47 protein-coding genes and 1 pseudogene (1 of these 48 running past the window's edge) are annotated in these 57,671 nt (G+C 73.2%); 25 read left to right on the forward strand and 23 right to left on the reverse strand.

Annotated elements, in window-relative coordinates; all coding sequences use genetic code 11:
* Positions 1–365 (reverse strand): annotated as a pseudogene (locus IE172_RS31475) (M23 family metallopeptidase); the annotation flags it as partial.
* A gap of 351 nt (positions 366–716) precedes the next feature.
* Positions 717–1,979: an SLC13 family permease gene (locus IE172_RS31480; protein WP_190100844.1), complete on the reverse strand. Its 1,263-nt coding sequence runs from the start codon at positions 1,977–1,979 to the stop codon at positions 717–719.
* Positions 1,980–2,073: 94 nt separating this feature from the next.
* Here IE172_RS31480 and IE172_RS31485 point away from each other — a divergent pair, with 94 nt between their 5' ends.
* Entirely contained in the window at positions 2,074–5,238 is a 3,165-nt protein-coding gene (locus tag IE172_RS31485; protein WP_190100753.1) for a sacsin N-terminal ATP-binding-like domain-containing protein, read from the forward strand.
* 159 nt (positions 5,239–5,397) lie between these two features.
* Here the strand turns inward: IE172_RS31485 and nhaA are convergent, their stop codons facing one another.
* From nhaA to IE172_RS31500, 3 genes are all read right to left on the reverse strand, one after another.
* Complete coding sequence (gene nhaA, locus IE172_RS31490; RefSeq protein WP_190100754.1) at positions 5,398–7,299, reverse strand: Na+/H+ antiporter NhaA; 1,902 nt, start codon at positions 7,297–7,299, stop codon at positions 5,398–5,400.
* A 139-nt stretch (positions 7,300–7,438) separates the two neighbouring features.
* The gene (locus IE172_RS31495) at positions 7,439–9,841 is read right to left on the reverse strand and encodes an HAD-IC family P-type ATPase (RefSeq protein ID WP_190100755.1); all 2,403 of its coding nucleotides are present in this window, start codon (positions 9,839–9,841) and stop codon (positions 7,439–7,441) included.
* Between the two features lie 147 nt (positions 9,842–9,988).
* Positions 9,989–10,246, reverse strand: coding sequence for a DUF2530 domain-containing protein (locus tag IE172_RS31500; protein WP_190100756.1), 258 nt, complete (start codon positions 10,244–10,246; stop codon positions 9,989–9,991).
* A 203-nt stretch (positions 10,247–10,449) separates the two neighbouring features.
* On the opposite strand from IE172_RS31500, the gene IE172_RS31505 reads away from it, so the two are divergent.
* Positions 10,450–11,895: an NCS2 family permease gene (locus IE172_RS31505; RefSeq protein WP_190100757.1), complete on the forward strand. Its 1,446-nt coding sequence runs from the start codon at positions 10,450–10,452 to the stop codon at positions 11,893–11,895.
* 17 nt (positions 11,896–11,912) lie between these two features.
* Here the strand turns inward: IE172_RS31505 and IE172_RS31510 are convergent, their stop codons facing one another.
* On the reverse strand, positions 11,913–12,095 hold the full coding sequence (locus tag IE172_RS31510; RefSeq protein WP_190100758.1) for a ribbon-helix-helix protein, CopG family: 183 nt from the start codon (positions 12,093–12,095) through the stop codon (positions 11,913–11,915).
* Between the two features lie 157 nt (positions 12,096–12,252).
* Between IE172_RS31510 and IE172_RS31515 the strand changes: the two genes are divergently transcribed.
* Both IE172_RS31515 and IE172_RS31520 read left to right on the forward strand, forming a co-directional pair.
* Positions 12,253–12,690 (forward strand): MarR family winged helix-turn-helix transcriptional regulator, encoded by a 438-nt coding sequence (locus tag IE172_RS31515; RefSeq protein ID WP_190100759.1) that lies wholly within the window; start codon positions 12,253–12,255, stop codon positions 12,688–12,690.
* Positions 12,691–12,739: 49 nt separating this feature from the next.
* Positions 12,740–14,104, forward strand: coding sequence for an MFS transporter (locus IE172_RS31520; protein ID WP_190100760.1), 1,365 nt, complete (start codon positions 12,740–12,742; stop codon positions 14,102–14,104).
* Here IE172_RS31520 and IE172_RS31525 read toward each other — a convergent pair.
* Positions 14,077–14,715, reverse strand: coding sequence for a Uma2 family endonuclease (locus IE172_RS31525; RefSeq protein ID WP_190100761.1), 639 nt, complete (start codon positions 14,713–14,715; stop codon positions 14,077–14,079). The two genes, IE172_RS31520 and IE172_RS31525, sit on opposite strands and share 28 nt — an antisense overlap.
* A gap of 113 nt (positions 14,716–14,828) precedes the next feature.
* Between IE172_RS31525 and thpR the strand changes: the two genes are divergently transcribed.
* Complete coding sequence (gene thpR, locus IE172_RS31530; protein WP_190100762.1) at positions 14,829–15,401, forward strand: RNA 2',3'-cyclic phosphodiesterase; 573 nt, start codon at positions 14,829–14,831, stop codon at positions 15,399–15,401.
* A gap of 131 nt (positions 15,402–15,532) precedes the next feature.
* Here thpR and IE172_RS31535 read toward each other — a convergent pair whose 3' ends face one another.
* The 3 genes from IE172_RS31535 to IE172_RS31545 form a co-directional block, all read right to left on the reverse strand.
* Complete coding sequence (locus IE172_RS31535) at positions 15,533–16,525, reverse strand: aldo/keto reductase (protein WP_190100763.1); 993 nt, start codon at positions 16,523–16,525, stop codon at positions 15,533–15,535.
* A 44-nt stretch (positions 16,526–16,569) separates the two neighbouring features.
* Complete coding sequence (locus IE172_RS31540) at positions 16,570–17,160, reverse strand: Uma2 family endonuclease (protein WP_190100764.1); 591 nt, start codon at positions 17,158–17,160, stop codon at positions 16,570–16,572.
* Between the two features lie 110 nt (positions 17,161–17,270).
* Positions 17,271–17,948, reverse strand: coding sequence for an SGNH/GDSL hydrolase family protein (locus IE172_RS31545; protein WP_190100765.1), 678 nt, complete (start codon positions 17,946–17,948; stop codon positions 17,271–17,273).
* Positions 17,949–18,036: 88 nt separating this feature from the next.
* Here IE172_RS31545 and IE172_RS31550 point away from each other — a divergent pair, with 88 nt between their 5' ends.
* Positions 18,037–19,023: a TolB-like translocation protein gene (locus IE172_RS31550; protein ID WP_190100766.1), complete on the forward strand. Its 987-nt coding sequence runs from the start codon at positions 18,037–18,039 to the stop codon at positions 19,021–19,023.
* 12 nt (positions 19,024–19,035) lie between these two features.
* Here IE172_RS31550 and IE172_RS31555 read toward each other — a convergent pair whose 3' ends face one another.
* A complete protein-coding gene (locus IE172_RS31555) occupies positions 19,036–19,872 on the reverse strand; it encodes a TetR/AcrR family transcriptional regulator (RefSeq protein ID WP_190100767.1) in 837 nt (278 codons plus the stop codon).
* 88 nt (positions 19,873–19,960) lie between these two features.
* Between IE172_RS31555 and IE172_RS31560 the strand changes: the two genes are divergently transcribed.
* Positions 19,961–20,929 carry an ATP-binding cassette domain-containing protein gene (locus tag IE172_RS31560; RefSeq protein ID WP_190100768.1) on the forward strand — a complete coding sequence of 323 codons (969 nt, stop codon included), beginning with the start codon at positions 19,961–19,963 and terminating at the stop codon, positions 20,927–20,929.
* Positions 20,926–21,747: an ABC transporter permease gene (locus IE172_RS31565; protein ID WP_190100769.1), complete on the forward strand. Its 822-nt coding sequence runs from the start codon at positions 20,926–20,928 to the stop codon at positions 21,745–21,747. The genes IE172_RS31560 and IE172_RS31565 overlap by 4 nt, the downstream gene beginning before the upstream one ends.
* Positions 21,748–21,822: 75 nt before the next feature.
* On the opposite strand, the gene serC is transcribed toward IE172_RS31565, so the two are convergent.
* From serC to IE172_RS31600, 7 genes are all read right to left on the reverse strand, one after another.
* Positions 21,823–22,941: a phosphoserine transaminase gene (serC, locus tag IE172_RS31570; protein WP_190100770.1), complete on the reverse strand. Its 1,119-nt coding sequence runs from the start codon at positions 22,939–22,941 to the stop codon at positions 21,823–21,825.
* Between the two features lie 160 nt (positions 22,942–23,101).
* Positions 23,102–24,352 carry a cytochrome P450 family protein gene (locus IE172_RS31575; RefSeq protein WP_190100771.1) on the reverse strand — a complete coding sequence of 417 codons (1,251 nt, stop codon included), beginning with the start codon at positions 24,350–24,352 and terminating at the stop codon, positions 23,102–23,104.
* On the reverse strand, positions 24,349–25,584 hold the full coding sequence (locus IE172_RS31580; protein ID WP_190100772.1) for a cytochrome P450: 1,236 nt from the start codon (positions 25,582–25,584) through the stop codon (positions 24,349–24,351). Before IE172_RS31580 ends, IE172_RS31575 begins: the two co-directional genes overlap by 4 nt.
* Positions 25,581–26,222, reverse strand: a complete 642-nt coding sequence (locus IE172_RS31585; RefSeq protein WP_190100773.1) for a GTP-binding protein — start codon at positions 26,220–26,222, stop codon at positions 25,581–25,583. Before IE172_RS31585 ends, IE172_RS31580 begins: the two co-directional genes overlap by 4 nt.
* Positions 26,203–26,550, reverse strand: coding sequence for a DUF742 domain-containing protein (locus IE172_RS31590; protein WP_190100774.1), 348 nt, complete (start codon positions 26,548–26,550; stop codon positions 26,203–26,205). Before IE172_RS31590 ends, IE172_RS31585 begins: the two co-directional genes overlap by 20 nt.
* On the reverse strand, positions 26,547–26,954 hold the full coding sequence (locus tag IE172_RS31595; RefSeq protein ID WP_190100775.1) for a roadblock/LC7 domain-containing protein: 408 nt from the start codon (positions 26,952–26,954) through the stop codon (positions 26,547–26,549). Before IE172_RS31595 ends, IE172_RS31590 begins: the two co-directional genes overlap by 4 nt.
* Positions 26,951–29,086 (reverse strand): ATP-binding protein, encoded by a 2,136-nt coding sequence (locus IE172_RS31600; protein ID WP_190100776.1) that lies wholly within the window; start codon positions 29,084–29,086, stop codon positions 26,951–26,953. The genes IE172_RS31595 and IE172_RS31600 overlap by 4 nt, the downstream gene beginning before the upstream one ends.
* A gap of 290 nt (positions 29,087–29,376) precedes the next feature.
* Here IE172_RS31600 and IE172_RS31605 point away from each other — a divergent pair, with 290 nt between their 5' ends.
* Positions 29,377–32,241 (forward strand): FAD-binding and (Fe-S)-binding domain-containing protein, encoded by a 2,865-nt coding sequence (locus IE172_RS31605; RefSeq protein ID WP_190100777.1) that lies wholly within the window; start codon positions 29,377–29,379, stop codon positions 32,239–32,241.
* A 165-nt stretch (positions 32,242–32,406) separates the two neighbouring features.
* Positions 32,407–34,467 carry a restriction endonuclease gene (locus tag IE172_RS31610; protein WP_190100778.1) on the forward strand — a complete coding sequence of 687 codons (2,061 nt, stop codon included), beginning with the start codon at positions 32,407–32,409 and terminating at the stop codon, positions 34,465–34,467.
* Positions 34,468–34,681: 214 nt separating this feature from the next.
* Here IE172_RS31610 and IE172_RS31615 read toward each other — a convergent pair whose 3' ends face one another.
* Entirely contained in the window at positions 34,682–35,134 is a 453-nt protein-coding gene (locus tag IE172_RS31615; protein WP_229886656.1) for an NUDIX hydrolase, read from the reverse strand.
* 236 nt (positions 35,135–35,370) lie between these two features.
* Here IE172_RS31615 and IE172_RS31620 point away from each other — a divergent pair, with 236 nt between their 5' ends.
* On the forward strand, positions 35,371–36,324 hold the full coding sequence (locus IE172_RS31620; RefSeq protein WP_190100779.1) for an EamA family transporter: 954 nt from the start codon (positions 35,371–35,373) through the stop codon (positions 36,322–36,324).
* Between the two features lie 137 nt (positions 36,325–36,461).
* Here IE172_RS31620 and IE172_RS31625 read toward each other — a convergent pair whose 3' ends face one another.
* On the reverse strand, positions 36,462–36,875 hold the full coding sequence (locus IE172_RS31625) for a helix-turn-helix domain-containing protein (RefSeq protein ID WP_306432831.1): 414 nt from the start codon (positions 36,873–36,875) through the stop codon (positions 36,462–36,464).
* Between IE172_RS31625 and IE172_RS31630 the strand changes: the two genes are divergently transcribed.
* The 8 genes from IE172_RS31630 to IE172_RS31665 all read left to right on the forward strand — a co-directional run bounded on the left by IE172_RS31630 (position 36,853) and on the right by IE172_RS31665 (position 47,000).
* Positions 36,853–37,647, forward strand: coding sequence for a TIGR03084 family metal-binding protein (locus IE172_RS31630; protein ID WP_190100780.1), 795 nt, complete (start codon positions 36,853–36,855; stop codon positions 37,645–37,647). The two genes, IE172_RS31625 and IE172_RS31630, sit on opposite strands and share 23 nt — an antisense overlap.
* Complete coding sequence (locus IE172_RS31635) at positions 37,644–39,326, forward strand: acyclic terpene utilization AtuA family protein (RefSeq protein ID WP_190100781.1); 1,683 nt, start codon at positions 37,644–37,646, stop codon at positions 39,324–39,326. Before IE172_RS31630 ends, IE172_RS31635 begins: the two co-directional genes overlap by 4 nt.
* Positions 39,323–40,921, forward strand: coding sequence for an acyl-CoA carboxylase subunit beta (locus IE172_RS31640; RefSeq protein WP_190100782.1), 1,599 nt, complete (start codon positions 39,323–39,325; stop codon positions 40,919–40,921). The genes IE172_RS31635 and IE172_RS31640 overlap by 4 nt, the downstream gene beginning before the upstream one ends.
* Positions 40,922–40,926: 5 nt before the next feature.
* A complete protein-coding gene (locus IE172_RS31645) occupies positions 40,927–42,771 on the forward strand; it encodes an acetyl/propionyl/methylcrotonyl-CoA carboxylase subunit alpha (protein WP_190100783.1) in 1,845 nt (614 codons plus the stop codon).
* 108 nt (positions 42,772–42,879) lie between these two features.
* Positions 42,880–44,049, forward strand: a complete 1,170-nt coding sequence (locus tag IE172_RS31650) for an acyl-CoA dehydrogenase family protein (RefSeq protein ID WP_190100784.1) — start codon at positions 42,880–42,882, stop codon at positions 44,047–44,049.
* A 34-nt stretch (positions 44,050–44,083) separates the two neighbouring features.
* Positions 44,084–45,667 carry a 4-coumarate--CoA ligase family protein gene (locus IE172_RS31655; protein WP_190100785.1) on the forward strand — a complete coding sequence of 528 codons (1,584 nt, stop codon included), beginning with the start codon at positions 44,084–44,086 and terminating at the stop codon, positions 45,665–45,667.
* Positions 45,664–46,398 carry an enoyl-CoA hydratase family protein gene (locus IE172_RS31660; protein ID WP_190100786.1) on the forward strand — a complete coding sequence of 245 codons (735 nt, stop codon included), beginning with the start codon at positions 45,664–45,666 and terminating at the stop codon, positions 46,396–46,398. Before IE172_RS31655 ends, IE172_RS31660 begins: the two co-directional genes overlap by 4 nt.
* On the forward strand, positions 46,386–47,000 hold the full coding sequence (locus tag IE172_RS31665) for a TetR/AcrR family transcriptional regulator (protein WP_190100787.1): 615 nt from the start codon (positions 46,386–46,388) through the stop codon (positions 46,998–47,000). Before IE172_RS31660 ends, IE172_RS31665 begins: the two co-directional genes overlap by 13 nt.
* A gap of 60 nt (positions 47,001–47,060) precedes the next feature.
* Here the strand turns inward: IE172_RS31665 and pdxH are convergent, their stop codons facing one another.
* Positions 47,061–47,729, reverse strand: coding sequence for a pyridoxamine 5'-phosphate oxidase (pdxH, locus tag IE172_RS31670; protein WP_190100788.1), 669 nt, complete (start codon positions 47,727–47,729; stop codon positions 47,061–47,063).
* 289 nt (positions 47,730–48,018) lie between these two features.
* Here pdxH and IE172_RS31675 point away from each other — a divergent pair, with 289 nt between their 5' ends.
* Positions 48,019–49,119, forward strand: coding sequence for a citrate synthase 2 (locus IE172_RS31675; RefSeq protein ID WP_190100789.1), 1,101 nt, complete (start codon positions 48,019–48,021; stop codon positions 49,117–49,119).
* 453 nt (positions 49,120–49,572) lie between these two features.
* The gene (locus tag IE172_RS31680; RefSeq protein WP_190100790.1) at positions 49,573–50,967 is read left to right on the forward strand and encodes a PAS domain-containing protein; all 1,395 of its coding nucleotides are present in this window, start codon (positions 49,573–49,575) and stop codon (positions 50,965–50,967) included.
* A gap of 25 nt (positions 50,968–50,992) precedes the next feature.
* On the opposite strand, the gene IE172_RS31685 is transcribed toward IE172_RS31680, so the two are convergent.
* Positions 50,993–51,748, reverse strand: coding sequence for an SIS domain-containing protein (locus IE172_RS31685; protein ID WP_190100791.1), 756 nt, complete (start codon positions 51,746–51,748; stop codon positions 50,993–50,995).
* A 230-nt stretch (positions 51,749–51,978) separates the two neighbouring features.
* On the opposite strand from IE172_RS31685, the gene IE172_RS31690 reads away from it, so the two are divergent.
* Positions 51,979–52,674, forward strand: coding sequence for an iron-dependent transcriptional repressor DtxR (locus IE172_RS31690; protein WP_190100792.1), 696 nt, complete (start codon positions 51,979–51,981; stop codon positions 52,672–52,674).
* Between the two features lie 499 nt (positions 52,675–53,173).
* The gene (locus IE172_RS31695; protein WP_190100793.1) at positions 53,174–54,055 is read left to right on the forward strand and encodes an alpha/beta fold hydrolase; all 882 of its coding nucleotides are present in this window, start codon (positions 53,174–53,176) and stop codon (positions 54,053–54,055) included.
* A 74-nt stretch (positions 54,056–54,129) separates the two neighbouring features.
* Here IE172_RS31695 and IE172_RS31700 read toward each other — a convergent pair whose 3' ends face one another.
* A complete protein-coding gene (locus tag IE172_RS31700) occupies positions 54,130–54,792 on the reverse strand; it encodes a bifunctional DNA primase/polymerase (protein WP_190100846.1) in 663 nt (220 codons plus the stop codon).
* 305 nt (positions 54,793–55,097) lie between these two features.
* Between IE172_RS31700 and IE172_RS31705 the strand changes: the two genes are divergently transcribed.
* Both IE172_RS31705 and IE172_RS31710 read left to right on the forward strand, forming a co-directional pair.
* Positions 55,098–56,483: an NsdA family TPR-like regulatory protein gene (locus tag IE172_RS31705; protein ID WP_190100794.1), complete on the forward strand. Its 1,386-nt coding sequence runs from the start codon at positions 55,098–55,100 to the stop codon at positions 56,481–56,483.
* A gap of 175 nt (positions 56,484–56,658) precedes the next feature.
* Positions 56,659–57,671 carry the 5' portion of a hypothetical protein gene (locus IE172_RS31710; RefSeq protein ID WP_190100795.1) on the forward strand. The gene runs 787 nt beyond the window's last position, so 1,013 of the gene's 1,800 nt are visible here — the first part of the coding sequence; the start codon lies at positions 56,659–56,661; the stop codon falls past the right edge of the window.

Here is a 57,671-nt window from a genome sequence, read left to right on the forward strand (position 1 = left end):
ACCGGGGTGCCGGTCGGGACGGCGTAGTCCTGGCCGGAGTGCTTGGAGGCCCACATGCCGCCGTTGGCGGCGTAGCTGGCGGAGAGCTGGTAGCTCTTCACCGGCGAGACCCAGGACGCCTGCTTCTTCTCGGCGGCCTTGGCTGCCTTCTGGGCCGTGACGGCCTGCGTCTTCGCGGCCTCGGCCTGGGCGGCGGCCTGCGCCTGGACGGCGGTGGCGCTGCCGGACACGGCCGTGTTCTCGGCGGCGGCGACCGCGACCCCGGCTCCCAGGACGACCGTTGCGCCCAGGCCGGCGGCCATGACTCCCGCACGGGTGCGGGTCAGGGGCGTACGGGGGAGACGGGACGTGACGCGCTCGAACATCGAAACCTCATGGGGGAGGGGGCGGGGGAAACCATCCGCGGAACAGGTCCGTGCCGCGCTGGCCGTTCCTTGGTAGCCCGACCCGCCCAAAAGCCGCAAAGGTGTGACCTACGACGAAAGGCCGTAGCCAGGGCGTGAGACCCACGTCTCTTGACGAAGGCATACCTGTGGGGCGAAACCCCCCATTTCAAGCTGATCGGCGGGCGCTAAGTGCCGAATGTCCGGCTTGAGGGGCGTGGCTTTTCGACTATTCCGGGTAGTACGGTCCGTCCGGCTTGTGGAGCATGTCACCGGGCGCCCGGTCCGGGACCCCGGCGGATGTGGCGTGGGTCTCCGGGCCCGCCGCCCCGGTCAGCCGCCCAGCACCTCCAGCGACACCCACAGCGCCACCGTCGACGCCACCAGCGTCAGGGGGACGGTGGCCAGGCCCAGCAGCGTGAAGCGCCTCAGGCTCACCTCGTGGTCGTGGTGGTGGACGATCCGCCGCCACAGAAGAGTGGCCAGCGAGCCCACGTAGGTGAGGTTGGGGCCGATGTTGACGCCCAGCAGGACGGCGAGGACCGCGCCGGGACCGGACGGCGCGGCCAGGGGGACGAGGGCGAGGACCGCCGGCAGGTTGTTGACCAGGTTGGCGAGCAGCGCCGCGATCCCCGCGACGGCCAGCAGGGCGGGGAGCGTCGTGCCGTCGGGGAGGACGGCGCCGAGCGCGTCGTCCAGGCCGTGGTCCAGGACCGCCCGGACGACCACGCCCAGGGCGAGGACGAACGCGAGGAACGGCGGGTCGGCGGAGCGGACGATCGCCACCGGGGTGGTGTGCCGGCGGGCCAGGGCGCGCACGGCCAGCACGGTCGCGCCGGCCGCCGCCGCCCACGCCGGGTCGATGCCCGCCGCGGACGCCAAGGCGAACCCGGTGAGCGTCGCGGCCACCGTCAGCAGCGCGAACCAGGGCACCTCCACGGGCTCCTCCGGCGCCTGGGCGGCCGTGGGCGGCGCGTCGAGGTCGGCGGCGAAGAAGCGGCGGAAGACGGCGTACTCCACGGCGATCGCCACCAGCCACGGCAGGGTCATCAGCAGAGCGAACCGGGTGAAGGTGAGCCCCGTCGCGGTGAACGCGAGCAGGTTCGTCAGGTTCGACACCGGCAGCAGCAGGGACGCCGTGTTCGACAGGTGCGCGCCGGCGTAGACGTGCGGGGCCGGGCGGGCTCCCATACGGGTGGCGGTGGCGAACACCACCGGCGTCAGCAGCACCACGGTGGCGTCCAGACTGAGCGCCGCGGTGATCAGCGAAGCGAGGGTGAAGACCGCGCCGAGCAGCCTGCGCGGCCGGCGGCGGGCCCAGCGCGCCATCCAGGTCCCGCAGGCGTGGAACAGTCCCTCGTCGTCGCAGAGCTTGGCGAGGACCAGCACGGCCGCCAGGAACCCGATCACCGGACCGAGCCGGGCGGCCTCCTCGCGCACCGCCTCCAGCGAGATCGCGCCGGTCGCGACCACGACGCCGGCCGCGGGCACCGCGAACGCCGCCTCCGGCCAGCGGAAGGGACGGGCGACGGCGCACACCAGCACCACGGCCAGGGCGGCGACGGACAGCGATTCCAGCAGCACGGCACCGATCATCCCCAGGGGTGCGGCGGACGGGGACACCGCCTCGCCAGACGGAGCGGTACCTTCGTGCTCACGCCGATCAGGGCGGCCGATGAGGAGAGTCAACGTGAGCAAGTACGTGCGGCCCGCCGCCGAGGGTGCCGATCCGTTCGGGACGGCCCGGCTGCGGCGCGGTGTCCTGGACGCCTGGGCCACCAGTCCCGCCCGCTTCCGTGAGGACGCCAACGCCGAGGAGGACCTCGTCCTCGGCGGGTACCGGGACCGACTCGTCGTCGAGCTCGCGCAGAACGCCGCGGACGCCGCCGCCCGGGCCGGCGTGCCGGGACGGCTCCGGCTCACCCTGCGGGACGGGGTCCTCGTGGCCGCCAACACCGGGGCCCCGCTGGACGCGGCCGGCGTCGAGTCGCTGTCCACGCTGCGCGCCTCCGCCAAGCGGGACGCGCCGGACCGGGCCGTGGGCCGCTTCGGTGTCGGGTTCGCCGCCGTGCTCGCCGTCACCGACGAGCCCGCCGTCGTCGGACGGCACGGCGGGGTCAGGTGGTCGCTGGCCGAGGCGCGCGACCTCGCGCACGACACCGCCGGGCGCAGCGCCGGGCTGGGGGACGAGATCCGCCGGCGCGACGGGCACGTACCGCTGCTGCGGCTCCCCTTCGCGGCCGAGGGCACCGCCCCCGACCCCTACGACACGGCCGTCATCCTCCCGCTGCGGGACACGGCCGCCGCCGACCTCGCCGAGCGGCTGCTGCACGCGATCGACGACGCGCTGCTGCTGGCCCTGCCGGGCCTGGAGGACGTCGTCGTCGAGATCGGGGACGCCGAGCCCCGTACGGTGCGGCGGCGCGACGAGGACGGCCTCACCGTCGTCGAGGACTCGCGCGAGGGGACGACCCGGTGGCGTACCGCCGCCGCGCACGGGCCGCTCACCCCCGACCTGCTCGCCGACCGGCCGGTCGAGGAGCGGCTGCGGCCGCACTGGTCGGTGACCTGGGCCGTTCCCGTCGACGCCGACGGCAGCCCCGCCCGGCCCCGCACCAGCCCCGTCGTGCACGCGCCGACCCCGAGCGACGAGCCCCTCGGCGTGCCCGCGCTGCTCATCGCCTCCCTCCCGCTCGACTCCACCCGCCGGCACGCCGCCCCCGGCCCGCTCACCGACTTCCTCGTGCAGCGCGCGGCCGACGCCTACGCCGGGCTGCTCGCCGACTGGCGGCCGGTGACCGCCGGGATCATCGGCCTCGTGCCCGGCCCGCTCGGCAAGGGCGAACTGGACGGCGCCCTGCGCCAGGCCGTCCTGGAGCGGCTGCCGCGCACCTCCTTCCTGCCGCCGGCCGTCCCGCCGGGGGGACAGGACGAGGGCGACGACGAACTGCCCGAGTCCCTGCGGCCCCGGGACGCCGAGGTCGTCGAGGGGGCGGGGGCCGACACCGTACGCGTCCTGGCGGAAGTGCTCCCCACGCTCCTGCCCGCCGGCCTCGAACGCCGCGCCGAGCTGCGCACCCTCGGTGTCGCCCGGGTGCCGCTCACCGACGCGGTCGACCGGCTGGCCGGCCTGGAGAAGTCCCCCGACTGGTGGCGGCGGCTGTACGACAGCCTCGCCGGGGTCGACCCCGACCGGCTGTCCGGGCTGCCGGTGCCGCTGGCCGGGGGCACCACCCAGGCATTCGGCTCCGGGGGAGGACGGACGACGATCGGGCCCCGGCACGTGCTGCTGCCGACCCCCGACTCGGCCTCCCTCGACGCAGGGCTCCTCGCCCGGCTCGGTCTCAAGGTCGCCCACCCGGACGCCGCGCACCCCCTGCTGGAGAAGCTCGGCGCCCTCCCCGCCACCCCGCGCGCCGTCCTCACCACCCCGCAGGTGCGGGCCGCCGTCGCCGCCTCGCTGGACGACGACGGCGGGACGAACTGGGAGGAGGACACCCCGGACGCCGAGGAACTCGCCGACACCGTGCTCGGACTGGTGCGCGACGCCGCCCTCGAACCGGGTGACGAGCCCTGGCTGGGCGCGCTCGCCCTGCCCGACGAGGACGGCGAACTCTCCCCGGCCTGCGAACTCGTCTTCCCCGGCGGCCCCTTCGCCCAGGTCATGCGCGAGGGAGAACTCGCCGCAGTGGACGGCGAACTGGCCGGCAAGTGGGGCGAACAGCCGCTCGCCGCCTGCGGAGTGCTGGTGGACTTCGCCCTGGTCCGCGCCACCGACGTCGTCCTCGACCCCGACGAACTGGAACCCCGCGAAGGGGACTTCGCCGAACCGGACGACGCCGGGCTGCTGGACGCCGTGGACGTGTGGAGCGAGGACGTCCTCGACCGCTTCCCGGACAGTCCCGTGCCGCCGGTCGCCACCGAGATCGTCGCCGTGCGCGACCTCGACCTCGTGGACGACGACCGCTGGCCGCAGGCCCTCGCCCTGCTGTCCCGGCCCCCGCTGCGCGACGCGCTCGTCCAGCCGGTGCGCGTCCTGCTGCACGACGGCACCCACGAGGTCGTACGGCCCTACACCGCGTGGTGGCTGCGCGGGCACCCGGTGATCGGCGGACGCCGCCCGGCCGGACTGCGGGCCGCCGGGAGCGATCCGCTGCTGCGGGGCCTGTACGACGAGGCGGACGCCACCGGCTTCGAAGACGAGCAGGTGCTGCGCGCCCTCGGCGTACGGACGTCCGTGGCCGCCCTGCTCGACGAGCCCGGCGGCGCGGCCGAGCTCCTCGACCGGCTCGCCGACCCCGCCCGGCCGGTCACCGCCGCCCAGCTGCACGCCCTGTACGGGGCGCTGGCCGAGCTGGACCCCGAGCAGGTGACCCTGCCGGACGATCTGCGGGCGGTGGTCGACGGCCGGGTCGAGGTGGTGGACGCCGCGGACGCGGTGGTCGTCGACTCGCCCGACCTGCTGCCGTTCACGTCGGGCGTCCCGCTGCTGCCGGTCCCGCCGGCGCGGGCCGCCGACCTGGCGGAGCTGTTCCAGGTGCGGCGGCTGAGCGAGTCCGTCACCGGGGAGATCGGCTCCGAGGGCACCGAGCACGACGTACCGGAGTCGGTGCGGGTGCTGCTCGGGCCGGGGACGCCGGCGTCGTACGTGGAGCACGAGGAGCTGGTCGTCGACGGTGTCGAGATCGACTGGCGGCTGGCCGACGACGGGGTGCCGCACGCGGCGACGCTGGAAGGGGTGGCCGCGGGGCTCGCCTGGGCGGCGGGGCAGTGGCCGCGGCGCTTCGAGGTGGCGGCGCTGCTGGAGGACCCGTCCCGTACGGAGGAGCTGGCGCGCGACCGCTGGTTCGACTGACCCCGGCCGCGGGGTCCGGGCCCCTGGGCTTCCGGCCCTGACCCCCGGCGGGTACACCTCCGGCGTCCGGGTTGTGCCCGGTGCGGGTGCGGGGCGGGGGCGGAGCGTTGCTTGTCCGGGCCCGCCGCCGGTCTTGCGGCGGCGGGCCCGGGGTGGGCGTTACTCCGACGGGGCGCGGGTGGCGCCGGAGGGGGCGTCGGCGGAGGCCTCCAGTTCGCGGGCCAGGGTTTCCGCGTCGTACGGGCCGGTGTGCCGGCGGTTGCCGATGAAGAACGTCGGCGCGCCGCGCACCCCGCTGGCCTCCGCGCTGGCGGCGTCCGCGCGGACCCGCTCGGCGGTCTCCTCGGTGTCGAGGTCGCGGAGGAACTTCTCCACGTCGAGGCCGAGGTCGGCCGCGTACCCCGCGGTGTCCTCGTACTCGAGCTCGTCCTGGTGCTGGTAGAGCAGGTCGTGCATCTCCCAGAAACGTCCCTGCGCGTCGGCCGCGACGGCCGCCCGCGCGGCGAGCTCGGAGTGCGGGTGGACGTCGGGCAGCGGCAGGTGCCGGAACACGTAGCGGAACCGGTCGCCGAAACGCTGCCGCAGTTCCTTGGTGACGCCGGTGGCGCGGGCGCAGAACGGGCACTCGAAGTCGCCGTACTCCACCAGCGTCAGGGGCGCCTCCGGGGGACCGAGGATGTGGTCCTTCTCCGGGTCGACCGGCCGGTCCAGGAAGCGGGGCAGATCCGCGTCCGTCTGGCCCTTCAGCACCGCGGCCAGGTGGAACACGATCCAGCCGAGCACGGTGGCGAACACGGCGGCCAGCAGCACACCGACGGTCGCCTCGGCGCGCACGGCCGGGTCGTCGAAGGCGAGCTGGACGATCAGCAGGGAGACGGTGAACCCGAGCCCGGACAGCGCGCCGCCGCCCAGGACGTGGCCCGGAGCCACCCCCGTCGGCAGCTTGCCCAGTCCGAACCGGGTGCCGAACGCGGCACCGCCCCAGATGCCGATCGTCTTGCCGGCGACGAGACCCACGACCACCGCCCAGGTGAGCGAGGAACCGAGGGCGTTGGTAAGGACGCCGTCGCGCAGGTCGACGCCGGCGTTGGCCAGGGCGAACACCGGGACGATCACGTAGCTGGACCAGGGGTGCAGGACCGTCTGGAGCCGCTCGTTGACGGAGACGGCCTTCTGCAGTCCCTTGCGTGCCGTCTTGCCGACGTCGGCGCGGGGCGACTGGCGGAAGGCGCGGAAGAGCCGCGCGGCCTGCTCGACCCCCTCGCGGGAGGGCTTGCGGGCGGGGATGAGCAGACCGCCGAGCATGCCCGCGATGGAGGCGTGGAGTCCGGCGTTGAGCGTGGCGAGCCACATCACCAGGACGATCAGCACGTACGGGGCGGAGCGCCAGACGCCGAAGCGGGTCAGCGCGGAGAGGACCACGCCGAGGAGCAGCGCGGCGATCAGCTCGGGCACGTTGATGCTGCCGGAGTAGACCACACCGATCACGGTGACGGCCACGATGTCGTCGATGACGGTGATGGCGAGCAGGAAGACACGCAGCTGGGTGACGAACCGGGGGCCCACCACGGCGAGGGCGCCCAGCATGAACGCCGTGTCGGTGCCGATGACGACACCCCAGGCCCTGGCGGCGTCACCTCCCGGCGCGATCGCCAGGTAGAGCAGGACGGGCACGAGCATGCCGCCGATGCCGGCGAGGCCCGGGATCACGATCCGCCGGCGGTCGTTCAGCGAGCCGACGGAGAGTTCGTGGCGCACCTCCAGACCGATGACGAAGAAGAACAGGGCCATCAGTCCGTCGTTGACCCAGTGGCTCAGGTCCATCGACAGGCGGGCGTCGCCGAGTGTGACGGACGCCTCAGTGTGCCAAAGAGATGTGTACGCTTCCGACCAGGGCGAATTCGCCCATATCAGGGCGACTGCCACGGCGACCAGGAGCAGCCCGGCGCTGCCCGCCTCGGTCGACATGAAGGCCCGCACCGGCGCGGACAGTTGGGCCGCCAGTTCGCTTCTTCGCGACTGGGACTGGGAGTTCACGGTCTTCTTCCCGCGCAGCTTCATCAGGTTTTCCGTCTCCGATCACTTGGGTCGGCAGACTCCATGGTCCCGCATGGCGGGTGTGACGTGGAGCACCCGACGTCGCGAAGGGAGACGCGGAAGGCCGTGTGAGCAGCCACGACGGCCCCGTGGCGGGGGGCGTCTACGCGGGGATCCGCCGGTCCACCCACCGCCACAGCAGCTCCAGCACCCCGGCCGCGACGACCGCGATACCGGCCGCCGTCCACGGCATGGTCATGCCCACCAGCTTCAGTGCGAAGAAGTGCTGGAGCCACGGCACCACCAGCACCAGCAGGAACGCCCCGCCCATCGCCGCCACCAGACCGATCCGCCACCAGGTGTAGGGCCGGGCGATGATCGCCAGCACCCAGATCGAGATCAGGAACAGCGTCAGCGTCGCCGCGCTCGTCTCCGCCTCCAGCGAGCCCTCGCCGCTGTAGTGCTCCCGCGCGATCAGGTACGTGGTGAAGGTGGCCGTCGCGGCCAGCACCCCGCCGGGGATCGCGTACCGCATGACCCGCTTCACGAAGTTCGGCCGGGCGCGCTCCTTGTTGGGGGCGAGCGCCAGGAAGAACGCCGGGACGCCGATGGTGAGCGTGGACAGCAGCGTCAGGTGGCGCGGCAGGAACGGGTACTCCACCTGCGAGATCACCACCAGCACCGCCAGCAGCACCGAGTACACCGTCTTCACCAGGAACAGCGTCGCGACCCGGGTGATGTTGCCGATCACCCGGCGCCCCTCCGCCACCACCGACGGCAGCGTGGCGAAGCTGTTGTTCAGCAGCACGATCTGCGCGACCGCCCGGGTGGCCTCGGAGCCGGAGCCCATCGCCACGCCGATGTCGGCGTCCTTCAGCGCCAGCACGTCGTTCACGCCGTCACCGGTCATCGCCACGGTGCGGCCGCTCGACTGGAGCGCGCCCACCATGGTCCGCTTCTGCTGCGGGGTGACCCGCCCGAACACCGTGCCCTCGTCGAGTTCCCTCGCCATGGCGTCCCGGTCCCCGGGCAGCCCGCGCGCGTCCACCGCCGTGCCGGACAGGCCGAGCTTGGCGGCGACCGCGCCCACCGACACCGCGTTGTCGCCGGAGATGACCTTGGCGCGGACGTCCTGCTCGGCGAAGTAGCGCAGGGTGTCGGCGGCGTCGGGCCGCAGCCGCTGCTCCAGCACCACCAGCGCGACCGGCCGTACGTCCTCGGCGGCGGCGGGGTCGTCGACGTCCACCCCGTCGCGGGCCCGGGCGAGGAGCAGCACGCGCAGCCCCTGCTCGTTCATCCGCACCGTCTCGGACAGCGCCGGGTCCCCGGCGTCCAGCAGCACGTCCGGGGCGCCCAGCAGCCAGGTGACGGCCGCCCGGCCCGGCTCCTCCTCGAACGTCGCGCCGCTGTACTTGCGGGCGGAGGAGAAGGGCAGCGTGTCGGTCAGGCGCCACTCGGTGGTGTCCGGGAACGCGTCGATGAGCGCCTGGAGGGAGGCGTTCGGGCGGGGGTCCGCCGAGCCGAGCTCGCCCAGCACCTTGCGCAGGTACGCCTCGTCGCCGTCGCCCAGCACCCGCAGCTCGGTGACGTCCATGCCGCCCTCGGTGAGCGTGCCGGTCTTGTCCAGGCAGACCGTGTCGACCCGGGCCAGCCCCTCGATCGCGGGCAGCTCCTGCACCAGGCACTGCTTGCGGCCCAGCCGGATCACGCCGATCGCGAAGGCGACGGAGGTGAGCAGCACCAGCCCTTCCGGGACCATCGGCACGATGCCGCCGACGGTGCGGGCGACGGAGTTCTTCAGCTCGTTGTCCTTGACCACCAGCTGGCTGATGACCAGGCCGATCGCGGTCGGCACCATCATCCACGTCACGTACTTGAGGATCGTGGAGATGCCGCTGCGCAGCTCGGAGTGGACGAGGGTGAAACGGGACGCCTCCTCGGCGAGCTGCGCCGCGTAGGCCTCCCGCCCCACCCTGGTCGCCTGGAAGGAGCCGCCGCCCGCGACGACGAAACTGCCGGACAGGACCTGGTCCCCGGGCTTCTTCACCACCGGGTCGGCCTCGCCGGTGAGCAGCGACTCGTCGATCTCCAGGCCGTCCGCCTCGACGCACACCCCGTCGACGACGACCTTGTCGCCAGGACCGACCTCGATCAGGTCGTCCAGCACGATCTGGGACGTGCCGATCTCGGCGGCCGTCCCGTCCCTGCGCACCGTGGGCCGCACCTCGCCGATCACCGCGAGGGAGTCCAGGGTCTTCTTCGCCCGCCACTCCTGGACGATGCCGATGCCGGTGTTGGCGAGGATCACGAAGCCGAACAGGCTGTCCTGGATCGGCGCGACGACCAGCATGATCACCCACAGCACGCCGATGATCGCGTTGAACCGGGTGAAGACGTTGGCGCGGACGATCTCGGTCAGGGAGCGGCTGCTGCGCACCGGCACGTCGTTGACCAGGCCGCGGGCCACCCGGTCGGCCACTTCCGCCGAGGTCAGCCCGGTCACCGCGGAGGTGACCGTGGAGGGGGGCGCGGCAGCGGTCCGGGCGTCCGCGTCGAGATGCGTCATGCATCCGACGTTACGTGCGGACCAGGGGCCGCACCCACCCGAACGGCGGAAGATCCGACCAGGGGAGGACGGCCGCGGAAGGGCCGTAGGCCCAGGGTCGTACGGCGGTGGCGGGGACGGCGGTCGGGCCCGCGGGCGCCGGGCGCCTCAGGCGGTGCGCTCCGCCTCCGCCCGCTTGATCGCGGCGTCGCGCCTGCGGACGTACCAGATGCCGATGAAGCCGAGCCCGCCGCCGGCCAGGCAGGTCCACAGCCACCAGGTGTGCCCGTGGTCGTCGAACCAGCCGTAGAAGGGGAGCTGGACCAGGAAGAGGACGAACCAGACGATCGTGCCGCCGGTGATGGTGGCGACCACGGGGCCCTCCAGGGGCTCCGGCGCCTCGTGCTTGGGGGTCCACTTCGCCATGCGCACAGCTTACGAGGGCCGTCGGGGGGCGCATCGAGTGAGGTGTGCCGCAGTGGGCGCATGTCCGGCCACGTTCGTCTACGCGCGGAGATAGCATCGACGTCGTTATATGTTCATACTGAATCCGTTTGCCTCTGACCGCTTTCATTCGTAGAAAACACCAAAGGGCCTCGTGAGAGGCCCGCAGGTGATGAGGTCCCCGCATGTCCACGTCGGCCCCCGCCAAGGTGCCCACCCCCGAGCAGCCGGGGTCCGGCTCCGGCGTCCTCGACCGCTACTTCCGGATCAGCGAGCGCGGCAGCACCCTGTCGCGTGAGGTCCGCGGCGGTTTCGCCACCTTCTTCGCGATGGCCTACATCATCGTGCTGAACCCGATCATCCTGGGCGGCGCGAAGGACATGTACGGCCACCAGCTGGACAACGCCCAGCTGGTCACCGCGACCGCCCTGACCGCGGCGTTCACCACGCTCCTCATGGGCGTCATCGGCAACGTCCCGATCGCGCTCGCCGCCGGCCTCGGCGTGAACTCGGTCGTCGCGCTCCAGCTCGCCCCGCGCATGTCCTGGCCGGACGCCATGGGCATGGTGGTGCTGGCCGGCTTCATCGTCATGCTGCTGGTCGCCACCGGTCTGCGCGAGCGCGTGATGAACGCCGTCCCGTACGGGCTGCGCAAGGCCATCGCCATCGGTATCGGCCTGTTCATCATGCTGATCGGCCTGGTCGACTCCGGCTTCGTCTCCCGTATCCCGGACGTCGCCCAGACCACCGTCCCGCTCCAGCTCGGCGGCACCGGTCACCTCGACGGCTGGCCCGTCCTCGTCTTCGTCCTCGGCACGCTGCTCACGCTGGCGCTGATCGTGCGCAAGGTGCCCGGCGCCATCCTCATCTCCATCGTCGCCATGACGGCCGTCGCGCTGGTCATCAACGCCTTCGCGGACATCGAGTCCTGGGGCCTGACCACGCCCACCTGGCCCGGCAACCCGGTCGCCTCCCCCGACTTCGGCCTGCTCGGCCAGGTCAGCCTGTTCGGCGGCTTCGGGAAGGTCGGGGTGCTGACCGGCGTCCTGTTCGTCTTCACCGTGCTGCTGTCGTGCTTCTTCGACGCGATGGGCACGATCATGGGCGTCTCGGACGAGGCCAAGCTGACCGACGGCGAAGGCCAGATGCCCGGCATCAACAAGGTCCTGTTCATCGACGGTGTCGCGGTCGCCGCGGGCGGCGCCAGCTCCTCCTCGGCCACCACCGCCTTCGTGGAGTCCACGGCCGGTGTCGGCGAGGGCGCGCGGACCGGCTTCGCCAACGTGGTCACCGGCGGTCTGTTCGCCGTGGCGCTGTTCCTCACGCCCGTCGCCACCATGGTCCCGTCCCAGGCGGCCACCCCGGCGCTGGTGGCGGTGGGCTTCCTGATCCTGGCGGGTTCGATCAAGGAGATCGACTGGGCGGACTACACGATCGCCGTCCCGGCCTTCGTGACGATGCTGATGATGCCGTTCACCTACTCGATCACCAACGGCATCGGCATGGGCTTCATCACCTTCGCCGCGCTGCGCCTGGCGGCCGGCCGCGGCCGGGAGGTCCCGCCGGCGATGTACGCGGTGGCCGCGGTCTTCGCCTTCTACTACCTGATGCCCGCACTGGGCCTCACCTGAGCTGAGGACGCGGGGCCTCAGGTGACCCCGTAGAACCTCTCCGTCTCCTCGACGGCGGCCTGGAACCGCTGGTCGAAGTCATCGCGCATGAGCGTCCGGACGACATAGTCCTGGACGCTCATGCCGCGTTTGGCGGCATGTGCCCGGAGCCGTTCGAGCAGCTCGTGGTCCATGCGAAGGCTGAGCACGTCGGTCCCCATGCGCACGAGCGTCGCCGCACACCACCGTGCGGCACGTGGTGTTTCGTGGCCGGATCACTCGTACGGGTGATCTCGCGTGACAGGAGTGGCAGGTCTCACGGGAAGGCCGCGCTTTTCCGGTGGTCTTTAGCGAGAGTAATGAGTTACTCTAACGAACATGCCGGACTTCAGCCATGGCGACGACGCAGCCGCCGTGAACGCCCTCCGCTCCGCCGTGATGCGGCTGTCCCGTCGGCTCAAGCACCAGCGCGTCGACGAATCCCTCAGCCCCACCGAGATGTCGGTGCTCGGCACGCTGGCCCGCTGCGGCCGCGCCACCCCGGGCGAGCTCGCCCGCAAGGAACACGTCCAGCCGCCGTCGATGACCCGCATCGTGGCGCTGCTGGAGGCCAAGGGACTCGTCCGCCTCGAACCGCACCCCGACGACCGGCGCCAGAAGGTCGTCACACAGACCGAGCAGGCCGAGGCGATGCTCGAGGAGAGCCGCCGCAAGCGGAACGCGTTCCTGGCGACGCTGGTGGAGGAGCTCGACGAGGACGAGTGGGCGAAACTGCGCGCCGCCGCCCCCGTGCTGGAGAAACTCGCGCACATCTGAGCACGCACGCCGGCCGCGGGCAGCGGCCACAGCAAGGAGGCGAAACCCTTTGAGTACGGGATCCGGAGCAGCTTCCGCCCCCGCACCTGACCACCGCGACACCCTGGCCGCCCGCGACACCCCCGCCCGCAGGAACTCCATGTTCTCCTCGCTGAGGATCAGGAACTACCGCCTGTTCTTCCTCGGCCAGGTCGTCTCCAACATCGGCACCTGGATGCAGCGCATCGCCCAGGACTGGCTGGTGCTGAGCCTCACCGGCTCCTCGGCCGCCGTCGGCATCACCACGGCCCTGCAGTTCCTGCCGATGCTCCTGTTCGGCCTCTACGGCGGCGTCCTCGTCGACCGGCTCCGCAAGCGGCCCACCCTCATCGTCACCCAGACCGCGATGGCCCTCACCGCACTCGCGCTCGCCGTCCTCACCCTGACCGGCAGGGTCGAGGTCTGGCACATCTACGTCGCCGCCTTCGCCCTCGGACTCGCCACGGTCGTCGACAACCCCGCCCGGCAGGCCTTCGTCTCCGAGCTCGTCGGCCCCGGCCAGCTGCAGAACGCGGTCAGCCTGAACTCCGCGAACTTCCAGTCCGCCCGCCTGGTCGGCCCCGCCGTCGCGGGCCTGCTGATCACCGGCGTCGGCACGGGCTGGGCGTTCCTCCTCAACGGCCTGTCCTTCGTCGCGCCGCTCACCGGCCTGATGATGATGCGCGCCCGCGAACTGCACGCCGTCGAGCGCGCCCCGCGCGGCAAGGGACAGCTGCGGGAAGGCCTGCGCTACGTCACCGGGCGGCCCGAGCTGCTCTGGCCGATCGTCCTGGTCGGCTTCATCGGCACCTTCGCCTTCAACTTCCCCGTCTACCTCTCGGCCTTCGCCGACGACGTCTTCGACGGCGGCGCGGGCGTCTACAGCATGTTCAACACGCTGATGGCGGTCGGCTCCGTCTCCGGCGCCCTGCTCGCCGCCCGGCGCGGCACGGCCCGGCTGCGGCTGCTGATCGTGGCCGCCATCGCGTTCGGCGCGCTGGAGATCCTGGCCGCGGCGTCGCCGCAGCTGTGGATGTTCGCCCTGATCATGGTCCCGCTGGGCCTGTTCTCGATGACGGTCAACGTCACCACCAACACCAGCCTCCAGATGGCCACCGACCCGGTCATGCGCGGCCGTGTCATGGCCCTCTACATGATGGTGTTCCTCGGCGGCGCCCCCGTCGGCGCCCCGATCGTCGGCTGGATCACCGACACCTACGGCGCCCGCGTCGGCTTCGCGGCCGGCGGCGCGGTCGCGGTGGCCGCGGCGTCCGTCATCGGCCTGATCCTCGCCCGGCTCGGCGGCCTGCGGCTGTCCGTGGGCTGGGACCGGGGCCACCCGCGCGTACGGTTCGTGCCCCGGGAGCGTCAGGAGGCGCTGGCGCCGGTGGCGTGATCGCCGCCGGGCCGCGCCCCCGGCCGGTCGCGGGGGAACTCGTCGGTCCCGAGGACGAGACCGACGGCCGTCCGGAGCAGATCGATCTCGGTGCCGAAGCCGAAGTGCACGCCGCCGTGGTACTTCCCGTCCTCCGGCAGCGTGTGCAGGTGCCATTCGGCGGTGTACGGGTCCACGACCAGGTACACCGGCACGCCGGCGGCGGCGTAGGCGTCCTTCTTGGGGCCGTAGTCGTTCCCCGCGGTGCTCCGGGAGATCACCTCGGCGACGAACTCGACGTCCTCGCAGCGCCACCGGCCTTCAGCGTTCTGGGCCGCGCCCTCGGCCAGGAGGGTCACGTCGGAGGCGAAGCCGTTGAGATGCCCCGGGTAGTCGATGCGGACGTCGGACTTGACCCGCTTCCGCGGGTACTTCACGCGCAGTTGTTCGACGATGTCGAGAGTGATCTCCCAGTGCGTGTCCCGCTGCGGCGTCATGAAGATGTGCCCCCCGACGATCTCAGTCCTGTAACCCTCGGGGACGGGCATCTTCTCCAGCCACGCGAACATCGTGTCGAGTGTGAGCTCGTCGCTGCTCTCGGCCATCGCGATCCTGTCGTCGAGGACGGTCATCGTGGCGCTCCTCCCCGGCTGCCGCTCGATGCGTGCAACCGCGCGGTACAACGATACGCACGGTGACCGGGACACGCGGGAGCGTACGCGCGTTCCCCTGTGAGACTGGGGGCATGAGACTCTTCGCCGCCGTGCTGCCCCCCGAGGACGTCGTCCGGGCGCTCGCCGTCGAGGTCGGGCGGCTGCGGGAACTGCCCGGGGCGGACCGGATGCGGTGGACCGAGCGGGCCGGGTGGCACTTCACGCTGGCGTTCTACGGGGAGGTCGGTGAGGAGCTGGTGCCCGGGCTGACGGAACGCCTGGCACGGGCCGCCGCCCGCACCGAGCCGTTCGGGCTGGCGCTGCGCGGCGGCGGCCAGTTCGGGCGGGGGAAGGCCCTGTGGGCCGGCGCGGAGGGCGACCTCGCGGCCATGGGCCTGCTGGCCGGGCGGGCCGAGGCGGCCGCCCGGAAGGCGGGCGTGCCGATGGGCGAGCACCGCCGCTACAAGGCCCACCTGACGCTGGCCCGCAGCCGGGACGGCGTCGGCGTGCGGCCGTACCTAGACGCCCTGGAGGACTTCCGCTCCCGCACCTGGACCGTGGAGGAACTGGTGCTGGTGCGCAGCCACCTGCCGAGGTCCGGGATCCCGGGCGAGCAGCCGCGCTACGAGGCGGTCGCCCGCCGCGCACTGGGCGCGGCCGGTTAGGCTCGACGGCGTGGACCCGAAAACCCGGAACCGGATCATGGCCGGTGCGCTCGTATTGATGTTCGTCGTCGTGGGGCTGGCGTCGGCGCTGGGCAGGTAGCGCCGACGCCGGCCCGCACGGCTGCCCGCGCTTACCAGGCGAAGGCCTCCGGGGACGGACCCGGACCCGGGAAGATCTCGTCCAGCGAGGTCAGCATCTCCTCGCTCAGCTCCAGCTCGACCGCCCGCAGCGCGGACGCGAGCTGCTCGGCCGTGCGCGGACCGACGATCGGGCCGGTCACGCCGGGCCGGGTGAGCAGCCAGGCCAGCGCGGCCTCGCCGGGCTCGATGCCGTGCTTGTCGAGCAGGTCCTCGTACGCCTGGATCTGCGCGCGTGCGGTGGGGTCGGCGAGGGTGTCGGCGGCCCGTCCGGAGGCGCGGCGGCCGCCCTCGGCCTGCTTCTTGAGCACACCGCCCAGCAGTCCGCCGTGCAGCGGCGACCACGGGATCACCCCGAGCCCGTAGTCGCGGGCGGCCGGGATCACCTCCATCTCGGCGCGGCGCTCGGCGAGGTTGTACAGGCACTGCTCGCTGACCAGCCCGATGGTCCCGCCACGCCGGGCGGCGATCTCGTTGGCCTGGGCGATCTTGTAGCCGGGGAAGTTCGAGGAGCCGACGTAGAGGATCTTGCCCTGCTGGATCAGGACGTCGACCGCCTGCCAGATCTCGTCGAACGGGGTGTCCCGGTCGATGTGGTGGAACTGGTAGACGTCGATGCGGTCGGTGCCCAGCCGCTTCAGCGAGGCGTCGACCGCGCGCCGGATGTTCACGGCGGACAGCTTGTCGTGGTTGGGCCACGCCTCGCCGTCGGCGCCCATGTTGCCGTACACCTTCGTCGCGAGGATCACCTTGTCGCGGCGGTCGCCGCCCTTGGCGAACCAGCTTCCGATGATGCTCTCGGTGCGGCCCTTGTTCTCGCCCCAGCCGTACACGTTGGCGGTGTCGAAGAAGTTGATACCGGCGTCCAGCGCCGCGTCCATGATGGCGTGACTGTCCGCCTCGTCGGTCTGCGGACCGAAGTTCATCGTCCCGAGGACGAGCCGGCTGACCTTGAGACCTGTGCGTCCGAGCTGCGTGTACTTCATGTTCATCAAGCCAACGGCTTGGAGTGCGCTCTATGCAAGAGGGGTCAGTCGTGAGGGAAGCCGTCGGTCTTGAGGACGAGGCCCACATGGGTGGTGGTCATGTCGACCTCCCCGCCGTAGTTGACGGACGTGTCGCTCACGTAGGTGCCGTCCTTGGGATGGGTGAACAGACGGCACTTGCGGACATAGGGATCGGCGATCAGATAGACCGGTACCTCCGCGAGGGCGTACGCGGTCTTCTTGGGGTCATAGTCGTTCCGCGCGGTGTCCTTCGAGATGACCTCGGCGACGAACTCCACGTCCTGGTAGCGCCACTTGCCCTTGTCGTCCTTCTGCGCTCCGTCCCTGATCTTCGCCACGTCCGGGCAGAACCCGTTCCGGTAACCGGGGAAGTCGATGCGGACATCCGAGAACAGCCTGGCCTCTCGCCCGAACCGGTCTTCCAGAGCCCAACGGATCACACGGATGGTTTCCCAGTGGATGTCCCGCTGCGGCGCCATGTAGACGGCCCCCCCGACGATTTCGACCTTGTATCCCTCGGGGACGGGCATCTTCTCGAGCCGGTCGAACATCTCGTCGAGCTGGCGCGTGTTGTCGCTCTCGGCCATCGCGATCCTGTCGTCAAGGACGGTCATCGTGGCGCTCCTCCCCGGCCGCCCACGGACGAGTGCGGCCGCGCGGTACAACGATACGCACGGTGAGCTGGGCACGGGGCGGGCCGCATATGCCAGCCCCCCCGGGACCGCTACACCGCTCCGTACGGCCCGCCCAGCCCCCACCCGTGCCACATCGCCTCCGCGAACGCCGCCGCGAGCTTGTGTTCGCCGGCCTCGTTGGGGTGGGTGCCGTCGTAGGTGTCCGTGTGGAAGTCGTACGACTGCGGCGGGGGGACGAGCAGCAGCGGGGAGCCCGGTTCGTCGAGGTCGGCGACGGTCTTCGCGAGGAGTTCGTTGAAGCGGGTGACCTGCTCGGCGAAGGAGGGGTCGGCCTCCACCCGGATGTTGCGGATCACCGGCATGACGGCGACGCGGACGCGCGGCCGGGCCGCCCGCGCCCCGGCGACGAACGCCCGCACGTTGTCCGCCGTCTGCTCGGCGTTGGTGTAGAAGCCCAGGTCGATCAGGCCCAGCGACACCAGCAGCACGTCCGCCCGGCAGGAGCGCACGGCGTCGCCGATCAGCGGGGTCATGTGGTGCCAGCCCTCGCCCCAGCCGGCCAGGTGGGCGCGGGGGAAGTCCGGGTCGGCGTACGCGTGGGAGGTCGGGGCGTCCGCGGACGGGTCGTGCAGCGTCTCGCGCGGGCCGACCAGCGTGAAGGGGCCGCCGTACGCCGTGCACAGGTGCTGCCACAGTCGGTAGCGCCAGGTGTGTTCACCCGAGCTCCCGATCGTCATCGAGTCACCTACGGGCATGAACCTGAGCACCCGATCATCATCCTGGATCGGTCCGGCCGCCGCGATGTGAGACCCGACACCCGCCGTGAAGTCCGCTGCACCATGGCAGTCTTGGCCCATGCGCAGACCCTTCGCCCTGCTCGCCGCGACGCTCCTCGCGGGCGCGCTCGCCGTGCCCTCCGCCTCCGCCGCCGACGGCGGCAAGGGCTTCACGGTCAAGGACCCGCGCATCACCGAGTCGAGCGGGCTCGCCGCCTCCCGCCTCCACCCCGGCGTCTACTGGACCCACAACGACAGCGACGACGGCCCCTACCTGTACGCCGTCGACAGCGCGACCGGCGAGACCGTCGCCCGTCTCACCCTGACCGGCATCGGCACGCCCCGGGACGTCGAGGCGATCTCCGTCGGGCCCGGCAACCGGATCCTCGTCGGTGACATCGGCGACAACCTCGGCGGGACGTGGCCCTACGTCTGGATCTACGAGCTGCCCGAGCCGAAGGAGCTGAAGGACGCCACCGTGCGGGCCACGCAGTACGTGGTGAAGTACTCCGACGGGGCCCGCGACGCCGAGTCGATGGTCGTGCACCCGAAGACGGGGCGCGTCTACATCATCGACAAGAGGGAGGAGGGCGGGCACCTCTACGAGGGGCCGGAGAAGCTCTCCGCGTCCGGGGACAACGTCTTCCGGCCGGTCGCCCCCGTCGAACTGTGGGCCACCGACGCCGCGCTCTCCCCGGACGGCGAGCACCTCGCCGTGCGCGGCTACTTCGGCGGCATCCACTACGCCTGGAACGGCGGGAAGCTCCGGCGCGAGGGCCGGCTGAGCGTGCCGCTCCAGGGGCAGGGGGAGTCCGTGACCTACTCCGCCGACGGCTCCCGGCTCCTGTACGGCAGCGAGGGCAGCGAGAGCCCCGTCGAGTCCCGCGAGGCGCCGGGCGCCGGCGAGGGCGGGGGCGGCGGCGGGAACGGCGCCCGCGCGGAGGACGGGAAGAGCGTCGCGGACGGCGGCGACGGGACCACCGTAAAGATCGGCGCGGTGACGCTGGCCGTGGTCGTCGCGGCCCTCTTCGGGCTGGGCCGCCTGCGCCGCCGCCGCGGGCGCTGAGCCGGGAGCCGGTCAGCCCTCCGCCGGGCCCGGGGCCGGCCGGTCCTCTTCCGGGCCCGGGGCCGGGGCCGGCCGGTCCTCCGCTTCCGACTTCCGGCGGGCGACGAACTCCTCCAGGCCGTCCAGGATGCGCTGCAGCCCGAACTCGAAGTGGTCGAAGCCGGAGCCGAAGGTGTCCTCGGAGAGGCCGGCCAGGACGGGGTAGCGCCCGCTGCTCATGGCCTTCTCCAGGGCCGGCCGCTGCGCCTCCCAGAACTGCGCGTCCGTCAGCCCCGAGGTGCGTTCGGCGTCCTCCTGGTACAGCTGCGTACGGGCGGCGCCGACGACGTACCCCTCGACCGTGATGATCGCCGACAGCAGTTCCGGGTCGGACAGGCCCATCGGTTCGATCCGGGCGAGCACCTTCTCCAGCCCGTCCAGCGCGCTCGGGCCGAGGATCGGGCGGGACTGGTTGACCTCCAGCAGCCAGGGGTGCCGGCGGTACAGGGCGAGGGTGCCCCGCCCCAGCGCCTCCAGCGCGGCGCGCCAGCCGCCGTCGCCGAGGCCGGTGGGATCGGCCGAGGTGCGCTGCACCCGGTCCAGCATCAGGTCGAGCAGTTCGGCCTTGCCGGGGACGTAGCGGTACAGGGACATCGTGCCGGTGCCGAGCTCCGTGGCGATCCGGCGCATCGACAGGGCGCCGATCCCGTCCCGGTCGGCGACCTCGACGGCGGCCTCCACGATCCGTTCGAGGGTCAGGCCGGGCTTCGGCCCCCTGCTGGGCCGCGGTGCGGTGTCCCACAGCAGGTCGAGGGTGCGCGCGATGTCGCCGCTGCCACTGGTCTCCGTACCGCTCCCACCGCTGCTCATGAGGGCAGTTTAGAACCGCCCGGAATAATTGGGTACACCGTACGCGCCCATCGGGTACGGTGTACCCAGTTGATGAGAGGGGGGACCCATGAACGACGACGGTTACGCGGTCCGGGCGGAGGGCCTGGAGAAGCGCTACGGCGAGAAGCGCGCCCTAGACGGCTTCGACCTCGCCGTCCGCGAGGGCACGGTGCACGGACTGCTCGGGCCGAACGGCGCGGGCAAGACCACCGCCGTACGCATCCTGTCGACGCTGATCCGGGTCGACGGCGGCCGGGCGACCGTGGCCGGGCTCGACGTGGCCCGCAGGCCGCGCGAGGTGCGGGCGCGGATCGGGCTCACCGGGCAGTACGCGGCGGTGGACGAGGTGCTCACCGGGCGGCAGAACCTGGAGATGTTCGGCAGGCTGTTCCACCTGGGGGGCCGGCGCGCCAGGGCGCGGGCGGCGGAGCTGCTGGAGCAGTTCGACCTGGCCGACGCCGCCGACAAGGGCGTCGGCGACTACAGCGGCGGCATGCGGCGCCGCCTGGACCTGGCGGCGTCGATGATCCTCACACCGGCCGTGCTGTTCCTGGACGAGCCGACGACCGGCCTCGACCCGCGCAGCCGGGGCGAGGTCTGGGACTCCGTGCGGGCGTTGGTGGCCGGCGGCACGACCGTGCTGCTGACCACGCAGTACCTGGAGGAGGCCGACCGGCTGGCCTCCCGCATCACCGTCATCGACCAGGGGCGGGCCATCGCCGACGACACCCCGGACGGGCTGAAGAACCTGGTCGGCGGCGACCGGATCGAGGTGGTGGTGGGCGAACGGCCGGACATCCCCCGCGTGGTGAAGGTGGTCGCGCGGGTCGCCGACGGCGAACCCGAGTCGGACGACACCGAGTTGCGGGTGCACGCCCCCGTGACCGACCGGGTGGCCGCGCTGACGGAGGTCGCCCGCACCCTGCAGGACGAGGGTGTGCGGGTGGAGGACATCGGGTTGCGCAGGCCCAGCCTCGACGACGTGTTCCTGCGGCTGACCGGACACCGCACGGAGAAGGAGGAGGCGGCGGCATGAGCGCGCCCGACCTGACCGGACCGGCCGCCCGCGGCCGGGTGTACTGGGCCCTGGCGGACTGCTGGAACCTCGTCCGCCGCAGCCTGACCCACTACCGGCGCCAGCCGGTCAACATCGCCTGGCAGCTCGGCTTCCCGATCCTGTCGGTGCTCCTCTACGGCTATGTGTTCGGCAGCGCGATGCAGGTGCCCGGCGGCGGTGACTACAAGGACTTCCTGATGCCGGGGATGTTCGTGATGACGATGGCGTTCGGCTTCATCAACACCGCCACCGTCGTGGTCTACGACTCCACCAAGGGCGTCATCGACCGCTTCCGCTCGATGCCGATGGCGTCGTCGGCGGTGGTGGCCGGCCGGGGGGTGACCGATCTGGTCGTCGCCTGCGCCGAGTTGGCCATCCTGATGCTCACCGCACTGGTCATGGGCTGGCGCCCGGACGGCGGGTGGGGCTTCCTGGCGGCGTTCGGACTGCTGCTGTGGCTGCGGTTCGCGCTGATCTGGCTCGGCGTCTGGCTGGGCCTGCTGGTGCCCAACCCGGAGGCGGCGGGCGGCCTGTTCGCGGTCGCCTTCCCGCTGACGATGATCTCCAGCATCTTCGTCGCCCCGCAGCTGATGCCCGACTGGCTGGGCTGGGTGGCCGCCTGGAACCCGATCTCCTCCACGGCGGCGGCGGCCCGCGACCTGTTCGGCACCCCGGTCGGCGGCGGCGACTCCTGGGTCGAGCAGCACGCGCTGCTCATGGCCGGGGTGTGGCCCCTCGTGCTGACGGCCGTCTTCCTGCCGCTGGCGGTACGGAGGTTCCAGCGGCTCAGCCGGTGAACGCCGCACCCGCGGCACGCACGGAAGGGCGCCCGGTGGATCGTCCACCGGGCGCCCTTCCGTGGAGGCGACCGCCTACAGCTGCTCGATGACGTAGTCCACGCACTTCGTCAGCGCCTCGACGTCCGACGGGTCGACCGCCGGGAACATCGCGACGCGGAGCTGGTTGCGGCCGAGCTTGCGGTACGGCTCGGTGTCGACGACGCCGTTGGCGCGCAGGACCTTGGCGACGGCGGCGGCGTCGACCTCGTCCGTGAAGTCGATGGTGCCGATGACCTGGGAGCGCTTGGCCGGGTCGGTGACGAAGGGGGCGGCGTGCTTCGACTCCTCCGCCCACGCGTACAGACGGCTCGAGGAGTCCTTCGTACGGGCCGTGGACCAGTCGAGGCCGCCCTGGCCGTTCAGCCACTCCAGCTGCTCGTTGAGCAGGAACAGGGTGGCCAGGGCCGGGGTGTTGTACGTCTGGTTCTTGCGGGAGTTGTCGATCGCCGTGGGCAGCGAGAAGAACTCCGGGACGTGGCGGCCGGAGGCGTGGACGCGCTCGGCGCGCTCGATCGCGGCGGGGGAGAACACGCCGATCCACAGGCCGCCGTCGGAGGCGAAGGACTTCTGCGGGGCGAAGTAGTAGACGTCCGTCTCGGCGATGTCGACCGGGAGGCCGCCCGCGCCGGAGGTGGCGTCCACCAGGACCAGGGAGCCCTCGTCGGCACCGGCCACCCGCCGGATGGGCATGGCGACACCGGTGGAGGTCTCGTTGTGGGTGAACGCGTAGACGTCCACGCCGGCCTCGGCGGCCGCCTCGGGGTGCGTGCCCGGGTCGGCGGAGACGACGGTGGGCTCGGCGAGCCACGGGGCGAGCTTCGCGGCCTTGGCGAACTTGGAGCTGAACTCGCCGAAGGTGAGGTGCTGCGACTTGTTCTCGATGAGGCCGTGGGTCGCGATGTCCCAGAACGCGGTGGAGCCGCCGTTGCCGAGGACGACCTCGTAGCCGTCGGGGAGGGAGAAGAGCTCGGAGATGCCCTCGCGCACCTTGCCGACCAGGTTCTTCACCGGGGCCTGGCGGTGGGAGGTGCCGAGCAGGGACGTACCGGTCGCGGCCAGGGCGTCCAGCGCCTCCGTCCGCACCTTGGAGGGACCCGCGCCGAAACGTCCGTCGGCGGGCTTGATGTCAGCGGGAATCTGGATCTCAGCCACGGACGGAGCCTAGCGGCTGAGGGAAACCCGGGCGAAACATCGTCCGTCCGCTGAGACGGGCGGTGGACGGCGCCGGGCGGGCGGTGGAAGAGACGGTGGAACGGCCGGCGGAACGGGCGGTGGACGGGCCGGGGGGAGGCCCGTCCACCGCCCGCTGCGGTCAGCCGCCGAGCTTCACCGGGAGCTCGAACAGGTCGTTCTGGGTGACCACCGGCTTGTTGCGCAACTCGCCCGCCGGGACCGCCAGGTCCAGCTCGGGGAAGCGGGCGTAGAGGGCCGGCAGGGCCACACCGGCCTCCAGGCGGGACAGGGCGGCGCCGGGGCACACGTGCGGGCCGTGACCGAAGGAGATGTGCCGGTTGGCGCTCTCCCGGGTGATGTCGAAGTCGCCCGCGGTCGGCCCGTGCGCCTGCTCGTCCCGGCCGATCGCCGCGTACGACACGATCAGCGCGTCCCCGGCCGGCAGGACCTTGTCGCCGACCGGGATGTCCTCGGTCGCGAACCGGATCAGCACGTGCGACGTCGGCGTGGCGTACCGCAGGGTCTCCTCGACCACCGCCGACCAGTCGGCCTTGCCGGACAGCACCAGTTCCCGCTGCTCGGGGTGGAGGGAGAGGTTGACCACCGCGTTGACGATGAGGGAGATCGTCGTCTCGTGGCCGGCCGCCACCATCAGCTGGAGCGTCGAGACGATCTCCTCGTCGGTCAGGTGGTCCCCGTCCTCCGACGCCTGGACCAGCGCGGAGGTCAGGTCGTCACCCGGGTTCGCGCGCTTGCTCGCGACCGTCTCGGTCATGATCCCGGCGAGTTCGGTCAGCGTCGCGATGACCTCCTCGGGCGGGGTCTGCGTGGAGAAGAACTTCTCGAAGAGTTCCTTCAGCCGCGGCAGCCGCTCCTCCGCCAGACCCATCAGGTCGGCGATCACGTACATCGGCAGCGGGTAGGCGAACAGGGCCTTGAGGTCGACCGTGTCGCCCGGCTGGGCGGCCACCTGGTCCAGCAGGCCCTCGGTCAGCTCCGTGATCCGCTCCCGCATCCGCTCCACCCGGCGCGGGGTCAGCGCCTGCGCGACCAGCGTGCGCAGCCGGCGGTGGTCGGCGCCGTCCACGGTGAGCATGGAGCGGGGCGGGTTCGCCAGCCCGATCAGCGGCCAGTCGGGGGCGATCTCGCCGCGCTGCCAGGCGCCCCAGACGTTGATGTCCTTCACCAGACGCGGGTCGGTGAGCAGCTTCTTCGCCTCGGCGTGGTGGGTGACCGCCCACACCGGCACGTCGCCCGGCAGCGTCACGGCGGCCAGCGGCCCCGCGGCCCGCAGCGCCGCGCTCTCGCCGTCCAGGTCGGAGACGAAGGGGTCGAGGGCGATACGGGTCTGACCGGTGTCCGGCGTCGTGGTGTCCGTAGCAGCCGTCATGCGCGCGTGCCTCCAAGGGCGGGAGTGGGTGTGAACGTGACCGGGAGTTCGGACAGTCCGCGCAGCCACGGGGACGGGCGGCGGGTGAGCTTCGCGGCCGGCACCGCGAGGTCGATGTCCGGCAGCCGGTCCAGTACGACCTCGATGCCGGTCCGGGCGATCACCTCGGCGATCTCCTGCGCCGGGAACGGGCAGCGGTGCTCCCCGTGACCGAAGGAGAAGTGGGCGCCGTTGCCGCCGGTCAGCGCCGAGCCGTCGGTACGCACCTGGGGGTCGGAGTTGGCGCCCTGCAGGCCGAGCAGCACCATGTCGCCGGCGCGGATCCGGCGCCCGCCGAGCTGGGTGTCGCGGGACGCCCAGCGGGCGGCCACGTTCTGGGTCGGCGTGTCCTCCCACAGCACCTCGTTCATCGCCTCGGCGATGCTGTTGCGGCCACCGAACAGCGAGGCCGCGAAACGGCTGTCGGTGAGCATCAGGTGCAGCGAGTTGCCGATCCAGTCGGCGGTCGGCTGGTGCCCGGCCGCCATCATCACCATCAGGTCCTGGCAGACCTCCTCCTGGGTGAACCCCGAGGTGTCGGCGAGCATCCGGGACGTGACGTCCTCGGCGGGCCGTTCGCTGCGGGCGGCCACCAGTTCCGTCATCGAGGTGAACAGGTGGATCTGGCCCTCCAGGGCCCGCTCCCGCCCGTCGATCATGTCGTTGAGGGCGGTGACCAGGGCCGGGCCCGCCTCGTCGGGGAAGCCGTACAGCCGGGCCAGCACCCGCACCGGCAGCAGCATCGCGAACTCGCCGATGATGTCGGCGCTGCCCTTGGGGCAGATGCCGTCGATCAGCTCGTCCGCGAACTTCTCGGCGTAGCCGCGCAGTTCGAACGGGTCGACCGCCTCCAGCGCGGACACCAGCATCCCGGCCCGCTCACGGTGCCGCTCGCCGACGGTGTAGAGGATCGACGGCTGCCTGCGGCCGATCATCGGCAGCAGCGGCCAGTCGTCGGGGATGTTCTCCCACTGGTTCCACAGTTCGGAGTCCCGGCTGAACAGCACCGGGTCGCCGGTGATCTGGTGCAGTTCGCGGTAGCCGAGCACCAGCCAGGCCGGTGCGTCGCCGTCGAGCACCACCGGTACGACGCTGCCGTGCTCGCGCCGCAGCTCCCGGTACACGCGGGCCGGGTCGTCCTGCAGCAGGGACCCCTGGAAACGGACGGCGTTGGGGAGGGAGGCGGGGCTCACACCAGCTCCTGACGGGGGGCTCGGGCCGGGTCGGCGTACAGGCTCTGGATGTGCTCCACCAGGGTGATCAGCACGATCTTGCTGGACTCCCGGGACCGCGCGTCGCAGTTCACCAGCGGCACGTGCGGGTCGAGGTCGAGGGCCTCGCGGATCGCCTGCGGGGTGAAGGTGGCGCCGCCGAAGTCGTTGCAGGCCACGATGAACGGGGTGCCGTGCTTCTCCAGCCGGTCGATGGCGTACCAGGAGTCGTCGATGCGCCGGGTGTCGACCAGCACGACCGCGCCGAGCGTGCCGGAGAACAGCCGGTCCCACAGGAACCAGAAGCGTTCCTGGCCGGGCGCGCCGAACAGGTACAGCACGTTGTGCGCGTCGAGGGTGATGCGGCCGAAGTCGAAGGCGACGGTGGTCGAGGTCTTGGCGCTGACCCCGCTGGTGTCGTCGACGGCCTCACCGGCCTGCGTCATCGTCTCCTCGGTGTTGAGGGGACGGATCTCGCTGACCGAGCGGACCATCGTCGTCTTGCCGGCGCCGAAGCCGCCCACGACCACGATCTTCAGGCCGTTGTCGGCCGACGCGCCCAGCGGTGTACGGCTCTCGGCGGCCGTGTCCGTGCGCGAGTCAGAGGTTGCGGAGTCCAACGAGCACCTGCTCCAGGATGTCGGGGTCGGGTACGGCGGCCTTGCGGGGGTGGCGGGCGCTGACCCGGCCCGCCGCGAGGAGGTCGGAGAGCAGGATCCGGGTGATGCTGACGGGCAGCTTCATCTCGGCCGCGATCTCCACGACCGCCGTGGGGCGTTCGGTCAGCCGCAGGATCGCCGTGTGCTCGGACTGCATGCCGGGCACCGGATCGCATTCGGCGACGACCAGGGTCACCAGGTCGAAGGGGTTGTCGGGACCGGACCGGCTGCGGCCCCCGGTGAGGGTGTACAGCCGGTCGGGGGCGTCGTCCCTGCCGGGCCGGCTCATGCGGTGCGGGGCAGCGCGGTCAGGTGCTCACCGAGCTGTTCCACGAGTTCGCTCATGTTGTGCCCGATGAGCCCGGCGTCCGCGTCCTCGCTGGTGACGACGGCGAGATGGGCGCCCTCGCCGGCCTCCACGATGAACAGCACGCCCCCGTAGAACTCCGTCATGGCCGAGCGCACCCCGCCGCTGCCGTCGCCGAACTCGATCGAGGCGCCGTGCGACAGCGACTGGATGCCGGCGGCTATCGCGGCGAGCTGGTCGGCCTGGTCGGCGGACAGCTCCGGGGTCCGGCACAGTTTCAGGCCGTCCCGGGACAGCACGAGCGCGTGCCGGGCACCCGGCGTGCGCTCCAGCAGCCCTTCCAGGAGCCAGGTGAGCTTCTCGTCGGCGGTCGTCGTGCCGGTCATGAGGTCGTGTCGCCTTCCGGGGTCGCGGGGGTGGGTCGTGCTTCGGGGGTCGGGTCGGAGGTCGTGGGCGTGTCGCCGGGGCCGGCGGCGTCCGCGGTGGTGCCGCTGTCCGGGTCGGCCGTGTCGTCCGGGGTGGGGGCGCGGACGGCCTGGCGGAAACTGCTGAAGCGGGCGGTGCGGGCCCTGGTCTCCTCGGCCGTCGGGGCGGGCCGGGGGGCGGCGGGACGGCCGCTGCCGGAACGCGTGCGCTCGGCCTCGGCGAGGGTCCGGCCCCGGCGGCGGCGGGGCAGCACCAGGGGCGCGGCAGCCTCGCCGTCCGGGGCGGGGGACTCGTGGGTGGGAACCGGGTCGGGGTCGAGGTCGGACCCCGCGCGGGACGCCGCGTAGGAGACGCCGGCGTGGTCGCCGTCCCGGGACGCGGACCGCTCCGCGGGCGCGGTGCCGGCGCCGGCACCGGCCGTGGCGCCGCCGCTGTGCGCGGTGGCGTGGGTGGTCTCCGGTTCCGGCCGGGCTGGGGCGGTGCCGGCGGTGGTCGCCGGGGCGCCGTACCGGGTGCCGTTGCGGCGCTGGGGGAGGCCGGTGACCGTGGCGTCCGCCGCGTCCGCCGCGTCCGTCGTGTCCGTCGTGTTCGCGGGGGTGGCGTGGGAGTCCGCCGGGGACTTCGGGGCCGGCGAGGACGCCGGGGCCGTGGCGGCCGACGGGGTCGTGCGGCTCGGTGCGGCGGCGGCCGCCGGGAGCGGGGCGGCGGGGGCCGCGTCCGCCGGGACGAGGATGTCCTGCGGTACGAGCATCAGCACGCCCGTGCCGCCGCGGGCCGAGGGACGGTAGGACACCCGCAGCCCGTACCGCCGGGCCAGCCGGCCGACGACGGCGAGGCCCAGCCGGGTGCCGGTCAGACCACCGAGTCCGGCGGTCTCGCCGGAGACCGCGCGCTCGGCGCGGCGCAGCTGCGCCTCGCCCATGACGAGGCCGCTGTCCTCGACGGACACGATGACGCCGGCCGGGACCTCCTCGACGTACACGTGGACCTCGGCGGTCGGCGGCGAGAAGTTCGCGGCGTTGTCGAGGAGTTCGGCGAGCGCGTGCATCACGCCCTCGGCGGCGTGACCCGCGACGGCGGTGTCGCTGGCGGAGTGGACGCGGACCCGCTGGTAGCCGCTGATCCGCCCCATGGCGCCGCGCAGGATCGACTCCATGGCGATCGGCCGGGCCCAGCGGCGGCCGGAGCGGGCGCCGGTGAGGACGGCGACGGAGTCGGCGAGCCGGCCCGCCTGCGCGGTGCGGTGGTCGAGGTGGAGCAGGTCGGCGAGGACCTCCTCGTCGTGGTGCTTCTCCTCCATCGCGCGCAGGTCGGCGAGCATGCCGGTGGACAGCGCCTGCATCCGGCCGGCCGCGTTGGCGGTCGCGGACACGGCGGCGGCACGGGCGCCGTTGGCCTCGCGCAGCCTGGCGGTCAGCCGTTCGTTCTCCTCGCGGAGCCGCCCGGCCTCGGACATCAGCCCGGTCCGCTCCTCGTCCAGCCGCTTCAGCTCGTCGACGTGGTCGCGGGCCGTCCGGGCGGTGTGGGCGGTGTGCTCCTCGGTGATGAGGCGCAGCTTGGCGGCGTGTTCCTCGGTCAGGCGTTCCAGTTCGGCGGTGTGCGCCGCGATGAGCCGGGACCGCTCCTCGGCGTGCTCGCGCGCGGACCGCGCCAGGTCGTCGCGGTGCTGCTCGCCGAGCCGGTCGCGTTCGGCGGCCAGGGTCTCGGCGAGGTGGGCCCGTTCCTGGTCCAGCTCGGCGGAGAGACGGGCGCGTTCGCGGGTGAGTTCACCGGTCAGCCGTTCGTGCTGGCGGCGGGAGTCCTCCGTCAGCCGGGCCCGTTCCTGGAGCAGCCGGCCGACGTCCTGCGTGACGGATTCCAGCCGGGTCCGCGCCGCGCGCGCCGAGAGCACGGCGTAGGCGGCCGCGGCGGCGGCCGCGCAGAGCAGCACGGCGGCGACCGTGCCGATCACCACGGTGGCGCCGATCGCCTCCTGAGGGACGAGGAAGACCGCGGCGAGGACGGCGAGCGCGGCGAGCGCCGCGGTGAGCAGCGGGACGGGCAACAGGCTGCGGGGGGTGGGGCGGTCGCCGGGGAGCAGGGGGGAGGTCATCAATCAGGGTCCTCGGTCGGGTCCTCGGTCGGTCCGCGGGCGTGCGCCGTCGTGTCTGCGCGGCCCTCGGGCGGGTTCGGTGGGGACGCCGGACCTGATTCTGGGGTCGCTTTTCCGAACGAGGTCCGACAACTGCGCGCAACTCGCGGTCACTATATGAGAGTTCGTGATCTCCTTGGGAAGATTCAGCAGTCGCAATCGGTAAATCACATGTTTCCGGCGTGGTGGGGGAGCCGCGGAGCCCGTGCGCCGCCGTCCGCCACCGGTGTCCGCGGAGGCATCCTGAGGACATGACGGATCACCGGGAACTGCGGGCCGGACTGCGCTCCGCCGTGCGCGGCGAGGTCGACTTCTCCGCGACCGCGCGGGCGCTGACCACCATGGACGCCTCCAACTACCGCCGGGTGCCGCTCGGTGTGGTCGCCCCGCGGGACGTCGACGACGTGGCGGCCGCGCTGTCGGTGTGCCGGACGTACGGCGTCCCCGTGGTGCCGCGCGGCGGCGGCACGTCCATCGCCGGCCAGGCGACCGGCACGGGTGTGGTGCTCGACTTCACACGCCACATGAACCGCCTCCTCTCCCTCGACCCCGCGGCCCGCACGGCCGTGGTCCAGCCGGGACTCGTCCTCGACCGCCTCCAGGAGGCCGCCGCCCCGCACGGCCTGCGGTTCGGCCCGGACCCCTCCACCCACAGCCGCTGCACCCTCGGCGGCATGATCGGCAACAACTCCTGCGGCTCCCACTCGGTGGCCTGGGGCACGACGGCCGACAACGTGCGCGAGCTCGCCGTCGTCACCCCGCGCGGGCAACGCCTGCGCCCCGGCCCGGACTGGTCCGGGGCCCCGGCGGGACTGCGGGACCTGGTGGACGGCGAACTCGCCCGCCTGCGCACGGGCTTCCCCGACCTGCCGCGCCGCATCTCCGGCTACGCGCTGGACGCCCTGCTGCCCGAGAGGGGCGCCGACGTCGCCCGCTCCCTCTGCGGCTCGGAGGGCACGCTGGGCGTCGTCACGGAAGCGGTCGTGGACCTCGTACCGGCACCACGCGCCCGGGCGCTCGCCGTGCTGGCGTACGCGGACGAGAGCGGGGCGGCCGAGGCGGCGGCGGGGCTGCTGCCGCACCGGCCGCTCACCGTGGAGGGCATGGCGGCCGACCTCGTACCGTCCGGCGCGGACCTCCCGCGCGGGGGCGCCTGGCTCTTCGTGGAGACCGGCGGGGACACCGAGGCGGAGGCCCGCGCCCGGGCGGAGCGCATCGTCCGCGCGGCCGACGTCCTGGACGCCCTCGTGGTCACCGACCCGGCCCGGCAGCGCACGCTGTGGCGCATCCGGGAGGACGCGAGCGGTACGGCGACGAGGATGCCCGACGGTACGGAGGCGTGGCCCGGCTGGGAGGACTGCGCGGTGCCGCCCGCCCGGCTCGGCGCGTACCTGCGGGACTTCCGGGCCCTCATGACGGACCACGGCCTGCGCGGCACCCCCTACGGGCACTTCGGGGACGGCTGCATCCACGTCCGCGTCGACTTCGACCTGCTGACCGCGCCGGGCATCGCCCGCTTCCGGCGCTTCTCGGAGGAACTGGCCGGCCTGGTCGTCTCCCACGGCGGCTCCCTCTCCGGCGAACACGGCGACGGCCGGGCCCGCGCCGAACTCCTCCCGCTCATGTACGGCGCCGAGACGGTCGCCCTCTTCGAACGGGTCAAGGCCCTCTGGGACCCGGACGACCTGCTCAACCCCGGCATGCTCGTCCGCCCCGAGCCCCTCGACACCGACCTCCGCTTCTCCGTCCTCCCGCGCCGGCCGGTGGACGTCACCTTCGGCTACCCCGCCGACGCCGGCGACTTCTCGGCGGCGGTCCGCCGCTGCGTGGGCGTCGCCAAGTGCCGCACCACGTCCGTGTCGGGGCCGGCGGTGATGTGCCCGTCGTTCCGGGCGACGGGCGAGGAGGAGCACTCCACGCGCGGGCGCGCCCGCCTGCTGCACGAGATGCTCGCGGGTGAGCTGGTGACCGACGGCTGGCGCTCCCCGGAGGTCCGCGACGCCCTCGACCTGTGCCTGTCCTGCAAGGGCTGCCGCTCCGACTGCCCGGTCGGGGTCGACATGGCCACCTACAAGGCGGAGTTCCTCCACCACCACTACGCGGGCCGCCGCCGCCCCGCCGCCCACTACGCCATGGGCCGGCTGCCGCGGTGGCTGGACTGGGTGGCGCGCACGAGGTCGGCCGGGCCGGTCAACGCGCTGGCCTCCGTGCGCCCGTTGGCGCGGGCGGCGAAACGGCTGGGCGGGATCGCGGCGGAGCGGGAGATCCCCCGGCTGGCGGGGGAGACGTTCACGCGCTGGTGGCGGGGGCGGGCGGCTCCCCCGGGCGACGGCACCCTGGTCGTCCTCTGGCCGGACACCTTCACCGAACACCTCTCACCGTCGGTGGGCCGGGCGGCCGTACGGGTCCTGGAGGCGGCGGGCCTGCGGGTGGCGCTGCCCCCGACCCTGCGGCCGGGCGGACCGGTGGGCGATGCCCGCTCCCGCTCCGCCCTGTCCCTGCTGACGGCCCGCAGGGCCCGGGTCTGCTGCGGCCTCACCTACATCTCCACGGGCCAGCTCGACCACGCCCGTACGGTCCTCACCCGCACCCTCGACCTCCTGGAACCGGTCCTCGCCACCGACGCCCCCCTCGTCGTCCTGGAACCGGGCTGCGCGGCGACCCTGCGCACGGACGCCCCGGAACTCCTCCACGACGACCCCCGCGCGGCCCGGCTCGCCGCCCGCGTCCTCACCTTCGCCGAAACCCTGGAGCGGCACGCCCCCGACTGGACCCCACCGCCGGTGAACCGTCCCGTCACCGGCCAGACCCACTGCCACCAGCACGCGGTCCTGGGCGAGGACCCCGACCGCCGGCTCCGCGCGGCGGCCGGCCTCACCGGCGACCTGGCGGGCGGCTGCTGCGGCCTGGCCGGCAACTTCGGCTTCGAGAAGGGCCACTACGAGATCTCGGCCGCCTGCGCCGAGGACCAGCTCCTGCCGGCGGTGCGCGAGGCCCCGGCCGAGGCCGTCGTCCTGGCCGACGGCTTCTCCTGCCGGACCCAACTGGACCACCTCGCGGGCGTCCGGGGCCGCCACCTGGCGGAGGTCCTGGCGGCGGCACTCGACGACGAGTGAGCAGCCGCGGTCAGGATGTCCGCGCCGCCCGGCCACGCGTCGCGCGGGCCCAGCGTGCTTTCCGTGACGAGTGCATGTTCCTGGCGGTGATTGCTGGCTAGAGTCGTCCCGTTACAGATGGTTGCGGGGGCAACCAAAGCGCGCCTTGGGGAGGGCCTGCAGCACATGAGTCGTCGTTCCACCGGTTTCGTCGGCGTCTGGGCCGAGATGCAACGGCAGCAGCAGCGGCAACTGGAAGCCGAAGCCAGACGGCGCCGACAGCAGGAACAGCAAGCGCGGGCGTATCAGCGGCGAGCCGACCGGAGCCATCGCGAGTACCGGCAGGCGGAGGCCCGGCGCCGCACGGAGGAACTGGACGCACAGGTCGCATCGCTGCAGGGTCTCCTCGCCGCGGGCTGCCGGGCTCCGGCCTTCAGGGCCGCTTCCCTCCTGCGGCCCGAGGAAGTCCAGCCCTTCGCTCCGGGGCCCCTGGCGCAGCCCGTCCCCATGCCGGACTTCCAGCACTACCAGACCCAGAGCGGTTGGACCGCGAACCGCCGGGCCCAGGCACAGGCGGAAGCGAGGGCCCGCTTCGAGCGGGACTGGCAGGCTGCCCAGGCAGCAGAGGCCCACCGGCTGCAACAGCTGGCGTCGTACCAGCGGGAGTACCAGCGGTGGGCCGACGCCCAGCTGGCCGAGGTACGCCGGCACAACGCCGGCGTCGTCGCGACGACGGACGGTGTACGGCGCCGGGACCCCGACTCCGTGATCGAGTACTTCTCCGCGGCGCTCTACGCCTCGACAGCCTGGCCCGAAGGCTTCCCACGCCAGGTGGCGGCGGCCTACGACCCGGACGCCGGGCAACTGGTACTGGACTGGGAGCTGCCCGCCTACGGCGTCGTACCGGACATCAAGGCAGTGCGGTACCTGTCCGGTACGGACGAGGAGAAGGAGACGCCCCGGCCGGTGAGTCAGCGCCGTGCCCTGTACCGGGAGATCCTGGCCCAGTCCATGTTGTTGGTGCTGCACGAGCTGTTCGCCGCGGAAGAGCTGGGTGCGCTCGACTCGGTGGCCCTGAACGGGTTCGTCGACGGGCACGACCCCACGACGGGCCGGCCCGGCCACATCTTCCTCGCGACCGTCATGGCCTCGCGTCCTTCGTTTCTCGACCTGCACCTGGCGCAGGTGGACGCGGGGAGTTGCCTGGCCGACGCGCTTCGCGGGCAGCTCTCGGCCCGACCGGACCAGCTCGCGCCAGTACGGCCGGGCAGGCGGCCGCCGGACGTCGGGAACCGCGTCGTCGCCCATGGCGGCGACGCGGAACCGGACCTGTTCGCCATGGACCCGATCGCCTTCGAAGGGCTGGTCGCCGACCTGTTCCGGGCCATGGGCATGCAGGCGGTGACCACGCAGCGCTCCAACGACGGCGGTGTGGACGTCGACGCACTGGATCCCACACCGATCCGGGGCGGCAAGATCGTCGTGCAGGTGAAGCGCTACCGCAACACGGTGCCGCCGACCGCGGTGCGCGACCTGTACGGAACCGTGCAGGACGCCGGTGCCAACAAGGGCGTCCTCGTCACGACGTCGGGCTTCGGCCCCGGCTCCCACACCTTCGCCAACGGCAAGCCGCTGGAACTCGTCTCGGGGCCCGAACTCGTCGACCTGCTGCACCGTCACGGGCTCAGCGGCCGGCTGAACGAGGGCGGTCGGCAGCTCCCGGCACAGCCGACGCCCGCGGGGCCCGACGTCCGGCTGCCCGACGACTACAACATCTTGGGCATGTCGTGGTCGGGAGGCGTCGCCTTGGACGTGTGCGCCCTCGTCTGTCGCGGCAACCGGGTCCTCAGTGACGACCACTTCGTCTTCTTCAACAACCCCGCGACGCCGGACGGCACTGTGCGCGCGCTTCCCGCCACCGCACCTGACAAGGCCGCGGTCTGCGTCTCCTTCGACGGGTTGCCCGAGGACGCCGACCGGTTCGTGCTCGTGGCCGCCATCGACCCCGAGGTCAACCCCGACGCCGACCTCGCGGGCTTCACCGATGCCCGTATCCGCCTGCTCGACCCGGGGATGGCCGAGCTGGGGCAGCTGGAGGTCTCCGACGGCCGGTCGCAGGAGACGGCACTGGTGCTCGGCTCGTTCCGCAGGAGGGCGAACGGGGACTGGGACTTCGTACTGGGCGGCAAGGGCTACACGGGCGGTTTGGAGGAACTGGTGCAGGACTTCGGCATCGAGGTGCGGTAGGTCCGACGGGTGCGCGGCCTCGGTCCGCAGCAGGTGGTCACCGGCATGGACCCGCTGCCGGGGGCACCCGCGGATTCCGTGGGCTCACGGCGTCGGCCGGGCGACAGACGGGACCGGACACCGGGCCGTAGCCGACCCGAGTCTCCCCGCGGAGGTCATGCACCAGCGTCCGACGCCCTGGGCGTCCCCCGCCGAGCCGGTGCCGCCCGTGGCGTCAGGGAGTCGTCTCGCCCCGTATCAGCGGGCCGCAGGCCGGCTGTGCGCCCTCCGGGAGGTCGTCCGGGCGGCACCAGCGGGCCTCCAGGATCTCGAACGGGTCCAGGCGCAGGTCGCCGCCCAGCAGGCGGGCCTCGAAGGCGACCTCCATGCGGGTGCGCAGGCCGCTGTTCAGCATGACCAGGCGGCCCACCTCCACGTCGAGGCCGGTCTCCTCCCTGACCTCGCGCACCACGGTGTCCCGGAAGTCCTCGCCCTTGCGGGCGAAGCCGCTCGGCAGGCCCCACTGGCGGCCCGGCGGCCACATCCGGTGCCGGAGCAGCAGCACCCGCCCCTCGTCGTCGCGCACCACGCCGGTCACACCGACCACGAACTTGGCGTGCAGCAGCCACATGACGCGGGGCTGCACGGGGCGCAGGAGCCGCCAGAGACGGACAAGGACTCGTCGCACAGGGCCTCGGAGATGAGTGGGAACGGACGCGGGTGGCACCAGGGGAAACGGTACCCGGCGGGGGTCCACGGGGCGGACGGAGTTGACCGGGGCGGGCCGGTGGCCGCATCGTCAGGTCTATAACCGTTTCACGGTACTGACGAAGTCCAATACGGTGGACCGGACAGTTCAGTGAGACGTGCACTCGCGTGCAGCAGGCACGTGTGTACCCCGACGTCCCCGGAAGGCACGGCCCCGTGACCACCCCCAGCGCCGCCACACCGTCCACCGCGCCCGTGACGGCTCCCGCCTCCGCGTCCACGCCGGCCGGCGCCCCGCGCCGGCGCGGATCGCTGGGCCCGGTCGGGCTGGTGCTCGCCGGCGGGGTCTCCGTGCAGTTCGGCGGGGCGCTGGCGGTGACGCTGATGCCGCGGGCCGGGGCGCTCGGGGTGGTGACACTGCGGCTGCTGGTCGCGGCGATCGTGCTGATGGTGCTGTGCCGGCCGAGGCTGCGCGGCCACTCGCGCGCCGACTGGGGCACGGTGATCGTCTTCGGTGTCGCCATGGCCGCGATGAACGGGCTGTTCTACCAGTCCGTCGCCCGCATCCCGCTCGGCCCGGCCGTCACCCTGGAGGTGCTCGGCCCGCTCACGCTGTCCGTGCTCGCGTCCCGGCGGGCGATCAACCTCGTGTGGGCCGCCCTCGCCCTCGCCGGCGTGTTCCTCCTCGGGGGCGGAGGCTTCGGCAGCCTCGACCCGGTGGGCGTCGCCTTCGCACTGGGCGCCGGCGCCATGTGGGCGGCGTACATCGTCTTCAGCGCGCGTACGGGCCGCCGCTTCCCGCAGGCGGACGGGCTCGCCCTTGCGATGGGCGTCGCGGCGGTCCTCTTCCTGCCGCTGGGCATCGCCGAGTCCGGTACGAAGCTCCTCGACCCGACGATCCTCGCCCTGGGCGCGGCGGTCGCGGTGCTGTCCTCCGTACTGCCGTACACCCTCGAACTCCTCGCCCTGCGCAGCCTGCCCGCCTCCACCTTCGCCATCCTGATGAGCCTCGAACCGGCCCTCGCCGCGGCCGCCGGCTTCCTCATCCTCGACCAGGCCCTCTCCACCACCGAGGCCGCCGCCATCGCCCTGGTCATCGCGGCGAGCATGGGGGCGGTGCGGACGCAGGTGGGGCGGGGGAAGGTGAAGGGGGCCGTCGGCGGTTCCTGACGGTCAGGTCGCCGGCGCACGGCGCCGGCCACCCTCCCCGGCGGGCCGGCTGCCTGTGACAGCGGTGCGCGCGGCGTGCCGGCGTGGGCGAACACCGCCAGTGGGCCTGGGGAGGGCGGCACCGCGGGCGCCGCCCGCTACAGCCGTACCGACAGGTTTCCCACGGTGGCCGTCATGGTCAGCTCGCCACCGATCGCGTGCAGGTACGCCGCCGTCGTCGAGGTGTCCGGTCGAGCGGTGCCTCGCTCGATCGGGCTGACCCGGCCCTGTGCGACACCCGTGGCCTTGGCGGCCTGCGCCCGGGTGAGGCCCTGAGCCTTGCGGAGCGCGGCCGGTCGGTGTCCCGTTCCGCATCGACCGTCCCGGCCTTGACGGCGTCGATGCGTTCGCGCTCTTTTGACGTGATGTCGGTCGCCAGGTCGTCCTGGGGCAAGGGCTGCGCGGGCTGACTCCTCCGCCGCCTGCGGTGCGCCATAAAAGCCAGCAAGCATGCTTGATTGTTTTGTGGCTGCCTGCCATGCTCCCGACATGGCCGACCCGACGCGTGTCATCGACGACCTGTGTGCCGAGAGTGACGAACTGGACCGGCTGGTGGCCGGGCTGGCGGCGGAGGAGTGGGGGCGGCGGACGCCCGCCGCCGGGTGGACCGTCGCCCATCAGATCGCCCACCTCGCCTGGACCGACCACTCCGCGCTCCTCGCCGTCACCGACGCGGACGGCTTCCGGGCGCTGGTGGAGGGCGCCCTGAACGCCCCGCACACCTTCGTGGACGACGGTGCCGAGGAGTACGTCCGGGCCGCGCCCGCCGAGCTGCTGGCGCGGTGGCGGGAGGGGCGCGCGGCGCTGGAGAAGGCGCTGCGCCGGGCGCCGGCCGGGGCCCGGTTCCCCTGGTACGGGCCGCCCATGTCGGCCGCCTCCATGGCCACCGCCCGTCTCATGGAGACCTGGGCCCACGGACAGGACGTGGCCGACGCGCTCGGTGTGACGCGGCCCCCCACCGGCCGGCTCAGGCATGTGGCGTGGATCGGGGTGCGGACCCGGGACTTCGCCTACGCGGCGCACGGGCTCACCCCGCCCGCGGAACCCTTCCGCGTCGAACTCACCGGGCCGGACGGCGAGACGTGGACCTACGGTCCCGAGGACGCGACGCAGCGCGTCACCGGCCCCGCGCCGGACTTCTGCCTCCTGGTCACCCAGCGCGCCCACCGCGCGGACCTCGCCCTCACCGCCGACGGCCCCGACGCCGACCGCTGGCTGGACATCGCCCAGGCCTTCGCCGGGCCGCCCGGCGAAGGGCGGGAGCCGAAGGGGGACGCCCGGTGACCCTGCGCATCGGCAACTTCTCCGGTTTCTACGGCGACCGCTCCGACGCCCTGCGCGAGATGCTCACCGGTGGCGAGGTCGACGTCCTCACCGGCGACTACCTCGCCGAACTGACCATGCTCATCCTCGCCCGCGACCGGCTGAAGGACCCGTCCGCCGGTTACGCCCGCACCTTCCCGCGGCAGCTGGAGGAGACCCTGGGTCTCGCCCACGAGCGGGGCGTCCGGATCGTCACCAACGCGGGCGGGCTCAACCCGGCCGGGCTCGCCGACGCCGTGCGGGCGCTCGCCGGCCGGCTCGGCATCCCGGTACGGGTCGCCCACGTCGAGGGCGACGACCTCACCGGGCGCCATCCCGGCAGCCTCGCCGCCCACGCCTACCTCGGCGGCTTCGGCATAGCGGAATGCCTGCGCGCGGGCGCCGACGTGGTCGTCACCGGACGGGTCACCGACGCGGCCCTGGTGACCGGGCCCGCCGCGGCCCGCTTCGGCTGGGGGCCGACGGAGTACGACCGGCTCGCGGGGGCGGTCGTCGCCGGGCACGTGCTGGAGTGCGGGACGCAGGCCACCGGCGGCAACTACGCCTTCTTCGGCGAGCGCGACCCCCGTGACCTGCGGCGGCCCGGTTTCCCCCTCGCCGAGATCCACGCCGACGGCACCGCCGTGATCACCAAGCACCCCGGCACCGGCGGTTTCGTCGACGTCGGCACGGTCACCGCGCAGCTGCTCTACGAGACGGGCGGCGCCCGCTACGCCGGTCCTGACGTCACCGCGCGGCTGGACAGCGTGCGGCTCACCCAGGACGGACCCGACCGGGTGCGGATCGAGGGGGTGCGCGGGGAGGCCCCGCCGCCCACGCTCAAGGTCGGCCGCAACCGGCTCGGCGGCTTCCGCAACGAGGTCGTCTTCGTGCTCACCGGGCTCGACGTCGAGGCCAAGGCCGGCCTGGTGAAGGAGCAGATGGGTGACGCGCTCGCCAAGTCGCCGCCCGCCGACGTGCGCTGGGAACTGGTCCGCACCGACCGGGCCGACGCCGGTACCGAGGAGACCGCCAGCGCGCTGCTGCGGCTCGTCGTGCGGGACCCCCGGCAGGAGGCGGTCGGCCGGGTGCTGAGCGGGGCCGCCATCGAGCTGGCCCTGGCGAGCTACCCCGGCTTTCATGTGGTGGCACCGCCGGGGAAGGGCTCCCCCTATGGGGTCTTCGAGGATGTGTACGTCCCCCATGGCGAGGTCGACCATGTGGCCGTCCTCCACGACGGGCGTCGCATCACCGTGGACCCACCCCAGGACACCGCCGTACTCCACGGCGTACCGGAACCCGCACTTCCCGAACCGCTGCCCGCCGGGCCCACGAGACGGGTGCCCCTCGGCCTCCTCGCCGGTGCCCGCAGCGGCGACAAGGGCGGCGACGCCAACGTCGGCGTCTGGGTCCGCTCCGACGACGCCTGGCGGTGGCTCGCGCACGAGCTGACCGTCGAGCGGCTGCGGGAGATGGTCCCCGAGGCCGGCGGCCTGCCCGTCACCCGGCACGTCCTGCCCCACCTGCGCGCCGTGAACTTCCTCGTCGAGGGCATCCTCGGCGAGGGCGTCGCCGCGCAGGCCCGTTTCGACCCGCAGGCCAAGGCCCTCGGCGAATGGCTGCGGTCCCGGCACCTCGACATCCCGGAGGCCCTGCTGTGACGGTCCTCGCATCCGCGCTGAACACGGCCGACCCGGAGTACCGGGAACACCGTGACGCCATGCTCGCCAAACTCGCCGCACTCGACGCCGAGCACGCCAAGGCCCTCGCGGGCGGCGGCGAGAAGTACGTCGAGCGGCACCGCGGGCGCGGCAAACTGCTCGCCCGCGAACGCGTCGAACTGCTCCTCGACCCCGACACGCCCTTCCTGGAGCTGTCCCCGCTCGCGGCCTGGGGCAGCGACTACACCGTCGGCGCCTCCCTCGTCACCGGCATCGGCGTCGTCGAGGGCGTGGAGTGCCTGATCACCGCCAACGACCCGACCGTGCGCGGCGGCGCCAGCAACCCGTGGAGCCTGCGCAAGGCCCTGCGCGCCAACGACATCGCGCTCGCCAACCGGCTGCCCGTGATCAGCCTCGTCGAGTCCGGCGGCGCCGACCTGCCGTCCCAGAAGGAGATCTTCATCCCGGGCGGCGCGATCTTCCGGGACCTGACGCGGCTGTCGGCGGCCGGCATCCCCACGATCGCCGTCGTCTTCGGCAACTCCACCGCCGGCGGCGCCTACGTCCCCGGCATGTCCGACCACACGATCATGGTCAAGGAGCGGGCGAAGGTGTTCCTCGGCGGCCCGCCGCTGGTGAAGATGGCGACCGGGGAGGAGAGCGACGACGAGTCCCTCGGGGGCGCCGAGATGCACGCCCGCGTCTCCGGCCTCGCCGACCACTTCGCCGTCGACGAACGGGACGCCCTCCGCCGGGCCCGCCGCGTCGTCGCCCGCCTCAACCACCGCAAGGCGCACGCCGATCCGGGGCCGGCCGCGCCCCCGAAGTACGACGAGGAGGAACTCCTCGGCATCGTCCCCGGCGACCTGAAGACCCCCTTCGACCCGCGCGAGGTCGTCGCGCGGATCGTCGACGCCTCCGACTTCGACGAGTTCAAACCCCTCTACGGCACCAGCCTCACCACCGGCTGGGCCACCCTGCACGGTTACCCCGTCGGCATCCTCGCCAACGCCCGGGGCGTCCTGTTCAGCGAGGAGTCCCAGAAGGCCGCCCAGTTCATCCAGCTCGCCAACCAGCGCGACATCCCGCTGCTGTTCCTGCACAACACCACCGGCTACATGGTCGGCAAGGAGTACGAGCAGGGCGGCATCATCAAACACGGCGCCATGATGATCAACGCGGTCGCCAACTCCCGCGTCCCCCACCTGTCCGTCCTCATGGGCGCCTCCTACGGCGCCGGCCACTACGGCATGTGCGGCCGCGCCTACGACCCCCGCTTCCTGTTCGCCTGGCCCAGCGCCAAGTCGGCCGTCATGGGCCCGCAGCAGCTCGCCGGCGTGCTGTCCATCGTCGCCCGGCAGTCGGCCGCGGCGAAGGGCCGGCCGTACGACGACGAGGCGGACGCGGCGCTGCGCGCCATGGTGGAGCAGCAGATCGAGTCCGAGTCCCTGCCCATGTTCCTGTCGGGGCGGCTGTACGACGACGGCGTCATCGACCCGCGCGACACCCGCACCGTCCTCGGCCTGTGCCTGTCGGCCGTCCACACCGCCCCCTACGAGGGCGCGCGTGGTGGCTTCGGCGTCTTCCGGATGTGAGGCCCATGATTACTTCCGTACTGGTGGCGAACCGGGGCGAGATCGCCTGCCGCATCGCCCGCACCTGCCGCGAGCTGGGCATCCGCACGGTCGCCGTGCACTCGGACGCCGACGAGAACGCCCTCCACGTCCGCGTCGCGGACACGGCGGTGCGACTCCCGGGGGCGGCGCCCGCCGACACCTACCTGCGCGGCGACCTGATCGTGAAGGCCGCCCTCGCGGCCGGCGCGGACGCCGTGCACCCCGGCTACGGCTTCCTCTCCGAGAACGCCGATTTCGCGCGGGCGGTCCGGGACGCGGGCCTGGTCTGGATCGGGCCGCCCCCGGAGGCGATCGAGGCGATGGCGTCCAAGACCCGCGCCAAGGAACTGATGGGCATCGAGCCCCTGCGCGAGGTCACCGAGGCCGACCTGCCGGTGCTGGTGAAGGCGGCGGCGGGCGGCGGCGGGCGCGGGATGCGCGTCGTACGGCGCCTCGCGGACCTGGAGGGCGAACTGGCCGCCGCCCGCGCCGAGGCCGCGAGCGCCTTCGGTGACGGCGAGGTGTTCACCGAGCCCTACGTGGAGGGCGGACGCCACGTCGAGGTGCAGGTCCTCGCCGACACGCACGGCACGGTGTGGGCGCTCGGCACCCGCGACTGCTCCCTCCAGCGCCGCCACCAGAAGGTCGTCGAGGAGGCCCCGGCCCCCGGACTGTCCGCGCGGCTCACCGAGGAGCTGCACTCCCTCGCCGTACGCGCCGCGCGCGCCGTCTCCTACGTCGGCGCCGGCACCGTGGAGTTCCTCGTCGCCGACGGCCGGGCGCACTTCCTGGAGATGAACACCCGGCTCCAGGTCGAACACCCCGTCACCGAGGCCGTGTTCGGCGTCGACCTCGTCGCCGAGCAGATCAGGGTCGCCGAGGGCCACGCGCTGGCCGCCGACCCCCCGCCCGCGCGCGGACACGCCGTGGAGGCCCGCCTCTACGCCGAGGACCCGGCGCGCGCATGGGCACCGCAGACCGGCCGGCTGCACCGCCTCACCGTCCCCGACGGGGTGCGCCTGGACACCGGGTACACGGACGGCGACGACATCGGCGTCCACTACGACCCCATGCTCGCCAAGGTCGTCGCCCACGCGCCCACCCGCGCGGAGGCGATCCGCAAACTGGCCTCCGCCCTCGACCGCGCGGAGATCCACGGCCCGGTCACCAACCGGGACCTCCTCGTCCGCTCCCTGCGCCACGAGGAGTTCACCGCGGCCCGGATGGACACCGGCTTCTACGACCGCCACCTGCCCGAGCTGACCACCCCAGCCCCCGACCCGTACGCCCCGCTCGCCGCCGCCCTCGCCGACGCCCACGGCCGCTCCCGCTTCGGCGGCTGGCGCAACCTCGCCTCACAGCCGCAGACCAAGCGGTACGCGATGGCGGGGGAGGAGCACGAGGTCCGCTACCGGCACACCCGCGAGGGCCCGGCCGCCGACGGGGTGCGGGTCGTCCACGCCGGCGCGGGGCTCGTCGTCCTCGACGTGGACGGCGTACGGCGCAGGTTCGAGGTCAGCCGCTACGGCGACCGCGTGTACGTGGGCGCCACCGCCCTCACCGCCCTGCCCCGCTTCCCCGACCCCACCACCGAACACGCCCCCGGCTCCCTCCTGGCTCCCATGCCGGGCACGGTCGTCCGCATCGCCGAGGGACTGACCGAGGGCACGACCGTCGAGGCCGGCCAGCCCCTCCTCTGGCTGGAGGCGATGAAGATGCAGCACAGGATCACCGCCCCGGTCACGGGAGTGCTGAGCGTCCTGCGCGCGACGGCGGGCGAGCAGGTGGAGGTCGGCACCCTCTTGGCAGTCGTGGAAGCAGCACCCTAGGGGCGCGGGGCCGTGCCCGATGGGCGGCTGCCGCCGCGTGGGCGCGAGCAACCACAGCGAACCCGCACCCTCCGCATCACCCGAAGCCCCTTCCCCTCAGGAGCCCTCATGCCGTTGATCGAATCAGAAGAGCACAAGGCACTCCGCGAAGCGGTCGCCTCGTTCGCGAGGAACCACCCCCGCACCACCACCGGCACCGACATCCGCCGCTTCTGGCAGGAGGCCGCCAAGCTCGGCTACATCGGCGTCAACCTGCCGGAGGCGTACGGCGGGGGCGGCGGCGGCATCACCGAACTGTCCCTCGTCCTGGAGGAGATGGGCGCCGCCGGCAACCCCCTGCTGATGATGATCGTCTCCCCGGCCATCTGCGGCACCGTCATCTCCCGCTTCGGCACCGAGGCGCAGAAACGGGAGTGGCTGCCCGCCCTGGCCGACGGCAGCCGGCTGATGGCCTTCGGGATCACCGAACCCGACGCCGGTTCCAACAGCCACCGCATCACCACGACGGCCCGCCGGGACGGCGGCGACTGGCTCCTCACCGGCCGCAAGGTGTTCGTCTCCGGGGTCGACATCGCCGACGCCACCCTCATCGTGGGACGCACCGAGGACGCCCGCACGGGGAAGCTCAAGCCCTGCCTGTTCATCGTCCCGCGCGACACCGAGGGCTTCCAGCGGCGGCCCATCGACATGGAACTCACCTCCGTGGAGAAGCAGTTCGAGCTGGTCCTCGACGACGTACGCCTGCCCGCCGACGCGCTCGTGGGTGGGGGCCCCTCCCACGCTTACGGCAGTGGGGGAGAGGACGCCGGGCTGTTGCAGCTCTTCGCCGGCCTCAACCCCGAGCGGATCATGACCGCCGCCTTCGCCATCGGCATGGGCCGCCACGCCCTCGCCCGGGCCGTCGAGTACGCCCGCGAGCGCACCGTCTGGAAGGTCCCGATCGGCGCCCACCAGGCCATCGCCCACCCCCTCGCCCAGGCGCACATCGAACTGGAGACGGCCCGCCTGATGATGCAGAAGGCCGCCCACCTGTGCGACGCCGGCGACGACATCGGCGCCGGCGAGGCCGCCAACATGGCCAAGTACGCCGCCGGGGAAGCCTGCGTGAAGGCCGTCGACCAGGCCGTGCACACCCTCGGCGGCAACGGACTCACCCGCGAGTACGGGCTCGCCTCGCTGATAACGGCCGCGCGCGTGTCTCGTATCGCGCCGGTGAGCCGGGAGATGATTCTCAACTACGTCTCCCACCAGACCCTGGGCCTGCCCAAGTCGTACTAGGCCCGGCAGCCTTCCCGGCCGTCTTGGAGGAACCATGTTCCGAAGCGAGTACGCGGACGTCACCCCGGTCGACCTCCCCATCCACGACGCGGTGCTCGCCCGGGCCGCCGAGTTCGGGAGCACACCGGCACTGATCGACGGCACCGACGGCACCACCCTCACCTACGAACAGGTCGACCGCTTCCACCGGCGGGTCGCCGCCGGACTGGCCGAGGCGGGCGTGCGCAAGGGCGACGTGCTCGCCCTGCACAGCCCCAACACCATCGCCTTCCCCACCGCCTTCTACGCGGCCACCCGCGCGGGCGCCTCCGTCACCACCGTCCACCCCCTCGCCACCGCCGAGGAGTTCGCCAAGCAGCTGAAGGACTGCGCCGCCCGCTGGATCGTCACCGTCTCCCCCCTGCTCCCGACCGCGCGCAGCGCCGCCGAACTCGCGGGCGGCATCGAGGAGATATTCGTCTGCGACAACGCGCCGGGGCACCGTTCCCTGATCGACATGCTGGCCTCCACGGCCCCCGAACCGGTCGTCGGGATCGACCCGGCCGAGGACGTGGCCGCGCTGCCGTACTCCTCCGGCACCACCGGCGTCCCGAAGGGCGTGATGCTCACCCACCGGCAGATCGCCACCAACCTCGCCCAGCTCCAGCCGTCCATCACGGCGGGCCCCGGCGACCGCATCCTCGCCGTGCTGCCCTTCTTCCACATCTACGGCCTGACCGCCCTGATGAACGCGCCCCTGCGCCAGGGCGCCACCGTGGTCGTCCTCCCCCGCTTCGACCTGGAGACGTTCCTCGCGGCCATCCAGAACCACCGCATCACCGGCCTGTACGTGGCACCGCCGATCGTGCTCGCTCTCGCCAAACACCCCCTGATCGCCGAGTACGACCTGTCCTCCCTGCACCACGTCATCAGCGCCGCCGCGCCCCTCGACGCGGGCCTCGCCGCCGCCTGCGCGCGACGCCTCGGACTGCCGCCCGTCGGGCAGGCCTACGGCATGACGGAACTGTCGCCGGGCACCCACGTCGTCCCCCTGGACGCCATGCACGAGGCGCCGCCCGGCACCGTCGGCAAGCTGATCGCCGGCACCGAGATGCGGATCGTCTCCCTCGACGACCCCGGCAAGGACCTCGGGCCCGGCGAGTCCGGCGAGATCCTCATCCGCGGCCCCCAGGTGATGAAGGGCTACCTCGGCCGGCCCGACGCCACCGCCGCGATGATCGACCAGGACGGATGGCTGCACACGGGGGACGTCGGCCACGTGGACGACGACGGCTGGCTCTTCGTCGTCGACCGCGTGAAGGAACTCATCAAGTACAAGGGCTTCCAGGTCGCCCCCGCCGAACTCGAGGCGCTGCTCCTCACCCACCCCGGCATCGCCGACGCGGCCGTCATCGGCGTCTACGACGAGGACGGCAACGAGGTCCCGCACGCCTTCGTCGTCCGCCGCCCGACCGCGCCCGACCTCGCCGAGGGCGAGATCATGATGTACGTCGCCGAGCAGGTCGCCCCCTACAAGCGGGTCCGGCACGTCACCTTCGTCGACGGCGTCCCACGCGCCGCCTCCGGAAAGATCCTGCGCCGCGAACTGCGCGCGACGCCGCACAAGGAGCCCTCGTGACCCTGATCGGCCGCACCCGTGACCGGGGCGTCGAAACGCTCTCCCTCGACGCCCCGGAACGCCGCAACGCCCTGTCCGCCGCCCTCGTCGGCGAACTCGCCGGCGCGCTCGCCGACGCCGGCCGGGACACCGGCGTCCGCGCCGTGGTCCTCACCCACACCGGCACCACCTTCAGCGCGGGCGCCGACCTGCGCGACCCGCCCGCCCCCGACGCCCTCGTCGGTCTGCTGCGGCAGATCGTCGAGCTGCCCGCACCCGTCGTCGCACGGGTCACCGGGCACGTCCGCGCCGGCGGGCTCGGACTCCTCGGCGCCTGCGACATCGCCGTCGCCTCCCACACGGCGACGTTCGCCTTCACCGAGGTCCGCATCGGGGTCGCCCCGGCCGTCATCTCCCTGCCGCTGCTGCCCCGCACCGACCCGCGGGCGCTGGCCCGCCACTACCTCACCGGGGAACGCTTCGACACCGCCGAAGCGGCCCGCACCGGCCTGATCACGGCGGCCGGCGAGGACGTGGACGAGGTCCTCGCCCCGATCCTCGACGGCCTGCGCCGATCCGCCCCGGAAGCCCTGGCCGAGACGAAACGGCTGCTCACGGCTAAGGTGCTGGAGACCTTCGACCGGGACGCGGCCGCCCTGACCGCGCTCTCGGCGCGCCTCTTCGCCTCCGCCCACGCGCGCGAGGGGATGACGGCCTTCCTCGAACGACGGGATCCGGAGTGGGTGGTGTGAGCACGACCGACCGTGCGGAGCGCGTCCCCAAGCAGGACCGCAGCCGGGCCACCCGGCAGCGGCTCCTGGAGGCCGCCGTGGCCTGCCTCGCCGAGCACGGCTGGGCGGGCTCCACGGTCACCGTCGTCGCCGAACACGCGGGCGTCTCCCGGGGGGCCGCCCAGCACCACTTCCCGACCCGCGAGGACCTGTTCACGGCCGCCGTCGAGTACGTCGCCGAGGAACGCTCCAACGCGCTGCGCGCCCTCTTCCCGGAGGGCGCCGCCACGGCCGACCGCCGCGCGGTCGTCGAAGCACTCGTCGGCCTCTACACCGGCCCCGTCTTCCGCGCGGCGCTCCACCTCTGGGTCGCCGCCTCCAACGAGGAACAGCTCCGCCCGCGCGTGACCGAGCTGGAACTGCGGGTCGGCCGCGAGTCCCACCGCATCGCCGTCGAACTCCTCGACGCCGACGAGTCCCGCCCCGGCGTCCGCGAAACCGTCCAGGGCCTCCTCGACATGGCCCGCGGCCTGGGCCTGGCCACCCTCCTCACCGACGACACCGCCCGCCGCGAACGCGTGGTGGCCCAGTGGGCGGCCCTGCTGGACGAGACGCTCGGCTGAGGGCCCGCGGGTACCGCCTCCCGCGTGGGGGCGCGGCACTCCACGCGGGAACGCTTCCCCTCAGGGGGCGAGCCGCTCCACCCGCCAGCCCCCGCCCGCCTCGGCGACGTACCGCAGCCGGTCGTGCAGGCGGTTCTCCCTGCCCTGCCAGAACTCCACCGTCCGCGGGGTCACCCGGAAGCCGCCCCAGTGCGGCGGGACCGGCACCTGCTCGCCCTCCGGGTAGCGGGCCGCCAGACCGGCGTACGAGGCGTCCAGCTCCGCGCGGCCGGCGATCACCGACGACTGGCCGCTCGCCCACGCGCCCAGCTGGGAGCCGTGCGGGCGGGTGCGGAAGTAGGCGGCCGTCTCGTCCCGGCCGGTGCGGCGCGCCGTGCCGGTGACGATCACCTGCCGGGCCATCGGGTGCCACGGGAACAGCAGCGAGACGTGCGGGTTCTCCGCCAGGTCACGTCCCTTGCGGGAGCCGTAGTTCGTGTAGAACACGAACCCGTCGCCGTCGAAGTGCTTCAGCAGCACCGTGCGTGAACTGGGCCGCCCCTCCGCGTCCGCCGTCGAGACGATCACGGCGTTCGGCTCGAACAGGCCGCCGTCCGTCGCGGCCTGTTGGAACCAGCGGGCGAACTGCTCGACGGGCGTGGCGGCCAGGTCGGTCTCGGAGAGCCCCTCGGACCGGTACTGCTTGCGCATCGCGGCCAGCTCGAAGGGAACGGCGTCTCGGTCGGTCACGCCGTCATCCTGCCGCACCGGCGCGGCCGCCGGGCACGGTGTCGTACATCACGTGGTGGCACTCAGTGCCGCGACCACTCCCCAAAGATGGCACTCAGGGATATCGTGCAGGCACTGATCCGGTTGGGTGACCACCAGCCGGGGCACCACAGGGATGACGTCCCGGACCGCGAGTCCACACACCGTGACCGCGGATCCACCGGACGCGTCCGCTCGCGCCGACCGGACCGGCACATGGTCGTTCCACCCACAACACCATCTGTCACCCACCTCACCAAGGAGCCGCCAGATGTCCGACTTCGTACCCGGGCTCGAAGGAGTCGTCGCGTTCGAAACGGAGATCGCCGAACCGGACAAGGAGGGCGGCGCCCTCCGGTACCGGGGCGTCGACATCGAGGACCTGGTCGGGCACGTCTCCTTCGGCAACGTCTGGGGCCTGCTCGTCGACGGCGCGTTCAACCCCGGGCTGCCGCCCGCCGAGCCGTTCCCGATCCCGGTGCACTCCGGTGACATCCGCGTCGACGTGCAGTCCGCGCTCGCCATGCTGGCCCCCGTGTGGGGCCTCAAACCGCTCCTCGACATCGATGCCGAGCAGGCCCGCGACGACCTCGCGCGCGCCGCCGTCATGGCGCTGTCCTACGTCGCCCAGTCCGCGCGCGGCCAGGGCCTGCCCATGGTGCCGCAGAGCGAGATCGACAAGGCCGACTCCATCGTCGAACGCTTCATGATCCGCTGGCGCGGCGAGCCCGACCCCAAGCACGTCGCCGCCGTCGACGCCTACTGGACGTCGGCCGCCGAGCACGGCATGAACGCCTCCACCTTCACCGCCCGCGTCATAGCCTCCACCGGCGCGGACGTCGCGGCGGCCCTCTCCGGAGCCGTGGGCGCCATGTCCGGCCCGCTGCACGGCGGCGCGCCCTCGCGCGTGCTCGGCATGATCGAGGAGATCGAGCGCACCGGGGACGCCGAGGCGTACGTCAAGCAGGCCCTCGACAAGGGCGAACGCCTCATGGGCTTCGGCCACCGCGTCTACCGCGCGGAGGACCCCCGCGCCCGCGTCCTGCGCCGCACCGCCCGTGAACTGGGAGCCCCGCGCTTCGAGGTGGCCGAGGCCCTGGAGAAGGCCGCCCTGGCCGAGCTGCACGCCCGCCGGCCCGACCGGGTGCTCGCCACCAACGTCGAGTTCTGGGCGGCCATCGTGCTGGACTTCGCGGAGGTCCCGGCGCACATGTTCACGTCGATGTTCACCTGCGCCCGCACCGCGGGCTGGTCGGCGCACATCCTGGAGCAGAAGCGCACCGGCCGCCTGGTCCGCCCGTCGGCCCGCTACGTCGGCCCGGGCACCCGCGACCCGCGCGAGATCGAGGGCTTCGGGGACATCGCCCGCTGAGCGGGGCCCCGGAAAAGCAGGCGACCCGCGAGTCCGGTTCCTCCCTGGGGAGGGGCCGGCCGGACGTTACCGGCGACTCGCGGGTCGGGTGACTGCGTTGGATTGGGCCGGTCGCGCGCATCACGCACACGCTGGTCCGGCGCCGAACCGAGTACGGCGGCGGGCTACTGGCCCGCAGCCACCTCTTCCGTCCGGTGTTCATACATCTGCCGAACCACCTCCCTTCTGAAGTACCGCCACACTAAGAACCGATCGCCGGTGAATCAACCGTTTTTTTCCGGCATCCGATGTCCCGTGCCGCGCATGCGTGTTCCCGGTGAGCCGGGGGCGTCGCGCAACGATTTTCCCAATGTTGCGGGAACCCGATGTGCGCTGAGTCACGTTCAAGTTGAATGATGGTGAACGAGCGAACCGTCGTGCCGTACGTGCGGACGCAGCCTGCAGGGGGTCCAGGTGAGTGCTTCCCGGCGTAGTGGGACCACCGACGAGCTGGGGCCGGACGAGCCCGGGCCCGGGCGGGAGGGGTCGGACGGCTCCGACCTCCTCGCCGCGCTGCTCGACGGCATGGACGCCGCCCTGTGCGCCTTCGACGCGCACGGGACGGTCACGCACTGGAACCGTGAGGCGGAACGGATCCTCGGCTGGAGCGCGGACGAGGCGGTGGGCCGGGCCGGGTTCGCCGGGTGGGCCGTGCGCAGCGCGGACGCCGAGGAGGTCGAGGCGCGGCTGATGTCGGCCATGGACGCGCCGGGCCGGCAGGTGAACGAGTTCGCGCTGCTGACGAAGGACGGCGGCCGGGTGCTGGTGCGCACGCAGTCCGCGGCCGTGCCCGGGCCCGACGGGAAGCCGGCGGGGGTGTACTGCGCGTTCAGCGAGGTGCACGCGCAGATCGACCTGGAGCGGTCGATCGCGCTGAGCGAGGCGCTGCTGGACGACGCCAGCTGGGGTGTCGTCCTGGTCGACGCCGACCTGCGCCCCGCCGTGGTGAACGCGCACGCCGCGCGGGCCCTGGGGGCGGGGCGTACGGCCGTACTGGGCCGGCCGCTGGGGGAGCTGCTGGCGCAGGGTGTGGAGGAGCTGGAGAGCGCGCTCACCCATGTCCTCGCCGAGGGCGCGCCGCCCGCGCCGGCCGAGTTGTGGGTGAGCGTGCGCGGCCCGGAGGGCGAGCGCCGGCGGTGCTGGCGCAGCGGGTTCGTGCGGCTGGCGTCACCGCTCGCGGAGGAGCCGGTGCCGCTCGGGGTCGGCTGGCTGTTCCAGGACGTGACGGAGGCCCGGCAGGGCGAGCAGGAGGCGTCGCTGCTGCGGTTCCGCGCGCAGCAGCTGCACCGTGCGGCGCGCGCGGCGGCGGAGTGCGAGGACCCCGCGGAGGCGGTGACGGTCCACCTCGACTTCGCGCTCGCCGGGTTCGCCGACCACGCGCTGATCGACCGGGTGGCCGAGTGCCCCGGGGACGCCGGGTCCGTGCGGCTGGTGCGGATCGCCGCGACACCGTCCGGCGCGCCGGGGCCGAGCAGGCTGGACGGGCGGGCCGGGCTGCCGGTGCGGTACGCGGAGTCGCACCCCGCGGTGCAGTGCGTGGAGCGGTCCGGTTCGGTGCGGGCCGGGGCGGGAGCCCTGAGCGCGGAGGACGCGCGGGCGTGGGCGCTGGCGCGGCAGTGGCCGCAGGACGCGGTGCACGCGCTGTGCACGGTGTTGCGGAGCCGGGGGCGGACGCTCGGTGCTGTGACGTTTCTGCGGGGGGCGGGGCGGCAGGCGTTCGAGCGCTCCGACGCGATGTACGCGGAGGACGTGGCCGTGCGCATCGCGGCGTCCCTGGACCTCGCGGCCCTCGTCCCGCCGGACCACTGAGGTCCGCCCCCGCCGCCCCCGGGTGTCAGTGGCGGTAGTAGATCCGGTCGGCGTACTCGTCGAACACCCGGGCGTTCCACTCGTGTCCGCCGTCCACGTTGCCGGAACGCAGCAGCGGCGGCTCGACGCCCCGCTCCGCCAGGACCGCCGCCGCCGTCGCCATCACGGCCTGCAGCAGCGCCGTCGTGACCACCGTCGACGCGGGAGCGAACGGCGCGGTCACCCCTTCGTGCGTCAGCTCCGCGTCCCCGACCGCGATCCCCGAGTCCAGTACCAGGTCGCAGTGGTCCTTCAGGAACGTGCCCGAGGAGTGCCGGGACGACGTCTGCGCCGCGTACGCCACGGACGTCACGCCGACGACCCGCACGCCCAGCTCGCGCGCCCTCACGGCCATCTCCACGGGCAGCGCGTTGCGCCCGGACAGGGAGATGATCACCAGCGTGTCGCCCGCGCGGAGCGGCGAGGACTCCAGCACCACGCTCGCGAGCCCGTCGACGCGTTCCAGGGCGGAGCCCAGCGTGGCCGGCCGCACGTCGACGCCGACGACACCCGGCACCGTGAGCAGGTTCATCAGGGCCAGTCCGCCCGCGCGGTAGACGAGGTCCTGCGCGGCGAGGGAGGAGTGCCCGGCGCCGAAGGCGAAGAGCCGGCCGCCCTCCACGACGGTGTCGGCGATCAGCGTGCCCGCGGCCTCGACGGACTCGGCCTCCTCGTCACGGATCCGCGCCAGCAGGCCGATCGCGGCGTCCAGGAACTGACCGGCCGGCGTGCGGTCGCTCATGCGGCATCCCTTCGCGGGTCGAGTGCTGCGGATCACCGTGCGGTCCGGACCAGTGCCGTGTCAATACGGCGTCCGGAAGCCCGGTCGCCCGGCGTCGTGGCCTTCCGTTCCCGCGGCGCGGCCCGGTTGTCGGCCGCATGCGTCAGAATTGAGTCCGGGGCCAGCGCACGCGCCGGTGAGCAGTCCAGCCGCCGGCAGAGCCAATCCGCAGATCTCATCAAGGGGCATGAATGTCCGGACTGATCGACACCACGGAGATGTATCTCCGCACCATCCTCGAGCTGGAGGAGGAAGGTGTGGTCCCCATGCGCGCCCGGATCGCCGAGCGGCTCGACCAGAGCGGGCCGACGGTCAGCCAGACGGTGGCCCGCATGGAGCGCGACGGCCTGGTCTCCGTCGCCCCGGACCGGCACCTGGAGCTCACGGAGGAGGGCCGCCGGCTGGCCACGCGCGTCATGCGCAAGCACCGCCTCGCCGAGTGTCTCCTGGTCGACGTGATCGGCCTGGAGTGGGAGCAGGTGCACGCCGAGGCCTGCCGCTGGGAGCACGTGATGAGCGAGGCCGTCGAGCGCCGCGTGCTGGAGCTGCTGAGGCACCCCACCGAGTCGCCGTACGGCAACCCGATCCCGGGTCTGGAGGAGCTGGGCGAGAAGGACGGCGCCGATCCGTTCCTCGACGAGGGCATGGTGTCGCTGGCCGAGCTCGACCCGGGCGCCGAGGGCAAGACGGTCGTGGTGCGCCGGATCGGCGAGCCGATCCAGACGGACGCGCAGCTGATGTACACGCTGCGCCGGGCGGGCGTACAGCCCGGCTCGGTGGTGAGCGTCACCGAGTCGGCCGGCGGTGGGGTGCTGGTCGGCAGCAGCGGTGAGGCGGCCGAGCTGAAGACGGACGTGGCCTCCCACGTCTTCGTCGCCAAGCCCTGACCGCCCGGCCGGGCGGGCGCCCCGCGCCTTCCGGTGTGAACGTGCCGAATCGGAGATCCGTTGCGTCGAATCGCAGCGCTCGCCGGAACGGCGTGCCAGGCTGTCGCGTGAGGCATATGACCTGAGGGGCTCTTGGCCGGGCCGACAGCGATGTCATCCCGGCCGGGGAGGGGCGGGACGATGTGCCGTGACCACGTGAGGAGCCCCGGCGCCGCACGGCGCCGGGGCCTGTCCTCCCCTGTGCTGACCCGGAGCCCCGAGCTCCCAGGGTCACTCCCCGCGGACCGTTTTCCCCGAGCGGTCCGCCTCCCGTTGAAGATCTCCCCCGGGCCGCGGCGGTCAATCCCCGCCGGGTGTCACTCGAACGAGGGGTGTTGCCGGGCAAGAGCGCATTTTCGAATACTCATTCGATAGCCTGCGCGTGCGGTTGCGGGCGGCGGGAACAGCAGGGCCAGGACACAGGCAGTGGGCAGGCAGCGAGCTTGGGGGGTGCCAGACCATGGCGCGACGCATCGACGTGACCGGGGCGGACGGCGTACGGCTCGCCGCCTGGGAGTTCGGCGACCCGCCCAAGGACCACCGGCCGGACCCGGCGGAGCACGGCGTGCGGGACGCGCCCGGCGTGCTGTTACTGCACGGCCTGATGGGGCGCGCCTCGCACTGGGCGGCCACCGCCCGCCGGCTCTCCGGGCGCTACCGCGCGGTCGCCCTCGACCAGCGCGGCCACGGCCGCAGCGACAAGCCCCCGCACGCCTCCTTCACCCGCGACGCCTACGTCGACGACGCCGAGGCCGCCCTGGAGCAGCTCGGGCTCGGCCCCACCGTCCTCATCGGGCACGCCATGGGCGCGCTGACCGCCTGGCAGCTCGCCGCCAAGCGCCCCGACCTGGTCCGCGGACTGATCATCTGCGACATGCGGGCCTCCGCGCTCGGCGCCGCCTCGCAGCGCGAGTGGGCCGAGTGGTTCACCACCTGGCCGGTGCCCTTCGCCACGATCGCCGACGTACGCAAGTGGTTCGGCGAGGACGACCCGTGGGTGGAGCGCCCCAACCCCGCGCGGGGGGAGTTCTACGCCGAGGTGATGGCCGAGTCCCCCGACGGCTGGCGCCCCGTCTTCGACCCGGAGCAGATGCTCCGCTCCCGCGAGACCTGGGTGTTCGACGCCCACTGGGAGGAGTTGGCCCAGGTGCGCTGTCCCGCCCTGGTGGTCCGCGGCCTCGACGGGGAACTGGGCCGCGCCGAGGCCCAGGAGATGGTGCGCGTCCTGCCCCGCGGCCGGTACGCCGAGGTGGCCGACGCCGGCCACCTCGTCCACTACGACCAGCCGGAGACCTGGCTGGCCGCCGTCGAGCCCTTCCTCGACTCCCTCGGCGACGACTGAGCGCCCCGCGCGGCGGGCCACCGCGGGACCGTTCGCGCCGGACGGCGCCGGCCCCGCGGCGCGGCGGGCGCGCCCTACCGGTCCCGCCCGCACGCGTAGGCCAACGGCGAGGCGATCTCCTCCACGTCCGGCAGCCACCGGTTGGCCGCGGACGGCCGGCAGGCCCACTGCACGGCCCCCCGGCACCCGACCCGGGTGGGCGGCGCGGCCACGAAGCCGCCCTCACCGCGCACCGTCAGGTCGATCGACGACGGCGTCCACCCCAGCCCGCGCAGCAGCTTCGGCACCTTCGCCGCCGCCCCCGGCAGGACGAAGAACTCCGTCCGTCCGTGCGGCGTCACCGTGACCGGCCCCGGCGTCAGCCCCATCCGCTCCATCCGCGCGAGCGCCAGGAACCCGGCCGTCTCCGGCACGGAGACCGCGTCGAAGGCCCGCCCGGTGGGGAGCAGGACCGACGCCTCCGGCCGCTCCTGCCACATCCGCCGGGCGACGGTCGCGCTGCCGGTCGCCCGCCCCTCCCAGTCCGCGCGGGCCGGGTGGGCCCCGGGCGCGGGACACGCGGCGTCACCGCACGAGCAGCCCCGCACCCCGTCCCGGGTCTCCAGCCAGGTGCCCGCGACGACGTCCCAGTGCCGCTCCTCCGCGTAGCGGACGGCGGCGTCCAGCAGCGATTCCCCGCGCTGCTTCGGGATCTGTGCGGCGTCGGGGCCCGCGATCGTCTCTTCCACGATGAACACAACTACGGCCGTCACCAGGGGTTACGCCCGCCCCTGTGCGCGGGGGGAGAGCACCGCGTCCCCGTTCGGGGCGCACGGGTGCATCCGCGGGGGCGCGCGGGGGAACCGCGCTCGCGGATGGGTAACCACGAGGGGGGCCGGCAACCGCCGTTACCCCGGCAATCCTCACATGCTTCGCATTGTCGGCACAGCGGCGGGGCATTGATCTTCACGGCCGGTTCTTCTCGCCGGGACGTGAGAAGTACGGCCGCGGAAGAACGTCAACCCGGTGCGTGGGCAGGCACCGCAGCCTGAGGGGGTACGCCATGGCCGCAAGGCCTCTCGTCGCGCGGCAGCCGAACGAACGGCTGCAGGCGCTCATCCAGGAAGCCGGGTGCTCCAACGCCGGGCTGGCCCGCAGGGTCAACATGTGCGGCGCCGAGCACGGCCTCGACCTGCGCTACGACAAGACGTCGGTGGCGCGCTGGCTGCGCGGACAGCAGCCGAGGGGCCGGGCGCCGGCGGTCATCGCCGAGGCCCTGGGCCGCAAACTGGGCCGCACGGTCACGATCGACGAGATCGGCATGGCCAACGGCAAGAACCTCGCCTCGGGCGTCGGTCTGCAGTTCTCGCCGACGGTACTGGGGGCCATCGAGCAGGTCTGCGAACTGTGGCGCAGCGACGTGGGACGGCGGGACTTCCTGTCCGGATCCTCCGTCGCCGCCTCCGCGCTGGTGGAGCCGAGCCGCGACTGGCTGATCTCCGCGCCCGACGGGCAGGTGGCGCGCTCGGCCGGCCCGCGGGTGGGACAGTCCGACGTCGCGGCCGTGCGGTCCATGACGCAGGCGCTGGTCGACCTGGACCACCAGTACGGCAGCGGGCACGTCCGCCCGGTGGTGGTGCACTACCTCAACAGCGTCGTCTCGGGAATGCTGGCGGGGTCGTACCGGGAGGCCGTGGGCCGCGACCTGTTCGCCGCGGTCGCGCGACTGACCGAACTCGCCGGGTACATGGCCGTCGACACCGGGCAGCCGGGTCTCGCCCAGCGCTACTACATCCAGGCGCTGCGGCTGGCACAGGCGGCCGGTGACCGCGGCTACGGCGGATACGTGCTCGCCGCCTCCATGAGCCATCTGGCGGCGCAGCTCGGAAACCCGCGCGAGATCGCGCAGTTGGCGCGGGCGGCGCAGGAGGGTGCCCGGGGGCGGGTGACGCCCCGCGCGGACGCGATGTTCTTCGCGGCGGAGGCGCGTGGGCACGCCCTGATGGGCGACACGCATTCCGCGCACGCGGCGGCGGGCCGCGCCGTGAGCGCGATGGAGGCCGCCGACGCGGACTCCGGCGACGACCCGGTGTGGATCGCGCACTTCGACGAGGCGTACCTGGCCGACGAGTTGGCGCACTGTCACCGCGATCTCGGTCACGCCGAGGCGGCGGCGCGGTACGCCCGCCAGTCCCTGGACGGGCATCCCGCCTCGCGGGCCCGGCGGCGCGCGATCGGCTATGTGCTGCTGGCCACCGCGCAGGTGCAGCAGCGCGAGATCGAACAGGCCTGCAGTACGGGCATGAAGGCGGCGGAACTGCTGGGCGGGCTCCGCTCCAACCGGGGCGCCGAGTACCTGGAGGACCTCCAGCAGCGTCTCGAGCCCTACCGGGAGGAGCCGGTGGTAAGGGAGTTCGGGGCACGCATGGAGCTCCGGACGGCGGCCTGAGGGCTGTTGGGCGAGCGGAGTGCGGGAAGAGGGGTGTGATCAGCGTGGGGTGACGTGGTTTTGTTACCGCGCTCACAGGGCAGGAGGTCAGGTTCTGTGCTGCGTGGCACCGTGCTCCGGGGACCCGGTAGCGTGAGCCGACGATTCACAAGGTCCCCCATTGGTAGGAGTCCCGGTGACGCAGAGTGGACAGGGCGAGGAGCCCTCGGCGCGCCCCGCGCGCGAAGGCATCGTGCTGCCCTCCGACGGTGGTGAGCCCCTGTTGCCGGGCGAGGCGGGCGGACCGGTCCCCCCGGGCGCCGGTGCCGACGGCCGGCCCCCCGCGGGCGGTTTCCCCGCCTCGGCCCCGCCCGGCGGCCAGACCTGGGGCACACCGTGGGGTCCCGCCCCGCAGGAGCCCGGCCCGGCGTCGGGCCAGGACTGGCCGTCCCCGCCCGACGGCTCGTGGGACGGCGCACCGGAACAGTCCTCCTGGAATTCCGCGCCCGCCTCCCAGGCAGGCCAGGGCCACCCCGGCCCGCTGCCGCCGGAGGGAGCCCGCCCCGCGTCCCACGGCGCCGACGCCGGATACGGCGGACACCCCGGTGCCGCGCCGCTGCCGCAGCCGGACGCCGGGTACGGCGGCCACCCCGGTCCGGGCGCACAGCACGGCGGCGCGGACCCCTACGGCGCCCACCCCGGTGTGCACGGCGCCCCCCAGGGCTACGGCGCCGCGCCCGCCCCGCACGCACAGCCGGGCGCCGGATACGGCGGCCACCAGGGCCCGGACGGCGTCTCCGACCCGTACGGCTCCGCCTACGGAGCCTCCGCGCACCACGCCCCCCACGCCTACGACGCCCCGCACGGTTACGGTGGTGCGCCCGTGCCGCCCGCCGCGCCCGACGGGTCGGAGGGGGCCACCCAGTTCCTGCCGCCGGTGCCCGCCGGCGGTGCCGACGAGGGCGCGACGCAGTACATACCCCCGGTGGGCCCGGGCGCGCTGCCGCCCGAGATGCCCGCCGCGCACCACTCCGAGGACACCCGGTACCCGGGTCACGCGCAGCAGCACGCGCCCGGCGCCGGCCCGCTGCCGTCCGCCGGCCATCCCGACGCCGAGGCGACCCAGTTCATCGCCCCCGTCACCGACCAGCCCTACGGCGCGCCGGCCGGTCCGCCGCCCGGTGACGCCGGCCGGCAGCCGCCCGCCGA

The organism is Streptomyces griseoflavus, from assembly GCF_014649995.1.
GTDB lineage: Bacteria > Actinomycetota > Actinomycetes > Streptomycetales > Streptomycetaceae > Streptomyces > Streptomyces griseoflavus.

What these genes read in the sequence shown, in the direction of transcription:
- IE172_RS31690 (WP_190100792.1), top strand. Translation starts at nt 51,979, where the DNA reads ATGTCCGGACTGATCGACACCACGGAGATGTATCTCCGCACCATCCTC.
- IE172_RS31525 (WP_190100761.1), bottom strand. Translation starts at nt 14,715, where the DNA reads ATGACCGTCCTCGACGACAGGATCGCGATGGCCGAGAGCAGCGACGAG.
- IE172_RS31555 (WP_190100767.1), bottom strand. Translation starts at nt 19,872, where the DNA reads ATGAGCAGCGGTGGGAGCGGTACGGAGACCAGTGGCAGCGGCGACATC.
- IE172_RS31605 (WP_190100777.1), top strand. Translation starts at nt 29,377, where the DNA reads ATGACGGATCACCGGGAACTGCGGGCCGGACTGCGCTCCGCCGTGCGC.
- IE172_RS31500 (WP_190100756.1), bottom strand. Translation starts at nt 10,246, where the DNA reads ATGGCGAAGTGGACCCCCAAGCACGAGGCGCCGGAGCCCCTGGAGGGC.
- thpR (WP_190100762.1), top strand. Translation starts at nt 14,829, where the DNA reads ATGAGACTCTTCGCCGCCGTGCTGCCCCCCGAGGACGTCGTCCGGGCG.
- IE172_RS31515 (WP_190100759.1), top strand. Translation starts at nt 12,253, where the DNA reads ATGCCGGACTTCAGCCATGGCGACGACGCAGCCGCCGTGAACGCCCTC.
- IE172_RS31630 (WP_190100780.1), top strand. Translation starts at nt 36,853, where the DNA reads ATGGCCGACCCGACGCGTGTCATCGACGACCTGTGTGCCGAGAGTGAC.
- nhaA (WP_190100754.1), bottom strand. Translation starts at nt 7,299, where the DNA reads ATGAAGCTGCGCGGGAAGAAGACCGTGAACTCCCAGTCCCAGTCGCGA.
- IE172_RS31540 (WP_190100764.1), bottom strand. Translation starts at nt 17,160, where the DNA reads ATGACCGTCCTTGACGACAGGATCGCGATGGCCGAGAGCGACAACACG.
- IE172_RS31695 (WP_190100793.1), top strand. Translation starts at nt 53,174, where the DNA reads ATGGCGCGACGCATCGACGTGACCGGGGCGGACGGCGTACGGCTCGCC.
- IE172_RS31510 (WP_190100758.1), bottom strand. Translation starts at nt 12,095, where the DNA reads ATGGGGACCGACGTGCTCAGCCTTCGCATGGACCACGAGCTGCTCGAA.
- IE172_RS31610 (WP_190100778.1), top strand. Translation starts at nt 32,407, where the DNA reads ATGAGTCGTCGTTCCACCGGTTTCGTCGGCGTCTGGGCCGAGATGCAA.
- IE172_RS31685 (WP_190100791.1), bottom strand. Translation starts at nt 51,748, where the DNA reads ATGAGCGACCGCACGCCGGCCGGTCAGTTCCTGGACGCCGCGATCGGC.
- IE172_RS31650 (WP_190100784.1), top strand. Translation starts at nt 42,880, where the DNA reads ATGCCGTTGATCGAATCAGAAGAGCACAAGGCACTCCGCGAAGCGGTC.
- IE172_RS31645 (WP_190100783.1), top strand. Translation starts at nt 40,927, where the DNA reads ATGATTACTTCCGTACTGGTGGCGAACCGGGGCGAGATCGCCTGCCGC.
- IE172_RS31535 (WP_190100763.1), bottom strand. Translation starts at nt 16,525, where the DNA reads ATGAAGTACACGCAGCTCGGACGCACAGGTCTCAAGGTCAGCCGGCTC.
- IE172_RS31480 (WP_190100844.1), bottom strand. Translation starts at nt 1,979, where the DNA reads ATGATCGGTGCCGTGCTGCTGGAATCGCTGTCCGTCGCCGCCCTGGCC.
- IE172_RS31705 (WP_190100794.1), top strand. Translation starts at nt 55,098, where the DNA reads ATGGCCGCAAGGCCTCTCGTCGCGCGGCAGCCGAACGAACGGCTGCAG.
- IE172_RS31550 (WP_190100766.1), top strand. Translation starts at nt 18,037, where the DNA reads ATGCGCAGACCCTTCGCCCTGCTCGCCGCGACGCTCCTCGCGGGCGCG.
- IE172_RS31595 (WP_190100775.1), bottom strand. Translation starts at nt 26,954, where the DNA reads ATGACCGGCACGACGACCGCCGACGAGAAGCTCACCTGGCTCCTGGAA.
- IE172_RS31565 (WP_190100769.1), top strand. Translation starts at nt 20,926, where the DNA reads ATGAGCGCGCCCGACCTGACCGGACCGGCCGCCCGCGGCCGGGTGTAC.
- IE172_RS31505 (WP_190100757.1), top strand. Translation starts at nt 10,450, where the DNA reads ATGTCCACGTCGGCCCCCGCCAAGGTGCCCACCCCCGAGCAGCCGGGG.
- IE172_RS31655 (WP_190100785.1), top strand. Translation starts at nt 44,084, where the DNA reads ATGTTCCGAAGCGAGTACGCGGACGTCACCCCGGTCGACCTCCCCATC.
- IE172_RS31625 (WP_306432831.1), bottom strand. Translation starts at nt 36,875, where the DNA reads ATGACACGCGTCGGGTCGGCCATGTCGGGAGCATGGCAGGCAGCCACA.
- IE172_RS31575 (WP_190100771.1), bottom strand. Translation starts at nt 24,352, where the DNA reads ATGACGGCTGCTACGGACACCACGACGCCGGACACCGGTCAGACCCGT.
- IE172_RS31560 (WP_190100768.1), top strand. Translation starts at nt 19,961, where the DNA reads ATGAACGACGACGGTTACGCGGTCCGGGCGGAGGGCCTGGAGAAGCGC.
- IE172_RS31675 (WP_190100789.1), top strand. Translation starts at nt 48,019, where the DNA reads ATGTCCGACTTCGTACCCGGGCTCGAAGGAGTCGTCGCGTTCGAAACG.
- IE172_RS31590 (WP_190100774.1), bottom strand. Translation starts at nt 26,550, where the DNA reads ATGAGCCGGCCCGGCAGGGACGACGCCCCCGACCGGCTGTACACCCTC.
- IE172_RS31495 (WP_190100755.1), bottom strand. Translation starts at nt 9,841, where the DNA reads ATGACGCATCTCGACGCGGACGCCCGGACCGCTGCCGCGCCCCCCTCC.
- IE172_RS31600 (WP_190100776.1), bottom strand. Translation starts at nt 29,086, where the DNA reads ATGACCTCCCCCCTGCTCCCCGGCGACCGCCCCACCCCCCGCAGCCTG.